This is a genomic window from Kocuria tytonis (assembly GCF_003226895.2).
Classification (GTDB): domain Bacteria; phylum Actinomycetota; class Actinomycetes; order Actinomycetales; family Micrococcaceae; genus Kocuria; species Kocuria tytonis.
Window position 1 is genome coordinate 1,149,495 of sequence record NZ_PNJG02000001.1, and the last position, 57,671, is coordinate 1,207,165.

Below are 57,671 nucleotides of genomic sequence, written 5' to 3' on the forward strand. Positions count from 1 at the left end.
GTGTCAGCCCCCGCTGGGAAGCGGCAGGCCGCGGCGCCGGATGACGGGGGAGGACACAGGGACGGGAAGCCGGTCGGGGGCGAGATCGGCCCCCCGCCGATCCCGCCCCCGTCTCCTAGTACCGTTCTCTCTCCCCCGCGCCGGGCAGCCCGCCCGGCAGAGAGACGCTCTCGCCCACCGTGCGCCACGTGATGCGTCCCCGTACTGACCGTGGCACCGGCTCGTCGGCCCCAGAGCGATCGGGCCGTCCGGAATCTTGTGCAGCCCGCACGCGATTCACTGTGTAGACGCGCGGGATGACGGATCGTGACGCGGAATCCGAAAACTTTTTTTCAGCACCGGTGCCACGACGCCGCCGCCACTCCTCCCCGGGGTCACTCCCCACTCCTTCCGACCCCTGGTGGGCGGCACCGGGGCGAGGGACGTGGAACGCCTCCCGGAGCGTCGGCGGACGGGTGGAAGTGGTGCAGCTGCCGACTCCGGGGCGCCGCCCGCGTGGGGCGCCCGTACCGGCACGAAGCCCGGAATCACGCGCCGGAACACGGGTTAGGTCGCACTAACTGTTATGAATTGCTCAGAATAAGGCTAGTCTCAAGGGCATGGAGACCACCGCCGAGACCGCCACCCGTCCCCGACAGGACGAGTGGACCTCGCACCTGCGCTCCCACGGGCGCAGGGTCACCAAGCAGCGTCTCGCGGTGCTGGATGCCGTGGACGCCGTGCCGCACGCCACGGCGGAGGACACCGTGCGGCAGGTCCGCTCGGTCCTGCCGAACATGTCCGTGCAGTCCGTCTACGTGGTCCTCGCGGACCTCGCGACCATCGGCATGGTGTCCAAGTTCGAACCGCCCGGATCCCCGGCGCGGTACGAGATCCGCACCGGGGACAACCACCACCACGCGTACTGCACCCGCTGCGGCCTCATCCAGGACGTGCCGTGCGCGGTGGGACACGCACCGTGTCTCACCCCCTCGCAGGACCACGGCTTCACGCTGCTGTCCGCCGAGGTGGTGTACAGGGGCATCTGCCCGCAGTGTCAGCACGACATCGCGGCGGACACCCTTGTGGCTCAGTAATTCCACTTCTTTCGTCGGATCCCATCCATCACCCAGGAGGAACCATGTCTGACACCACTGCCCACGAGCGCGGCCTGCGCGAGACCGGGTCGTTCACGACCACCCAGGAGGGCCTGCCGGTTGCCCCCAACGCCGATGCGCACTCGCTGAGCGTGGGCGCGGACGGCCCCATCGTGCTGCACGACTCCTACCTCGTGGAGAAGCTGGCGGCCTTCGACCGCGAGCGCGTCCCCGAGCGCGTGGTCCACGCCAAGGGCGCCGGCGCCTTCGGCGAGCTCGAGATCACCGAGGACGTCTCCCGGTACACCAAGGCGGCCGTGTTCCAGCCCGGCACCAAGACCCCCATGCTGGCCCGCTTCTCCACCGTGGCCGGCGAGCAGGGCTCCCCGGACACCTGGCGCGACCCCCGCGGCTTCGCCCTGAAGTTCTACACCACCGAGGGCAACCTGGACATCGTGGGCAACAACACCCCGATCTTCTTCGTCCGCGACGGCATCAAGTTCCCGGACTTCATCCACTCGCAGAAGCGTCTGCCCGGTTCCGGCATGCGTGACAACACCATGCAGTGGGACTTCTGGACCCAGTCGCCCGAGTCCGCCCACCAGGTGACCTACCTGATGGGCCCCCGCGGCATCCCCAAGTCCTACCGCCACATGAACGGCTACGGCTCCCACACCTACCAGTGGAGCAACGAGGCCGGCGAGCGCTTCTGGATCAAGTACCACTTCGTCTCCGACCAGGGCACCGAGGGTCTCACCGGCGCCGAGGCCGAGGAGATCGCGGGCAAGGACGCCGATGCGCACCGCCGCGACCTCTTCGACTCGATCGAGAAGGGCGAGTTCCCGTCCTGGACCATGTACGTGCAGGTCATGCCGTACGAGGACGCCAAGACCTACCGGTTCAACCCCTTCGACGTCACCAAGACGATCTCCAAGAAGGACTACCCCCGCATCAAGGTGGGCAAGTTCACGCTGAACCAGAACCCGCTGAACTACTTCGCGCAGATCGAGCAGGCGGCGTTCTCCCCCAGCAACACCGTTCCCGGTGTGGAGATCTCCCCGGACAAGATGCTCATGACCCGCGTGTTCTCCTACCCGGACACGCACCGTCACCGCATCGGCGCGAACTTCGCGGACCTGCCCGTGAACTTCCCGTACCGTTCCGAGCAGAACTCGTACTCGCACGACGGCCCCATGCGGTACACGTTCAAGCACCCGAACCAGCCGGTCTACGCGCCCAACACCAAGGGCGGGCCCGTGGCCGGTGCGGGTCCGGCCGCGGCGGACGACATGCGCTGGGAGTCCGACGGTGAGTTGCTGCGCACCGCCGCGACCCTGCACTCCGAGGACGACGACTTCGGTCAGGCCGGGACCCTCTACCGCGAGGTCTTCAACGACGAGGAGAAGGCCGAGACCGTGGAGAACATCGCCGGGCACATCGGCGACGTCACGGACCCGACCATCAAGGAGGCCGCCTTCCAGTACTGGGAGAAGGTCGACGCCGATCTCGGTCGCCGCGTCCGCGAGGCCGAGGCCCGCAACGCCGGCACGGACGCCTACGGCATCTGAGCCGCACCGGTGAGCGCGCGCCCCGCGCGCCGCTGACCACGTGAACAGGCCCCGCACCCGCTCCGGCGGGTACGGGGCCTGTTCGTCGTCCTGGTGCGCTCTAGTGCCCGGCGTCTTCCGGGCGGTCGTCCCGGTCCGCCGCACTGCCCTGCCCGACGACGTCGTCCTGTCCCGCGCCGCCCGGCGCGGAGGCGGCACTCTGCTCGGAGGAGCCGTCCTGTGCGGGTGTGCCGCCCTGCCCAGCGGCGTCGCCCTCCTCGCGCCGGCCGATGAGCTCGAGCATCTCGCGCAGCTGCTCGGTGGGCAGCGTGGCCACCGGGGCCATGGCATTGAGGCAGATGGCCGCGGCCCCCGCGTCCAACGCGAACTCGAGGATCTGCCGGGACGGTGCGGAGCGCACGGTCAGGGCGGGGTCCAGGGCGGCCACCTCGGCGGCGGAGGTGAAGACCAGCAGGGTGTCGGGCGCGGCACCCTCCTGCTCGGGCCTGACCATCACCGGGATGGTGTTCTCCCCCTCGTCCCGGGTCCCGAGCATCAGGTGGCCGTCCGGGTTGAACAGCGCACCCAGCACGTTGGCCATGTTGTCGTCCAGCAGCGCCTGCTTCAGGGGTTCGTTGTGGGGTGAACGCGCCACCCACTCGATCTGCTCCCGCGGGATGCGCAGGGCGTGCTCGGACGCGGGATCCACCACGATCTCGTGGTACTGCGGGTCCTGCGCGACCATGGCCAGCACGGCGCTGGCGCGCTGGCGCAGCAGGATGGGCTCGGTGCGCTCGGTGTCCTGGCTGCTGCGCGAGAACATCTCCCGGGCCTCGTCCGCGGCGGTGTAGACCGCCAGGGCGCGCCGGCCGTCCGGCTGGGAGACCGTCTGCACCCGGATGTGGGACTCCGGGCCCACCGGCTGGCCGTCCGCCGCGGGGACGAGCTGCGAACCGGAGACGTCCAGCAGCACCGTGCCCGCCAGCGCCTCGCGCAGGGCCCCGGCCAGGGCGCGCTCGCCCGGCTCCCGCACGTACGCCTCGGCGGCGGCCCGCAGCCGGGGGTGGACGTCACCGTGGGACTCGTCCTCGGCGGGGTCCGCGTACGGCAGGGTGAGACCCGCGCTCTCGGCCAGCTCCACGGCCCACAGGGGCGTGCGCTCCTGCGTGCGCGGGAACTCGCTCAGCTGGGCCAGGACGTCCGCGCCGGTGTACGGGCCCTCCTGCGCGTAGGTGTGGGGCATGTCCTCGAAGTGGTAGGAGGCGCTCGTGTGCAGGGTCGGCTCGGGCCAGCCCTGCGCCACGAGCGTCACGGCCGCGGAGAACCAGCTCCCCCGCCCCGGGACGTGGCAGCTACGCTGCAGCTCGGAGATGAGCTCCAGCACGGAGCTGTCCTCCTTGACGGGACCGGCCGCTCCGGGGATCACGGTGCCGCCGCGGTTCTCGACCACGCGCAGGTGCACCCTGCCGCCCTGGGGCTTGAACTCCACGAGCATGGAGTCCCACCCCGGCTCGGTGCGCAGCACGGACATCACCCACTCGCCCACCCGGGAGACGAGCTCCCGTTCGCTGCGGGCGGGGGTGTCGGATGCGGACTGGGGTGCAGAGCTCATGGCGCGTCAGTGTCCCTTCGACCCGGTCGCACCGGGCCCGGTGGTGGTGGGGGTGCGCGGCTCCCCGGACGGCTCCGGGCCGCGCGCACGCCCAGCCTAACCAATGTGCGCCCCGTCACCCCGGGCACGACGCCGCACGGTCACCCCGGGCACGACGCCGCACGGTCACCCCGGTCGCGTCCGCCGCACCGTCGCCCCGGGCACGACGCCGCACCGTCGCCCCGGTCGCGTCCGCCGCACCAACGGGCCCGGTCGTGTCAGCCGGACGACGCGCGGCCCCGAGCACGCCCCGGCCCCGGACGCGGGCCGTGGGGGCCTGCACCAGTTGTTAGCCTGGGATCATGACGAAAACTCTGCAGGAGCTGATCGACGCGTCGATCTTCATCTCCACCGAATACCAGGCGGTGCTGGCCGAGCTGTCCCAGGGTGCGGATTGGGACGTGGACTTCTCCGCGCCGTCGTTCACCCTGCGCACCGAGCCGCCGGTCACCCTGACCCCGTACCTGCTGGGCACGGAGTCCGCCGCGCGCGGTTCGTTCGTTTGGTCGTGGCAGGAGCTGGGCCACTTCGACCCCCAGGTGGTCTCCGCCGCGGTGCAGACCAGGCAGACGGGTGAGCGCCACGGCGTCGCGGAGCTGACCACGGACGAGCTGCCCCTGCAGGAGGGACTGGCGCGCCGCCTGACCCTGGCCGCGAAGGCCGCCACGGGCCTGTACGCCCACTACCCCGCGCGCGCCGGTGGGAACATCACCGCGTGGCTGCTGCTGGACGGCCCGCAGTTCGAGCTGCCGCGGCTCACGGAGCAGCGCATGATGCAGGTCATCGGGGAGTCCCTCACCACGGACACCGCGGTGGACCACAACCTGGCGGTGGCCAGCTACGCCAAGCTGCGCGGCGCCCACGTGGAGTGGGACACGGACGCCACCTGCGTGGTCACGGTCCACGACGGCGCCCAGCGGTTCTGGTTCGACGAGCACCAGATCACGGGTGTGGAGCCCGCCGAGCCCGCCGTGGGCGAGGACGAGCTGCGCGAGCTCGAGCGCCAGGCGCAGACCCACCGCGAGGCCCTGTTGGAGGACCGCCGGGCGGCCGGCGGACGGGCCGAGCAGCTGGGTGCGCAGCAGCGCGCCGAGGCCGCGGAGCGCAAGCGGCGCGAGCGTGAGGAGGCCGCCGCAGCGGCGTCGTCCGCCCCGGCCGCCGAGGAGCAGCCACTGCCCAGCGAGCTGTCCCCCGAGGAGATCGAGGCCCCGGAGCCCGCGCAGCCCGAGGGGGACGTGGCCGTCCCCGCGAGCCAGGTGCGGGACGCGGACCTGCCCTTCGACCAGGAGCCCACCCCCGGGCCCGCCGAACCGGGTCGGGTGGAGACCACCGTGCTGCCCGGCCCGCAGGACGGCGCCGCCACCGCCGGACCGCAGGCCTCCCCGCACCCGGACACCACGGCCATGTCCCGCATCCCGGACCCCGAGTTCGCCGCCACCCAGCCGGGCGCACCCGACGACGTGCCGGCGGAGACGACGCGGGACGCGGATCGCGCAGCACCGGCCCCCGCGGCCGAGGAGCACCCCGTCCGCGAGGAACGGGTGGCCCACGAGGAGGTGGTGGACCGCGAGACCGTGGCCGGCCCCGGTGCTGCGGACGACGACCTCTCCGCCCCCGCCGTGGTGGACGGCGAGGAGGTCGAGACGAACGAGCAGGCCGAGCGCAAGGGCAAGAAGAAGCGCGGCTTCCTGAGCCGCTTCTTCGACCTGTGAGCGCCGCCCCGCGTTCCTGAGGCGAACGCACCGGCGGTACGATGCTCCGGTGACTGACACCTTGAGCCCCGGCCCGGATCCCGACCACCAGAGTCGGGTCCGGGCCGGAGTCGGTTACGGCTTCGGCGCCTACGCCATCTGGGGGCTGCTGCCCCTGTACTTCGTGCTGCTGGCCCCGGCCGGTCCGTACGAGATCGTGGCCATGCGCATCCTCTTCTCGCTCGTGTTCTGCCTGCTGCTGCTCGCCGTGACCCGCGGGCTGCGGCAGTTCCTCCGGGTGTTCCGGGACGGGCAGGCCGTGCTCGCGCTGAGCGTGGCCGGTGTGCTGATCGCCGGGAACTGGCTGCTGTACACCGTGGCCGCCACCACCGGGCGCACCCTCGAGGCCTCCCTGGGGTACTTCATCAACCCGCTCGTGGCCATCCTGCTGGGCGTGCTCGTGCTGCACGAGAAGCTGCGTCCGCTGCAGTGGGCCGCCCTGGGAGTGGGGATCGTGGCGGTGCTGGTGATGTCCGTGTTCTACGGCGCCGTCCCCTGGCTGTCCCTGGGGCTCGCGTTCTCGTTCGGCTTCTACGGTCTCGTGAAGTCCCGCCTGGGCGCCCGCTACCCGGCCCTGGTCACGCTGGCGGCCGAGACCACGATGATCACCCCGCTGGCCCTGGTGGCCGTGGCGCTCCTGGGTGCCCACGGCGGCATCACCCTGGTCTCCGAGGGTCCCGGGCACTTGCTGCTCATGCTCTCGGCGGGCGTCATCACCGCCGTGCCCCTGCTGCTGTTCGGTGCCGCCGCGTCCCGCCTGCCGCTGAGCACCGTGGGCATGATCCAGTACGTGGCACCCATCGGCCAGTTCATCCTGGCCACCGCGCTGTTCCACGAGGCGATGCCGCCCGAGCGCTGGGCCGGTTTCGGGCTCGTGTGGTGCGCCGTGGTGCTGCTGGTGCTCGACGCCGTCCGCGCCCCTCGCGCGCCCCGGCTCCCCCGCCGCTGACCCGGTCCTGGCACGGCCCTGGCACCGCCGCCCGGTTCCGGCCCCGCCGGACACCCGGCACGGCGTGGGCGGTGGGCTTCGGGCCGTAAGCTGCGGGCTGCCCCGGCTGGGGCTTGCGGGCTGTCGGCTGAAGGCTACGGGGCTTGTGGGCTTGCCGGCTGTGGGCTGTGGGCTGCCGGCTTACGCGCTTGCCGGCTGCCGGCTGCGGGCTGCGTCCCACGGAAAAGGCCACCCCCGACGAGATGCCGGGGGTGGCCTTCACCGTGTGGTGCCGGGGATCAGACGCGGTCCCGTTCCGGTTCGGTGCCGGCGGTCGCCGCGGTGGACGCGGAACCGTCCCGGTCCGCGGCGTGCTCGGCGTCCGACGGGGTGTCGAGCTCGTCCACCTCTTCCGGGGAGCGCTTGATGTTGACGAGAGCGAGCAGCAGCCCGCCCCACACCATGACCATGGCCACGACCATCATGATGACTGCGGTGGAGCTCATGAGAGTTCTCCTTCGGTGGGGCGGGACTGTGAACCGGTGGCTGGACGGGACTGAGCACGATCGGCGCCGTCGGGGACGTTCTCCCCCGCCGAGTGGGCCCACGGTGCGTCCTTGCGCACCACGGTGCCGCGGTCGATCGCCCGCAGGGAGAAGTCCTGGTCCAGCGCGGCGGTCCGACCGGCGGTGCCGGTGTAGTGGGTCAGGGGGTCGTGGCGGGCGATGGCCTTGCGGTCCAGGTACGCGTCCTGGATGGCCGGTGCCGGGCTGGTGAAGGCCTCCGCGGTGCGCCTGCTCCACGGCAGGCGGGACAGCAGGAACGCGATCACCACGAGCGCCGCGGCCATGCCCCAGCCGAACGTGTTGACGAACCACTGCGGCATGTCGTTGTAGCCCTCGGACGCGGTCTTGGTGACCTGGTCGATGAGGATGTAGCCCAGGATCAGCGGCGTGATGCCGCCCGCCATGATCATCCAGGTGCGGCCCAGCTTGAAGGACGAGACCGAGTTGATGTGGTCGCGCAGGGTGGGCAGCGCCGTGAAGCCGGCCGAGAGCAGCATGACCGAGATCAGGGCCGCGGTCACGATGCCGAAGTTGTTCACGAACGAGTCCACCACGTCCAGCAGGTTCAGACCCGTGGTGGTGGGGAAGAACAGCAGGGACAGGGCCGCCAGCGGGATGACCACCAGGGACACGGCCGCGGGGCGGGAGAGCCCCAGCTTGTCGCGGACGCCGGCCACGATGACCTCCACGATGGAGATCAGCGACGTGAACCCCGCGAAGGCCAGGGCCCCGAAGAACAGCACGCCGATCAGGGTGCCGAACGGCGCCTGGGAGATGATGGCCGGGAACGCGATGAACGCGAGGCCGATGCCGGAGGTGGCCACGTCCGCCACCTGGGTCCCGGAGGCGTTGGCCATGAAGCCCAGGGCGGCGAACACGCCGATGCCCGCGAGCAGCTCGAAGGACGAGTTGGCGAATCCCACCACCAGGGCGGAGCCGGAGAGGTCCGAGCGGGGCTTGAGGTAGGACGCGTAGGTGACCATGATGCCGAAGCCCACGGACAGGGAGAAGAAGATCTGCCCGTACGCGGCCACCCACACGGAGGAGTCCGCCAGGGCGCCCCAGGACGGGGTGAACAGCGCGTCCAGCCCCTTGGCGGCACCCGGCAGGGTCAGGGCCATGCCCACCATGATGAGGAACATGACCACGAGCAGCGGGATCAGCACCACGTTCATCTTGCCGATGCCGTTCTGCACGCCCAGCATGAGCACCACCAGCAGCACGAGCCAGGCGATGGCGGTGGCGATGAACACGGGCCAGATGAAGTCGAAGCCGATGGTCACCTGGTCGGAGACCCTCATGTAGTCCTTCATGAAGAAGGACGCTGGATCATCGCCCCAGACCTTGCCGAAGGAGAACACGGTGTACTGCATGGCCCAGCCGATGATCAGCGCGTAGTAGATCGCGATCACCACGCAGATGCACAGCTGCCACCACCCGATGGTCTCCAGCTTGGGGTGCAGGCGGCGGAAGGACAGCGGCGCGGACCCGCGGTACCGGTGACCGATGGCGTAGTCCAGCATGAGCAGCGGGATGCCGGCGGTGAGCAGTGCCACCAGGTAGGGGATCATGAAGGCGCCGCCGCCGTTGTCGAACGCGACGTACGGGAAGCGCCAGATGTTGCCGAGACCGACGGCGGAGCCGATCGCGGCGAAGATGAACATGGTGCGCCCGGAAAATGCTTCCTTGGCGGCGCCGCCACGTGGTTTCTCTGTGGACATGGGTGAACCTCACACGGGAAGAGTGCCCACAGGCGCGCCAGGACGGGCTACGGCGCGCAAGTGGCCGATGAATTCCTCAAGTTTACTGAGAACTCAGCCGTGGCGGTGTACCACCGCGTGGGCGAATTCGATCAGTGCTGCCTTGGCCACGGAGTCCTGGAGTGGTGCCAGGGCCGCGATGGCCTCGTCCGCCCACCGGTTGGCGATCTGCCAGGCCTCGGCGGCTGCGGGGTGGTCCGAGACGGCGGCCACGGCGGTGGCCAGGGCGTCGTCGTCGGTGAGGTCTCCGTCGATCAGACGGAGGACGTGGTGTGCGGAGGCCGCGACGGCGGGGTCGGGGCCGGCGGCGTCACGGCGCAGCAGCAGCACGGGGAGGGTGTCCACGCCCTCGCGCAGGTCCGTGCCGCGGGTCTTGCCGGAGACGTCCGGGTGCCCGGTGAGGTCGATGATGTCGTCCGCGAGCTGGAACGCGAGGCCCACCTTCTCGCCGTAGACCACCATCAGCTCCACCACGGAGCGGGGAGCGCCTCCCAGCAGCGCGCCGTACTGTCCGCTCGCGGCGATGAGCGAGCCGGTCTTGCCGGAGAGGACGTCCACGTAGTGGGACACGGGGTCCTCGTGCTCGGCGGGTCCCGTGGTCTCCTTCAGCTGCCCGATCACGAGACGCTCGAACGTGGTGGCCTGGATCATCAGCGGTTCCTGGCCCAGCGCGGAGACCAGGGCGGAGGCGCGGGCGAAGATCATGTCACCGGTGAGGATGGCCACGGTGTTGCCCCACACGGTGTGCGCGGTCTGCACGCCGCGGCGCATGGGAGCGGAGTCCATCACGTCGTCGTGGTAGAGGGAGGCCAGGTGGGTCAGTTCCACCACCACGGCGGCCTCGATGACGTCCTCGTTGACGCTGCCGGCCACCTCGGCGGCGAGCAGCGCGAGCAGCGGGCGCACGCGTTTGCCGCCGGCGGCCAGCAGGTGGCGGGCGGTGACGTCCGCGAGCCGGTCCGTGGCGTGCACGGCCTCCCCCAGCCGTTCCTCCACGCGTTCGAGCGAACGCAGCATGAGGGGACCCAGGCGGGGATCCTGGGCAATGAGCTCGAAGCCTGCGGGCAGACGCAGGGAGCCATCAAGGCGGCTGGGTTCAGTCACGGTCCACCACTCTATCGACAAATCACGACGCGGGCGTCAGTGCATCCAGCACCGCGACGGCGCGGTCCGCCGCGGTTCGGGCGGGGCGGTCCGAGAGCTCCGTCATGACGTGGACCGCGAAGCGCATCAGCGCCGGGACGTGCATCCCGGCGCGCACGGCGGCGGACAGGACCGCGGGGTGGCCGATGAGCTCGGCGAGCGCCCGCCCCTGCGTGAAGTGGGCCCCCCACTCCGCGCGCACGAGCTGCGGGTAGCGGGCCAGGGCGTTCTCTCGCTGCTGGGCGCCGTTGGCCCCGGCGGCGTCCACGATGCACGAGGCGGCGAACAGCGCGGACTCCATGGCGTTGGAGATCCCCTCGCCGTTGAACGGGGAGACCAGCCCGGCGGCGTCGCCCAGGAGCATGAGCCCGGGGGCGTAGTGGGGGGTGCGGTTGCCGGCCATGGGCAGGGCGGCCGAACCGGGGCGACCCACCTGGTGCTCGGGGTCGAAGTGCCACTCGGCGGGCATCGAGGCCGCCCAGTCGCGCAGCACCGAGCGGTAGTCGAGCGTCCCGAAGGCGGGTGAGGTGTCCAGGATGCCCAGGCCCACGTTCGCGGTGCCGTCCCCCACGCCGAACACCCAGCCGTAGCCGGGCAGCAGGGAGCGCTGCGGGGAGGAGCCGTCCGCGAGCTCGAGCCAGCCCTCCATCCACTCCAGCTCGGAGCGCGGGGAGAGGTAGTAGGTGCGCACGGCCACGCCCATGGGGCGGTCCGTGCGCCGGTGCAGCCCCGCGGCCACCGCGGTGCGCGTGGAGTTGCCGTCCGCGGCGAGCACGAGGTCCGCCCGGTACTCCTCCGTCTCGGCCGTGCGCCGGCCGGTGGCCGGGTCCATCACGGTGGCGCGCACTCCCACCACCCGCCCGGTGCCGTCCCGCAGCACGTCCCGCACGGAGCGGTGCTCGATCACGCGGGCACCGGCCCGCCGGGCATGCCGGACGAGGTCCTCGTCGAACCCGGCGCGCGTGCGCACGAGTCCGTAGGAGGGGAAGTCGCTGAGCTCGGGCCACGGGAACTCCACGGTGCGCCCGGCGGCGACGAGGCGCAGACCGCGGTTGCGGGCGTACCCGTCCACCTCCGCGTGGGGCAGGCCCATGAGGCGCAGCTGCCGCACGGCCCGCGGTGTGAGCCCGTCCCCGCACACCTTCTCCCGGGGGTAGCCGGACTTCTCCAGCACCGTGACGGGGATGCCCTGGCTCGCGAGCCAGTACGCCGCCGTGGCACCGGCGGGGCCACCCCCGCTGATCAAGACCTTCACTGCGCCGCAGCCCTCCGCGTTCTCGGCAGCGGGGCGCGCACCACTCGGTGCGCCGTCCCCCGGACGAATCACCGCTCATTGTGTCACCGCCCTCCGACGCCGTCCGCACCGCACCCGCCGCCCGGGTGACGCGCGCACCGGCCCGGGGCGGGCACGTGCCGGGGTACCCGTGCTCACGGGCGGTTCTCCCCGGGCGCGGGCGGACCGGCCGCCCGGCGCGTCCTATGCTGGTGGGCGATGACAACAGAGTTCCCCGCGCCCCGCCTGAGCGCGCTCACGCTGCCCCTCTCGGAGGTCCCCTCGGCCGCGGACTTCGCGCGTGATCCAGACGTGCGCCGGCTGCTGGCGAGCGAGGACCCGGCCACGTGGATCATGCGCGGCCGCGGTCTCGTGGGGCTCGGACGCGCCGCGTCCTTCCGGGTCCGCGGCGGCACGCGGTTCACCTCCGCCCGCGTGTGGTGGGACGCCGTGAGCCAGGACGCGGCCGTGATGGACCGGGTGGACCGGCCGGGCACCGGACTGGTGGGCTTCGGCGCGTTCGCGTTCGCGCCGTCCTCCACGGTGGAGTCCGGGCTCATGGTCCCGGAGCTCGTGATCGGCACCTCGGACGACGCCGCCTGGCTCACCCTGATCTCGGACGGCACCGCCGCCCCCACGCCCGGGGACGTCGACGCCGCCTGGCAGCGCCTCGCACGCCTCGCCCCCACCGGCGCGGGGGGCGCGGGGACGGGCAGGGGTGCAGCGGCCGGCGCCGCGGCGTCGTCGTACCCCACGGCCGTGCCCGGCGCGCTGGACGAGGAGCGCTGGATGGCCGCCGTGGCGGACGGCGTGGGCATGATCCGTGCGGGCGAGCTGGACAAGCTCGTGCTCGCGCGGGACGTGGTGGTGGACACCGGGGAGCCCATCGACCTCGGTGCGGTGCTGGGGCGGCTCAGCGACCGCTTCGCCACGTGCTGGACGTACTGCGTGCGGCTGGGTGCGGAGCACGACGCCCCCGGAGGCGCCGGGCGGCTGCTGGGCGCGACCCCCGAGATGCTCGTCCGCGTGCACCGCGGGACGGCCTCGGCGCGCGTGCTCGCGGGGACCCTGGACCGCCAGGACCTGCCCGAGGGCGCGAACCCCGAGGACTTCGCGGTGACCGAGCTGGGTGGCTCCGAGAAGCAGCAGCGCGAGCACCGCTTCGCCGTGGACTCGCTGATCGCGGGTCTCTCCCCGTACGCGGACGAGGTCTCGGGCGGCGAGCACCCCTTCATCCTGGCGCTGCCCAACGTGTGGCACCTGGCCTCGGACGTCACCGCCCGGCTGCGCGCCGGCGTGGACGGGACCCTGCCCTCCGCGCTGGAGCTCGCGGAGGCCGTGCACCCCACGGCGGCGGTGTGCGGGACCCCCACCGAGACGGCCGGCGCGGTCATCGAGGACCTCGAGCGCATGGACCGCGGGCTCTACGCCGGACCCGTGGGATGGCTCGACGGCGCCGGGAACGGCGAGTGGGGCATCGCCCTGCGCGGGGCCGTCCAGCTGGACGGACACACCGCCCGCGTGAGCGCCGGCTGCGGGATCGTGGCGGAGTCCGATCCGCGGGCCGAGCTCGCCGAGACCTGGGCCAAGCTGCGGCCCATGCTGGAGTCGCTGCCCGCCCGGTGACGCCGGGCCAGCCGCGGGCCGGCACCCCTCCGGGTGGGGTGCGTAGTACGATCGCCCCAGGTTCAGGCCCGCTCAACGAGGAGTACCCATGCCCGCTCCGCGCCGGTTCGCGTCCGCGCTCGCCGCCGTCTGCACCGCGGGCGTCGCCCTCGCGGGGTGCGGGAGCACGTCGGACGACGACGCACGGGCGAGTCAGGGCCCGGGCACGTTCACGGTGTGCACCAACTCGCCGTACGCCCCGTTCGAGTTCGAGCGCGACGGCGAGACCGTGGGATTCGACATGTCCCTGGGGCAGGAGATCGCCCGGGACATGGGCAGGACCATGCGGGTGGTCCGCGCGGACTTCCACACCCTGGAGTCCGGTGCGGCCCTGGACGAGGGGCGGTGCGACGCCGCCATCTCCGGGATCACCATCACGCCCGCGCGGCGCAGGGCCGTGGACTTCTCCGAACCGTACTTCAACGACCAGATCGCCCTGCTCACCACCAAGGACTCCGGGATCACCGGTTTCGCTGCGGTGGGCACACGGACCGTGGGGGTCCAGCGGGCCACCTCGGGAGCGCAGTACGCCAGTGACAGGAAGCTCACGGTCCGGGAGTACGAGGACGCGGACCTGATGTTCCGGGCGCTGGGCTCCGGCAAGGTCAAGGCCGTGTCGGGCAACATCTCCACGCTGTCCCGGCAGGCCAGGGAGCATCCCGACTTCCGTCTGGTGCAGACCGTGGACACCAACGAGAACCTCGGGGTGGCCGTGAAGAAGGGCAACACGGAGATCCTGGACGCCGTGAACCGCACGCTGGAGCGGATCACGCGTGACGGGACCGCGGACTCCCTCAAGGCCGAGTGGATGGGCGTTTAGCCCCGCCCGGTCAGCGCATCCCGGAGGGTCGCACCGAGACGACCTCCACCGCCGAGGCGCGTTCGGCGTCCACCGCCATGCGCACCGCCGCGGCGATCTGCTCGGGCTGGATCCAGTCCTCGGGGCGGTACTCCTGGCCCATGTACTCGTGCAGCTCTCGCTGCATGTCCGTGGCCACGCGCCCGGGGTGCACCGAGGACACGCGCACGCCGTGCTCGCGCTCCTCCTCCCGCAGCGCATCCGTGAGCGCGCGCAGCGCGAACTTGGTGCCCGAGTACAGCGCGGAGGACGCGCGGGAGGTGAAGCCGGACCCGGAGTTGATGGCCACCACGTCACCACCGGCGGCACGCAGGTGCGGCAGGGTGAGTCGGGTCAGCTGCGCCACGGACACCACGTTGACGTCGAAGATCTGCTCCCACATCTCGCGCGGGGCGTCCGCCACCGTGGACTGCGGGGCGATCCCGGCGGAGTGCACCAGCACGTGCAGTCCCGGGAACTCCCGCGCCAGGGGCTCCCACGCCGCGGCCACCTGCTCGTCGGAGGTGACGTCCGCCACGAAGGGCCGGGTCCCGGGGCCCACCCCGGAGAGTTCCTCGCGCAGCCGCTCCACGTCCTGCTCCGAGCGCCCGCCCACGAACACCACGTGGTCCTTCGCGAGGTCGCGGGCCACGGCGCGGCCGATGCCGCGGGTCGCGCCCGTGACCAGTGCGGTGCGGACGGGGTTCTGCTGGGAAGTCTGTTCACTCATGCCGCCATGCTAGCGAGTGGCCCCGGGCGTTCCCCACCCCGGGAGGCGGGTCAGCCGCGTGCCAGGTGCTCCTCCGCCGCGCGGGCGCCCGCTTCCCGGGCCGCTGCGTTGAACTCCCGCAGCGTCTGCCGCTCCAGGACCACCTCCACCACCCGCCGCCCCACCACGGGTGCGGCGAGGGCCGCGGTGAGTTCGATGGCCGTGCCCGCGCGCACGTGCTCCACGCCGTACGCCGCGCACAGCTCCGCGATACCCGCGCGGTGCGGGGTCCCGAAGAACCGCTCCACCGTGGCGGCGTACCGCGCGTCGAGCCCCAGGCCCCCGTGCTCCAGGGTCTGGAAGATCCCGCCACCGGAGTCGTTGACCACCACCAGGTGCACGTCCGGGACCTGTTCGCCGTCGCCCAGGAGCAGCCCCCCGGCGTCGTGCAGGAAGGTGAGGTCCCCCATCACCGCGCGCACGGGGCGCCCGGTTCCGAGGCCCACGCCGTGGGCGGTGGCCACGGTCCCGTCGATCCCCGCGAGCCCCCTGTTGGCCACCACGGGGAGCGGCTGCCCGGCGCGGGCCACGAGGTCCACGTCCCGCACGATGGTGGACGAGCCCACCACGAGCACCGACCCGTCCTCGCAGCTCGCGTCCCAAACCGCCCGGGCTACGTGCAGGCGGGTCAGCTCGTGCTGCGAGTCGGCGCGGCGCAGCACGGCGGCGTCGGCGACGCCCCCCGCGTCGCGCCACGCCTCCAGCCACCCGGGTTCGGCAGTGCCGACGGCGCTCGCGGCCTCCTCGAAGCCGCCCACCTCGGTCTCGGGGCGCCGACCGCTCTCGAACCACGGCGCCGGGTCCGGCCGCACCGCCACCACCCGGACGTGCTCCCGCCTGAGCAGGGCGGCGACCGTGCGGCTGAGGGTGGGGCGGCCCACCAGGACCAAGGTGTCGATCCGTCGCCCGAGCCGGGTCTCCAGCAGGCTCTCGTAGGAGGCGATGGCCGCGTCCCCGCTGCGCGCGTTCGAGGAGGGTTCCGCCAGCAGCGGCAGCCCGTGCTCCAGGGCGAAGCGCGCGGTGGCGGCCCCGGCGCCGTCGCCAGCGAGGACCACGGGGTGCGAGGTGCCCTCGGCAGCGGGAGCACCACCGCGCGGTGCGGCAGAGCCGAGGGCGGGGGCGGTGGGCCCGTGGGTCCCGTGCGCTCCACCGGCCTGCCCGGCCCCGGCGGACTCGTCCGGCACCACCCGTTCTGCGGAACCGGGCGCCCGCTGGACGCCTTCCGGATCTGCGGGGTTTGCCGGGCCTGCGGGGCCTGTGGAAGCTGCGGAGCCTGCGGGCAGGAAGGGTTCCGCCATGACGGACCACGGGTGGGCCGTGGGCTCCGGGACGCCGGCGCGGTGCAGCTCCGCCGCGAGGTCCTGCGCCCAGGCCGTGAGGTGTTCGTGGTCCGCGTCGGAACCGGGGAACAGGGGGTCCCGCAGGGCCACGTTCACGTGCACCGGGCCGGGCGGGGTGCGCTCGTCACCGCCCAGCGCCGCGAGCACGGGCTCCACCAGGGCCGCGGTCCGGGGGCACCCGGTTGTTCCCGTGGCGTCCGCGGGCTCGCCCGCTGCGGGGGTGGGCGGCGGGAGCAGGTCCACTGCGGCCCGCACGAAGTTCGCGAACATTCCGGGCTGCCGCGTGGTCTGGTTGGCGCCGGTGCCGCGCAGCTCCGGGGGCCGGTCCGCGCTGAGCACCACCACGGGCACTCCCGCGTGGGAGGCCTCCATGACGGCGGGCAGCAACTCACCCACGGCGGTGCCGCTCGTGGTGACGACGGCGCACGGCAACCCCGTGGAGCGCGCGATCCCGAGGGCGGTGAACGCGGCGTCGCGCTCGTCGATGCGCACGTGCACGGTGAACGCGCCACTCGCGTGCGCGGCGGCCGCGGCGTAGGCCAGCGGCGCGGAGCGGGAGCCCGGGGACACCACCAGGTGCTGCATGCCCCGCAGCGCGAGAACCCGCAGGACGGTGGTGGCGGAGAGCAGACTGGGCGTGATCACCCTCCCGAGGGTACTCAGCCGCCCCGACGCTGGTGTCACCACGCCGCCCAGGAGGCTCGGCCCAGGCTCCGCCTCGCCAGTGCGGGCGGGACGGAGCCTGGCACGGCACCCGCTCGACGGCACCGTGGAACCGGACCGGGCGGCGTCGTCAGCCGGGGCTCAGATGGCCCACTCCCCCGCGTCCGCGCGGAGGCTGCCGAGCACACCCGGGGTGTGGACGCTGTCGTCCTGGACCATGCCCGCGGCCTGGGTGCGCCCGGACTGCGGGTCGATCAGCAGGAACGAGCCGAGCGCGTGCGACTGCGTGTACGCGGTGGTGAACAGGGGCTCGGCCACGCGGATGCTCACCCGCCCGATGTCGTTGAGCTCGAACGCGCCCACCGACTCTGCGGCGAGGCTCTCCAGGTTCAGCCGCCCGTCCAGGGAGCCCACGATGCCGCGGACCACGCGCGTGGTGTGCTTGAGCAGCACGCGCTGGCCCTCGCGCAGGGGGTTCTCGTCGTCCAGCCAGCACACCACGGCGTCCACGGTCTTGGAGCCCTGCAGTGCGGCGGCGGGGGTGGCGAGCAGGTCACCGCGGCTGATGTCGATCTGGTCCGCGAGGCTCAGCGTCACGGACTGCCCGGCCACGGCGTGCTCGGCCGGTGCACCCGCCACGTCGATCCGTGTGACCTCGGTGGTGCGCCCCGCGGGCTGGACCGCCACGGAATCGCCCACGGCCACGGAGCCGGAGGCGATCTGCCCCGCGTAGCCGCGGTAGTCCGTGAACTCCGGGGACACCGCCGCTGACTGCGGGCGGATCACGGTCTGCACCGGCAAGGCGAACGGCTCGGAGCGGGTGAGCTGGGAGGCGTCCGGGAGGTTCTCCAGCCAGCCCAGCAGGGACGGACCCGAGTACCAGGGGGTGGTCTGCGAGGGCTCCACCACGTTGTCCCCGCGCAGCGCGGAGACGGGGATGCTCTGCAGGTTCAGCACGCCCAGATCGTCCGCGAGCGCGTGCAGGTCACGGTCCAGCGCCTCGAACGCGTCCTGGGCGTCCTCCACCAGGTCGATCTTGTTGACCGCCACGATCAGGTGCGGCACGCCCAGCAACGCGGCCACGGCCAGGTGGCGCCGGGTCTGCTCAACGATCCCGTGGGTCACGTCCACCAGCACGATCAGGGCGTCCGCCGTGGACGCACCGGTCACGGTGTTGCGGGTGTACTGCACGTGCCCGGGGCAGTCGGCCAGGATGAAGCTGCGCGCGGGGGTCGCGAAGTAGCGGTAGGCCACGTCGATGGTGATCCCCTGCTCGCGCTCTGCCCGCAGCCCGTCCGTGAGCAGCGCGAGGTCCGCGGAGTCCAGCCCGCGCGAGCGGCTCACCCGTTCCACGGCCTCCAGCTGGTCCACCAGGATGTTCTTGGTGTCGTGCAGCAGGCGGCCCACCAGGGTGGACTTGCCGTCGTCCACGCTGCCGGCCGTGGCGATCCGCAGCAGGCGCGGCGTGTTCTCGGTGCTCATCTCTAGAAGTAGCCCTCTCGTTTGCGGTCCTCCATGGCGGCCTCGGACACGCGGTCGTCCGCGCGGGTGGCCCCGCGCTCGGTGAGCGTGCTGGTCCGGACCTCGGCCAGCACGTCCGCGGCAGTGGCGGCCGGGGACTCGACGGCGCCCGTGCAGCTCATGTCCCCCACGGTGCGGTAGCGCACGGTGCGGGTCTGCACGGTCTCGTCCTCGCGCGGGCTCACGTGCTCGCCCACGGCCAGCCACATGCCGTCCCGGCTCACCACGTCCCGCTCGTGGGCGTAGTAGAGGGAGGGCAGCTCGATGCCCTGCTCCGTGATGTAGGACCAGATGTCCAGCTCGGTCCAGTTGGACAGCGGGAACACCCGCACGTGCTCCCCGGGGCGGTGGCGCGTGTTGTAGAGGCTCCACAGCTCGGGGCGCTGGTTGCGGGGGTCCCACTGGCCGAACTCGTCCCGCAGGCTGATGATCCGCTCCTTGGCGCGGGCCTTCTCCTCGTCCCGCCGGGCGCCGCCGTAGACCACGTCGTGGCGGCCCTCGGTGATCGCGTCCAGCAGGGGCACGGTCTGCAGCTGGTTCCGGGTGCCGTCCGGGCGCTCGGTGAGCCGGCCGTCGTCGAGGTAGTCCTGGACGGACGCCACCTCCAGCCGGATGTGCAGCTGCTCGACGGTCCGGTCCCGGAACTCCAGGACCTCCGGGAAGTTGTGCCCGGTGTCCACGTGCAGTACGGGGAACGGGATGGGTGCCGGCCAGAAGGCCTTGGCGGCCAGGTGCAGCATGACCACCGAGTCCTTGCCGCCGGAGAACAGCAGCACGGGGCGCTCGCCCTCCGCCGCAGTCTCGCGGAAAATGTGGATGGACTCGGCCTCGAGCCGCTGCAGCTGGGTCAGCGCCGTCTCTGTGGGGGCAGTCGTGGTGCTCACAGGTGGATCCCGCATTCTGTCTTGCCCACACCGGACCAGCGTCCGGCGCGGGGGTCTTCTCCGGGGGCGACCTTCCGCGTGCACGGGGCGCACCCGATGGACGGGTAGCCCTGGCTCAGCAGCGGGTTGACCACCACCAGGTTCTCCTCGGCGTACGCGACCACGTGGTCGAAGGTCCAGTCCACGATGGCGTTGATCTTGACCATCTGGTGGTGCTCGTCCCACTCCACGGGCGCGGCGTTGGCGCGGTGCGGCGTCTCCTCACGACGCAGCCCGGTCACCCAGGCCTCGTAGCCCGCCAGGGCCTTGTCCAGCGGGGCGACCTTGCGCATCCCGCAGCACAGCCCCGGGTCACGGTCGTGGAGCTGGGCGCCGTACTTCGCGTCCTGCTCGGGCACGGTGAGCTCGGGCAGCAGGGTGCGCACGTTCACGGGCCAGTCCCGGGCGAAGTCGTCACGGGTCTGCAGGGTCTCCGGGAAGTGGTAGCCGGTCTCCAGGAACAGCACGTCCACGTTCTTCAGGTGGGTGCTGACCAGGGCGGGCACCACGGTGTCCGAGGCCATGGAGCACGCCACCGCGAGCTTCCGCCCAAACGTCTCCGCGGCCCACGCGAGCACCTCGTCCGGGTCCGCGTCACGGGTCCCGAAGCGCTGCTGCGCATCCTCCACGAGGGCCTTGAGCTCCTCGGTGGAGCGGGTGCGCCCGGGCGATACCCCCTGGGAGGTGGCCGGTGCCGCGGAGTCCGCGGGCGGCGTCGTCGTTCCGCGGGCGTCCAGGGCCGCGGCGGACGACGCCGCCGGGTCCCCGCCCCGCCCCGCAGCGAGCGGGCGCGTGGTGAGCTGGCTGTCGGTAGCTGTCATCGCAGGGAATCCTCCTCGGCGCTCAGCGCCCATTCGGCAAAGCTCTGGTCGTCCTGGCGTTCGCCCAGGAAGGTGCGGGTCACACGCTCCACGTAGTCGGAGAGGTCGTCCGCGGTGACCTTGAGCCCGCGCACGGTGCGGCCCAGTCCGCCCTCCTCGCGGTCGGTCGAGGCCAGCCCGCCGCCCAGGTGGACCTGGAAGACGTACTCCTCGCCGATGTACTGGCCCTTGAGCCCGATGTCCGCGGTCTGGATGCGGGCGCACGAGTTGGGGCAGCCGTTGATGTGCAGGGAGATGGGCGTAAGGATCTCCACGTCCGTGAGCCGCTGCTCCATGTCGTCGATCACCCGGGCGGCCAGGCCCTTGGTCTCCACGAACGCGAGCTTGCAGAACTCGATGCCCGTGCAGGCAATGGTCGAACGGCGGAACGGGCTGGGCTTCGCATGCAGTCCCAGGGGTTGGACGGCCTCGATCAACCCCTCCACGTTGTCCTCGGGCACGTCCAGCACCAGGACCTTCTGGTGCGGGGTCAGGCGGATGCGCCGGGAACCGGCGGCCTCGGCGGCGTCGGCCAGGGCCACGAGCGCGTCCCCGGAGAGCCGACCCGCGGTGAGCGCGAAGCCCACGTACCGGTTGCCGTCCACCTGCTCGTGCACGCCCACGTGGTCCGAGTGGCCCACCGCGCGCTCGGGGGCGGGGCCGTCCGGGAGCTCGAAGCCCAGGTACTCGTCCTGCAGCACCTGCCGGAACTTCTCGGGGCCCCACTCGGCCAGCAGGAACTTCAGGCGGGCCTTGGTGCGCTGCTTGCGGTAGCCGTAGTCGCGGAAGATCCCGCACACCCCGGCCCACACGGGCACCACGTTCTCGCGGGAGACGAACGCGCCCAGGCGCTCGCCCAGGCGCGGGGCCACGGACAGCGCGCCGCCCACCCACAGGTCGTAGCCGGGGCCCAGCTCGGGGTGGTTCACGCCCACGAAGCTGACATCGTTGATCTCGTGCACCACGTCCAGCGTGGGGCTGCCGGTGATCGCGGTCTTGAACTTGCGCGGCAGGTTCACGTACTCGGGGTTGCCGATGAACTCCTCGCGCAGCGCGGCCAGCTCCTCGCTGGGGTCGATGACCGCGTTCTTCTCCACGCCCGCCACGGGGCTGCCCAGGAACACGCGCGGGGTGTCACCGCAGGCCTCCAGGGTGGTCAGGCCCACCTCGTCCAGGCGGCGCCAGATCTCGGGGACGTCCTCGATGCGGATCCAGTGCAGCTGGATGTTTTGCCGGTCGGAGACGTCCGCGGTGCCACGCGCGAACTCCCGGGAGATCTCTCCCAGCACGCGCGCCTGCTCGGTGCTCAGCTGCCCGCCGTCCAGGCGGATGCGCTGCATGAAGTACTCGTCCGAGAGGGACTCGGCATCCAGCTTGGAGGTGTTCGCACCCTCCACGCCCTGCTTGCGCTGCGTGTAGAGGCCCAGCCAGCGGAAGCGGCCGTGGACGTCGTCCGAGGGGATCGAGGCGTAGCCGGTCCTGGAGTACTCCTCGATGATGCGCTGCTGGACCGCGAGCGAGTTCTCCTCCGCCTTGAACTCCTCGTTGTGGTTCAGCGGCGTGCGCCCGCTGATCTTCCACTGGCCCAGATCGGTGCCCTTGCGGGGTCCGCGCACGCGGCCGGAGGACGCAACCGGGGCGCCTTCCCGGGTGTCTGCGGAGGTGGTCATGGGAGCTCCTTGGGTGAGGGCCGGTCGAGTCGTTCCAACGTACAGACCGCTCGGTGACCCCCACGAGTCACCGTCACAAACACGTCACATACCCGGCGTCCTCCCATGTCACACGCGGGTCCCACCGCTGCCGACGACGTCGCTCGACCCGGTTCCGCAGGCTCGTCCCCGGGCGGGCGGGTGGGGCGTGAGCAGCCCGCCCTGTTGCTGCACCACGAGGAGTCGTCTCCGGGCGGGGCGGGTGGGGCGTGGGAGCACACGTGCTCCGGGCCCGGCTGCCCCTCTCGGGATCCTCGGCAGTGGCAGGCGGGGTGGCGGTGGGTGGCACGGAGGTGGGTCGGGGCAGGGGGCGCGGGCGGGCAGCGGCGTCATTCAGCGGTGCCGTGTGCGGACACGACGAAGCGGGCGGAACCGTGTGCACGATCCCGCCCGCCCGTGGTGCCGGCCGCCCCGAGGTGCGCCGGCTCAGCCCTCGTAGCTCTTGGGGGCCTGCTGCGCGCGCCGCTGGAGCTCCTGGGTGGACTTGTCCTCGTAGCCGCGGTACTTGGGTCCGGTCTTCCCGTTCTTGCGCTTCTTGCCCTGGTTCTCGCCCTTGCCCGGCTGGTCGCTCACACTGCCCGGGAACTGGGGCTTGTTGTTCCGGTTCTTGCGGAACACCTGGATCACGGAGGGGCGGGGCATGGAAAACTCGCCCGGCTCCAGTCGCGTGGGCAGCGCGTAGTCCGGGAAGTACGAGCGGGGCTGCTCGAAGGAGCCGTCCTCACCCGGGTGCTGCACGGAGATGTAGACCATGCCCTCGGTGTCGTGCACCACGGGTCCGCAGGTCTCGGCATCCTGCGGGACCGAGAGGAACTGCTGCACGCGGCCGCGTTCGGAGCCGTTGAGGGTCACCTTGAACAGGCCGTCGTTGTAGCCGATCTTGGACGGCGCGCCGTCCGTGGAGATCCACAGGTTGCCGGACTTGTCGAACGCCACGTTGTCCGGGCAGGAGATCGGGGAGACCTTCTCGTTGGGGAAGCCGCCGAAGTAGGTGCCGGAGTCCTTGGTGGGATCGCCGCACACCAGCAGCAGGTTCCAGTCGAAGCGCGTGGCCTGCGGGAGGTTGTGGCGCTCGGTGAACTCCAGGACGTAGCCGTCCCGGTTGCCGGTCCTGGGGTTGGCCTCGTCCACGCCGGCCTTGCCCTCCTTGCCGCGGTCCGAGTTGTTGGTCAGCGCCGCGTACACCTTGCCGGTGTGGGGGTTGGGCTCCACGTCCTCCGGGCGGTCCATCTTGGTGGCACCGGCCTTGTCCGCGGCCAGGCGGGTGTAGACGAGCACCTGCTCCAGGGTCATGCCCTTGATCATGGACTTGCCGCCCTTGACCAGCGGCAGCCACTCGCCGGAGCCGTCGAACTCGCCATCCCGGGGCAGGGTGCCGTCCCCGGTGATCTGCTTCGCCGGGGAGTTGCCCTTGAGCTTGGCCACGTAGAGGTCACCCTCTGACAGCAGGGTCATGTTGTGCTTCTTGTCCCCCTGCTTGTACTTCTTGGCGGAGACGAACTTGTAGATGTACTCGAACTTCTCGTCGTCACCCGAGTAGGCCACCACGGTGCCGTCGTCGCCCACGCGCACATTCGCGCCCTCGTGCTTGAAGCGGCCCATCGCGGTGTGCTTGAGCGGGGCGGAGTTGGGGTTCTGGGGGTCGATCTCCACGACCCAGCCAAAGCGGTTGGGCTCGTTCTTGTACCCCGGGATGCGGGCGTCGAAGCGCTTCTCCACCTCGGGCCAGCGGCGCGAGGGCATGGTGGTGGGGAAGCCGTAGCGCTTCTCCTCCGCGGTGCCGGAGGTGATGAAGTACTGGTGGACGTTCTCCTCGCCGGAGAGCACGGTGCCCCACGGGGTCACGCCGCCCGAGCAGTTGTTCTGGGTGCCCAGCACGCGCTTGCCCGTGGGGTCGTCCTGCGTCTTGAGCAGGTCCGAGCCCGCCGCGGGGCCGTCCAGCACGAACGGCGTGGTCAGGGTGATGCGCCGGTTGCGGGCGCCGCCGCGCACGTAGGTCCAGGGCTCCCCCACCTTGGCACGGGTGATCTCCACGACCGACATGCCGTGCGCCTGGATGGTGGTCTTGACCATGTTCGTGAGGTTGGTCTTCTCGTACCCCGTGGGGAACATGGTGTTCTCGTTGGTGTACTCGTGGTTGTTCACCAGCACACCCGTGAGCCCGTTCGGGTCCGGGATGACGTCCAGGTAGTCCGAGTTGAAGCCGAACTGCCTGGACTGGGACTCCGGGCTCTGGTTCTTGGGATCGAACTCCGGGGAGTCGTAGAACAGGGGGTCGCCCCAGCGGATGATGGGCGACCAGTCGTAGCCCGTGGGGACGTTGAGATCGTCCACGGTCATGCCCACCGGCTTGATGGGGGTGAAGTCCAGGCGGGCCCTGCCCTGACCCCAGTAGCCGTACGTGGCCTCCGCTGGCTGGGCGGTCGCGGCCACCAGGCCCACGGTCACGGCACCGGCGGCACCCAGGCCCAGTGCGGCGCGACGGCTCACGGCGGCGGAGATGATGTCGTGCACGTACTCGTTGGACGAGGTGTTGGCATCCGGGGTCATGCACTGGCTGCCGCACTTGAGCTCGCACGTGAGCGGGCTGCGCTTGCCGTTCACGTGGCCCAGCATGGGCAGGAGACGGCGGCGTTCTGGTGCTTGGGTCATGCGGTGGCTCCCTGGGTGAGACATGCGTTCGTGCATGTCAGCGAGTGTTTCCGTGTGCCACCTCACCACCCCGGTGTGATCGCGCCGCGACCAGAGGGCGAACCGGAGGTTAACGCCGCGGACCGCAACCCGACGCGCGCGGGTGAATGAACGGCGTCGCTCCCCCGCGCTCTACCGCCTGGCGAGCAGCGCGTGCGCGCGGCGCACGCGCTCCAGCCACCAGTCCCGCCGCTCGCCGGTGACGGCGTGCTCAGCGAGCAGGGCCTCGTCCACGGCGACGTCCCGCACGGGCAGGAACCCGTCCACGGGGCGCAGGGGTCCGGCGGTCACGTCCGCCTCCATGAGCGAGAGGGTGCCGAGCCCGCACGCGTACGGCAGCTCGGGCAGGGCGGCGGCCAGGGCGACGCCCGCCCGGATGCCCACGGAGGAGTCGATGGCCGAGCTCACGACGGCGGGCAGCCCGGCCTGCGCCACGATGTCCAGGGCGCGGCGCACCCCCCCGAGCGGGGCCACCTTCACGACGATCAGGTCCGCCGCTCCGGCCCGGGCAACGGCCAGCGGGTCCTCGGCCTTGCGCACGGACTCGTCTGCGGCGATCAGGGTTCCCACGCCGTTGTCCCGCAGCCGACGCCGCACGCTCGCCAGACCCTCGACGCTCGCCACGGGCTGCTCGGCATAGGCGAGCTGGAACTCGCTGAGCGTACCCAGGGCGGTCACGGCGTCGTCGTCGTCCCAGCCCGCGTTGGCGTCCACCCGCAGCTCGGCGTCCGGGAGGAGGTGGCGGACGGCGGCGACGCGGGCGACGTCGTCCGCGAGCCCCTGGCCGCGCTCGGCCACCTTGATCTTCACGGCGTGAACCCTCCCGGAGTAGCCGCCGAGGACGTCCGCGACGCGCTCTGCGGGGACCGCGGGGACGGTGGCGTTGACGGGCACCCGGTCGCGGACGGGCTCCGGGAAGCCCTGCCACGCGGCCTCGATGCCGGCGCGCAGCCACGCGGCGGCCTCGGCGTCCCCGTACTCGGGGAACGGGCCGAACTCCCCCCACCCGGCGGGGCCGCGGAAGACGACGGTCTCCCGCTCGGTGACGCCGCGGAAGGTGACGCGCATGGGCAGGGAGACCACGTGGGCGGCGTCGAGGAGGTCGGGGAGCGGGGGGAGGGGCAGGGACCGCGAAGAGCTCAACACGCGTTCAGGATACGCGGCCGCGGGGCGGCCCCACGGCCGCTCGCACCGCGCCGCGGACGACGGCCACGAGCGTCCCGAGCTGCGTCGCAGTCTAATTCTCGGTGAACCTGCCCTTAACTTTTTGCCCCCGTTTATTACGCTTATGCATATAAACCTTCGGGAATTCCCGCGGCTTTCGTCAGCTCGCAGTGTTTCACCCCCCGCCCGGCCCACGAGAGCATGAGGTCACAGTTCTTTGCACTGTTTGCCATGGTAATTGCCGTCTGAGAACCTGAAGGCGCGCCATATGGCGTGGTTTGATCAGGGCAGTGCGCATCCGGGGGGGATGGACGCGGTGCCCTCGGGGTGAATTCGGGGGAATTCACAATGCATGTCCACATGACGTCCGGAACGGCGAATGTCGGGGAGGCGCTCCAGATGTTCCTGCAGGGCGGCAGTCGCGTCCTGCTGATGATCGCCATGGCGCTGTTCCTGTCGTACATGATCTTCTTCCTGGCCACCTCGCGATGCACCCAGGGGAAGAGGGCCGTACCCTGCACGTCTTCCGGCAGCGGACCCACGGAGGTGCCGTGGGCGGTGCGCTCCGGCAACCTCACCTACCTCGCGGAGGTGCCACTGGACTACATCGACTCCAACGACGTGTACCTGATCTACTCTGACCTCCTCTACGACCTGGTGGGTTCAGACGCCCCCGCGGTGAAGCAGGCCGCGGTGCGCCTGGAGGACGTGGGCCCGGAGTCCGACCCGAAAGACCTGCGCCGCGTGGCTGATTACCTCGCGTCCGAGAACGTCCCGTTCCAGGTGGCCGTGATCCCCATCCAGATCGGGCAGAACAAGGACGGCTCCGACTGGTACGGGCTCAGCCTCACCGACCGGCCCGAGGTCGTGGACGAGTGGAAGGACCGCCTGGACGCGGGACGCTCGGTGATGGAGGACGCCGGTCTGGGTGAGCCCACGATCTTCGAGACACCGCACTACGGCGGTTCCGTGAACTCGTACGTGGCCATGCCCCAGGAGTACAACGGCGCTACGAACAGGGCGACTACTACGCGAGCATCCTCACGGGGCAACCCTCCAAAGCCGGTAAGTCCTACAGCCAGCAGTTCCCGTTCACGGTGAGCGACATCTACGGCGGCGCCGTATATCCGGAGAACCTGGGCAACATCACCGAGGGTGAGCAGAACAACCATGCCGCCCGCACCCCTGAGTTCCTGGTCTCACGGGCCAATGCGAACCTGACCGTGCGCGAATCCACCGCGAGCTTCTTTTTCCACCCGTATCTGGACATTGAGTACCTCAAGAAGACGGTCACCGGCATCAAGAGGCTGGGGTACGAGTTCCGACCGGTCACGGAGCTGAAGTAGCGACCGGGTCGGCGCCCCCCGGCGGGCACCCTGGACCCAGAACGCGCGAACACCCGGCCAGGATCACTGACCGGGTGTTCGCACGCGTGTGAAATTCAGGGGTCGCCGACCCCCGGCGGCCGGGAGCCCCGCACGGTGGTCATCCCACCGCGCCCGGGCCCGCCGAACTCACCCGGGGTCCGCTCACCCCCGGGGCGTCACTCGCTGATCTCGGAGGTGCTCGTGGGGTCCTCGTCCACGCCCATGCCCGGAACCTCGGGGTTGGCGGCGTTGGACTTGACGGCCTCCTCGATGCGCTGACCGATGTTCTCGTCCACGTTCTTCCAGTACTGGAAGGCGTTGGAGAGCACCGGCTCCGCGACACCCTCGAGGGCGCCGGCGACGGTCTCGACGAACCGCGCGCGCTGCGCGTCGTTGAAGACCTCGCGGATCAGGGTGCCCGGCTGACCGAAGTCGTCGTCGTCCTGACGCAAGGTGTAGGCCTCGCGGACCAGAGCGCCGTCGTCCTCCCAGCCGTTGTCCACGGGGCCGGTCTCGTCCGACCAGGAGTCACCGAAGGAGTTCGGGGCGTACACCCGCCGGGCGCCGCTGTGGTGATACGTCATGCTGCCCTCGAAGTTGTAAGTGTGCACTTCGTTGATCGGGCGGTTCACCGGCAGCTGCTGGAAGTTGGTGCCGACGCGGTAGAGCTGGGCGTCCGCGTAGGCGAAGGTGCGCCCCAGGAGCATCTTGTCCGGGGAGTTGCCGGTGCCCGGGACCATGTTCGCCGGGGAGAAGGCCGCCTGCTCGATCTGGGCGAAGAAATTCTCCGGGTTGCGGTTCAGGGTCATGGTGCCCACCTTGTGCCGCGGGTAGTCCTTCTTGGACCAGGTCTTGGTCAGGTCGAAGGGGTTGAACCGGTAGGTCTTGGCCTCCTCGTACGGCATGATCTGGAAGTACAGGTCCCACTTCGGGTACTCGCCCCGCTCGATCGCGTCGAACAGGTCGCGACGGTGGACGTCGCCATCGGCTCCGGCCAGGCGCTCGGCCTCTTCGTTGCTCAGGCTCTCCACGCCCTGCCGCGACTCGAAGTGCCACTTGACCCAGAACTTCTCGCCCTCGGCGTTGACCAGCATGTAGGTGTGCGAGCCGTAGCCGTTCATGTGGCGCCAGGTCTTGGGCAGGCCGCGCTCACCCATCAGGTAGGTGACCTGGTGGGCGGACTCGGGGTTGTTGGTCCAGAAGTCCCACTGCATGGTGCCGTCACGCAGCCCGGAGTCCGGCAGGCGCTTCTGCGAGCGGATGAAGTGCGGGAACTTCATGGGGTCGCGCACGAAGAAGATCGGGGTGTTGTTCCCGACCATGTCGAAGTTGCCTTCTTCGGTGTAGAACTTCAGGGCGAAGCCACGGACGTCACGCCAGGTGTCCGGGGAGCCCAGCTCGCCGGCCACGGTGGAGAAGCGGGCCAGCATCTCGGTCTTCTTGCCCGGCTGCAGGAAGTCCGCCTTGGTCCACTGCGAGACGTCCTCGGTGACCTCGAAGGTGCCGAACGCGCCGGCGCCCTTGGCGTGCGGACGACGCTCGGGGATGTTCATCCGGTTGAAGTGCTGCAGGGTCTCCACCAGCTGGTGGTCATGCAGCACGATCGAACCGTTGGGGCCGGTGGTCAGCGAGTTGCGGTCACTGACAGCGGGAATGCCGGCCTGGGTCGTGGACCCGGTGGCGTGCGGTGTGGATTCCGTCATCGCGTACTCCTTGATGGGGGTGGGAAGGGTGGGTGAACCGGTGGCCCAGATGGGTTCCCGGAGCTCAGGGGGGCCTACACGGGCTCCGCGGTCGCACCGGCCCGCTGGGCCGAGCAGTCGGAACACACGCCTTGGTAGACGACATCGGCCACGTGGATGCTCATCCCGTGGGTCTCGCTGGGAGTCAGGCACGGTGCATGCCCCACGGCACAGGCCACGTCCTCGATGCGTCCACACACCGTGCACACGGCATGGTGGTGGTTGTCATCGACCCGGGTCTCGTACCGTGCCGGGGAGTTCGCCAGGTCCAGCTGGCGCAACAGTCCGGCGTCCGCGAGCGAGTGCAGCACCACGTAGATGGACTGCACCGTGATCTCCGGCAATGCCGTGCGCACGTCCGCGAGCACTTCGTCCGCGGTGGCGTGCTGGTGGCGCTCGACAGCGTCCAGCACCGCCAGTCGGGGCTTGGTGACCCGCAGTCCGGCCGCCCGGATCCGAACGGCCCACGGCACGGCCACGACGGCGCCGCCACCGTTCTCCCGCCCCCCGGACTGATTGGTCACAGTGGTCGAGGTCATAGCTTCACTATGTCATGTTTTGAGTTACTCATCAAAAGGTTGCGGGGTGTGCCGGGCGACGTGGGGATGACGGGAGGGTGAACCCTCGGGGAGGGCGGCTTCCCCCTCCTCACCCTCTGGCGCCGCGGCAAACGCTCTCCACTACGTCCATGCCGCGATCCGCACGGTTTTTCCCTGTTTTCTGGTCGTTCTGCACCACAGATGTTCCCACCCGCTGTCCATCGGCGCGTCCGTTCGCGCGGGCCATCCACGACGCCGCCCACGGCCTCCGCGGCGCCCAACGGCGGGCGGCCGTACTACATGTCCGGGTACTTCACGGCAAGGCACAAACCCGCGAGCCCACAGAGGGTCTCCAACAGGGGCAGGTCACACTGTCACCAGTTCGCGCAACAGACCCATTTGGTTCCGCTGGTTGGCCGGCACCAGATCCGGGAACCTTCAGCTCACACAAGGCCGCGAAGAGAACAGCTTCTCGTTGCCCCCCCCCCTCGTAGACTGCACGGTAGACCCCCGCCCCACCGAGTAAGGCAGCCACCCACCGTGTTCAACCACGCGTCCTTCATCTGGGGTGCCGCAGACATCCTGCGCGGCACCTACAAGCAGCACCAGTACGGGGATGTGATCCTGCCGTTCACAGTCCTGTTCCGCCTGGACGCCGTGCTTGCCCCCACCAAGGAGGACGTGCTGGAGGCCATCGGCCCCACCTACGTGGACGCCGAGCCGCCCCTGGCGATGATCCGCAACCGCACCAAGCAGGCCGGCAACGAGCACACGTACAACTTCTTCAACCGCTCCCGCCACACCCTCAAGACTTTGCAGGGTGACCCCGACAACCTCGAGGAGAACCTGCGGGACTACGTCAACGCCTTCTCGGAGAACGTGCGCGAGATCTTCCAGAAGTACGAGTTCGAGCAGACCATCTCCGGCCTCGCCCAGCACGATCTGCTCCTGCAGGTCCTGCAGCACTTCACCAAGGCCAACCTGCACCCGGATGCGGTGTCCAACGAGCAGATGGGTCACATCTTCGAGGAACTGATCCGCAAGTTCGCGGAAGCGTCCAACGAGACCGCGGGTGAGCACTTCACCCCGCGCGAGGTCATCGACCTCATGGTCACGCTGCTGCTCCACGACGACGAGGAGCTCACCACCCCCGGCATCGGCCGCGACGTCTACGACCCCACCGCCGGCACCGGCGGCATGCTCTCCGCCGCCGAAAACAAGATCAAGCAGTTCAACAGCGAGGCCTGGGTCAACCTGCTGGGCCAGGAGATCAATCCCGCCTCCTACGCGATCTGCAAGGCCGACATGGTGGTCAAGGGCCAGCCCATCGACAACATCGTCCTGGGCAACACACTGACCAACCCGGCATTCGAGAACCGCACGTTCCACTACTGCCTGTCCAACCCGCCCTTCGGCGTGGATTGGAAGCAGCACCGCAAGGCCGTGGAGACCGAACATCAGATCGCAGGTTTCGCCGGCCGCTTCGGCCCCGGCCTGCCCCGTGTCTCAGACGGCTCGCTCCTTTTCCTGATGCACCTGATCTCCACAATGCGCGAACCCAGCGCCACGGAGGAGAACCAGTCGGCCGGCCGCGCGGCCATCGTGCTCAACGGCTCCCCTCTGTTCACGGGCGGTGCCGGCTCCGGGGAGTCCAACATCCGCAAGTGGGTGCTCGACAACGACTACCTCGAAGCCATCATCGGCCTGCCCACGGACATGTTCTACAACACCGGCATCTCCACCTACGTCTGGGTGCTGTCCAAGGACAAGGCCCCCGAACGCCGCGGCAAGGTCCAGTTGATCGACGCCACCGGCATGTTCGTGAAGATGCGCAAATCCGTGGGCTCCAAGCGCAAGGAACTCTCGAAGGAGAACATCGACAAAATCGCCGGCATCTACCGCGATTTCACCGAGTCCAAGCACTCCAAGATCTTCCGCACCGAGGACTTCTTCTACCGCACCATCACGGTCGAGCGCCCACTGCGCCTGAACTTCGCGTTCACCGCCGAGCGCATCGAGCGCGTCATGGCCTCCAAGCCGGTCGCCAAGCTCCCCGACGACGACGCCGCCGCGCTCCGTTCCGCCCTCCACACCCGGTCCCAGCGCGCGGCCGGAGAGGTCAGCACCAACAAGAGCGCGTTCACCTCGGAGCTTCTCGAGGTCCTGGCCGAGGCCGGGCTGCAGGTGAAGCCCGCGGTGCAAAAGGCCATCGTCACTGAGCTGAGTGAGCGGGACGAGAACGGGGCGCTGCAAACCAATCGCGTGAAGGACCCGGAACCGGACCCCACCCTGCGTGACACCGAGAACGTCCCCTGGGGCCAGGACATCCACGAGTACTTGGAGCGCGAGGTCAAACCCTTCGTCCCTGACGCCTGGATCGACGAGTCCAAGACCAAGGAGGGCGCGGAGATCCCCTTCACCCGCCACTTCTACGAGTACGTTCCACCCAGACCCCTGGAAGAGATCGACCGTGACCTCGACGAGGTCCTGGGCCGCATCCGCGCGCGACTGGAGGAGGTGAAGCGGTGAAAAATGTGCCGCTGAAATATATGTCCGTCATATCGCTCGGGAAGATGCTCCAATCCACTCCAGCGCGTGCGGATCAAGAAGTCTTTCCCTACCTAAAGGCATCCAACCTCACGGAGAACGGCCTTGACTTGAGTTCGCTCCAGCAGATGCCTTTTAGTCGCCGGGAGCAGGAGATACTTCAACTCCAAAAAGACGATGTTGTAGTCGTTGAAGGTGGATCAATCGGTCGGAGTGCGTGGATCTCCGAAGATATGGCGGGGATATACTTCCAGAACTCCATCAACCGAGTTAGGCCCAAAATTTTCGCAGACGGGCGCTATCTAAAATATGCAATAGAGTCACGTCGCGCATCAGGTTTCTTTGAAGCAATCACCAACCAAGCGACGATCCGCCACCTGACGGCGGACAAGTTGGCAAACACCCCAGTTCCTTACTTAAACCAGGAACGGCAGTGGAAGATAGCGGACTACCTCGACCACGAGACCGCCGAAATCGATGCTTTGATTAAACAGCTTGCCGAAGTAAAGACTCTTATCAGTGACCGGCGGCGAACGATAATCGATAATTCGTTCGCGCACGCCGCGTGCCCTGAGGTCGCGCTGAAATATCTCGGGGTACTTCATTCCGGTCTCACACTGGGGAAACGTTATGAAGTCGCTACCCAGAAATACCCCTACCTTCGCGTGGCTAACGTTCAGGCTGGGCATGTGGACCTGTCGGAAGTAGCAGAAATCGATGTCCCACCCGCGGTAGCAAGTGAGAATCGCCTTGAACCCAATGACGTATTAATAACCGAGGGCGGAGATCGCGACAAACTGGGCCGCGGCGCCCTTTGGAAGGGACCAATCGATCCCGTCCTGCATCAAAATCATGTTTTCGCTTTCAGATGTAACTCAAAACTCCTTCCCGAGTACTTGGTTTATGCACTGGAGTCCAATTCCGCGCGGATCTACTTCGATCAGACGGCTCGACAGTCAACGAACCTAGCATCCACCAATTCGACAGTCGTCAAGAATTTCAAGTTTCCCGCGCCCCCTACTGTCGATCAGCACTCGATTGTCGAGCGCCTGGATCATGAAATGTCAGAAATGCAAGAAATGCTCGCGAATTCCAATAGGGTCATCGACCTCGCCCGCGAGCGGCGAGCCGCGCTCATTACCGCGGCGGTGACGGGGCAAATCGACGTCACTGCTAAGAACAAGCCCGCGGCGGGGCAGCTCGAGGACGACATCGCGCAGGGCCTGCACAGGGAGCACGCATGAGCGCACCGCATCAGGAAAAGCCGTTCCAGAGGGAGATCGCGGAGTACCTGGAGGGGCACGGGTGGTACCACTCCCCCAACTCCCAGGGCTACGACAAAGAACGGGCGATGTTCCCCGAGGACGTTCTCGGCTGGCTGCAAGACACCCAGCCGGAGCAGTACGCGCGGATCGTGCCCGAGCACGGGGATGACGCCGCGCGGGCCAAGGGCGAGCGCCGGATTCTGGATCGCCTGGCATCTCAGCTGGAGCAGTTGGAAAAGGCCGGCGGTGGCACCCTCAATACGCTTCGTCGCGGCTTCTCGGTCCCCGGGGCGCAGCGGTTCAGCATGCTCACGGCTCCCCCGGCGGACGACCGCAATCCTCGGATCACGGAGCGCTACGCGAAGAACCGGGTGCGGGTGGTGCAGGAGGTCGGCTACTCCACGCGGAAGAGCGACCGCATCGACCTGGTGCTGTTCCTCAACGGGCTGCCCGTGGCGACCGTCGAGATCAAGACGAACTTCACGCAGTCGCTGCAGGCGGCCATCGAGCAGTACAAGACGGACCGCACGCCAGCCGGTGAACCGCTGCTGACCCCGCATCGAGGTGCACTGGTGCACTTCGCACTCACCGAGAACGACGTCTACATGACCACCCAGCTCAGGGGCGCGGACACATTTTTCCTGCCCTTCAACCAGGGGCAAGACAACGGAGCTGGCAACCCGCCGTCGCAGGACGGCGTGGCCACGTCCTACTTCTGGGAGCACATCCTGGACAAGGACACGTGGATCACCGTCCTCACAAAGTTCGTGTACGTGAACCACGAGAAGAAGACCGATCCCCGGACGGGGCGGGTCACCGAGTCCAGCCAGATCCGCTTCCCTCGCTTCCATCAGTGGCGCGCGGTCACCAAACTGACCGAGGCCGCCAGAGAAGACGGACCCGGGCAGAAGTACCTCATCCAGCACTCCGCAGGTTCCGGCAAGACGGACTCGATCGCCTGGACCGCCCACCGCATGGCGTCCCTGCACACACCGGAGGGCGAGAAGGTCTTCGACACCGTGTTCGTCATTGCGGACCGGCAGGTGCTGGACCGCCAGCTCCAGGACGCAGTGGACCAACTGGTGGTCGCCACCGGGACCTTCGAACCCATCACCTCTGGTTCCGAGGGCTCCAAGACCGAGCGCCTGCTGGAGGCGTTGCGGGCGGGCACACAGATCATCGGCGTGACCCTGCAGACCTTCCCGTACGCCCTCGCCAAGATCCGGGAAAAGGGCGGGACATTCGAGGGCAAGCGCTTCGCGGTGATCGCGGACGAGGCGCATTCGTCGCAGACCGGCGCGGCGGCGGCGTCGGTCAAGGACCTGCTGTACCGCAACGACCCGACCGCGGCGCAGACGGGCGAGGAGACCGAGCTGGAGCCGGGCGCGGACCAGGACGCCCTGGTCCAGATGGCCGCACAGGCGGACGACGGTCGTCGGATCAGCTACTTCGCGTTCACCGCAACCCCCAAGGCCAAGACCCTGGATCTGTTCGGCACCAAGGGCCCGGACGGTAAGCCCCAGGCGTTCGACCTGTACTCGATGAAGCAGGCCATCCAGGAGGGGTTCATCCTGGACGTGCTCAAGAACTACACCACGTACGAGATGGCCGCCCGGATCGCCCTCAAGGGTGCGGACCCCGAGACGGTGCCCGAGGGAAGGACGGGGACTGCGGCGTCGTCGACCGAGGACGAGGTGGACGTGCGCAAGGGGACGCGCGCGTACATCGGGTTCGTGGAGCTGCACCCCACGAACGTGGATTCCAAGGTGGATGTGATCCTCAAGCACTATCAGCACACCGTGAAGAAGGAGCTGGGCGGGCGCGCGAAGGCCATGGTGGTGACGGGGTCGCGTGCGTCCGCGGTGAAGTACCAGCGGGCGTTCCAGAAGCACATCGAACGCGAGAAGCTGCCGCTGAAGACGCTGGTGGCATTCTCGGGCTCGCTGCCGGATCCGGATGTTACCGCGATCGGTAACGCGGCCGGGCCGGAGGTGACCGAGGCGTCCATGAACCCGGAACTGCGCGGGAGGGACCTGGCCGGGGTGTTCGGGCAGGAGGACCAGAACATCCTGATCGTGGCGAACAAGTACCAGACGGGCTTCGACCAGCCGCTGCTCACGGCCATGTACGTGGACAAGCAGCTCTCCGGGATCGCCGCGGTGCAGACGCTGTCGCGGCTCAACCGGCGCGCGGACGGCAAGAAGAACACGTACGTGCTGGACTTCGTCAACGACCCCGCCCAGATCCTGGCGGCGTTCCAGGACTACTACGAGGACGCGCGCATCGAAACCGATTCGGACCCGGACCTCGTGGCCAAGCAGATGACCAAGCTGGATGCCGCCAACATCTACACGCCCGCGGAGGTCGACCGGGTGTGGGCGGCGTGGTCGGACAGGAACGGCAAGCGCGGCGCGCTGACCTCGGCGCTGGTGCCGGCGGTCGAGCGGTTCACCAACCGCTGGTCCCGGGCCGTGTACGACGACGCAGCGCGCGACGAGCTCGACGAGTTCCGTTCCCTGCTGGACCAGTACACGAAGTCCTATGCGTTCTTCTCCCAGATCCTCAACTTCGGGGACACGTACTACCTCAAGCTCTCGGTGTTCGCGGACCTGTTGGCGCGACTGCTGCGCGAGCAGCTGGACGGCGGCGAGCGCGAGACGGTGACGGCGGACGACGTCGTCCTCACCCACTACCGGCTGGAGAAGCAGCGGGACGAGGACCTGCAACTGGAGGACGGCGAGGCACGGGGCCTGCAGGGCATGACCGAGGCCGGGATGGCCCGCCAGCAGGAACGCGAGCGAGCGGCCAAGGCCGAACTGGTGGAGAAGGTCAACAGATTCCTCGGAGGCCTGGATGCCAGCGATGAGCACAAGGTGAGCGCGGTGGAACTACTGGTCCGCGAGGCCGCCGAGAACACGGACCTGCAGCAACAGGCGCGCAACAACACCAGGGTGGACTTCTCGCATTCCCCGCAGGTGCGTCTTGTGCTGGAGGATTCCGTGTGGAATCAGAACCGCCAGTCCGAGGCGATCGCCAAACGATTCCAGGAGCTTCCACCCACCGATCTGGTGGAACTGGCCATGGCGTTCGATTTGTGGGAACGGTCGCGGGCAGGGTAGGGCTTATCCCTGAAAGCACGTGTTAGGGGGCCGCGACGCCGGGGAGAACTCAGGAGTACTTGTGAATACGACACGACGCGGGGGCACGGGGGATGTGGCAACCGCAACGGACGGGGCGCCACGCAAGCGGCGACTGGTGGGGATCGATGCCGCCCGGGGGCTGGCACTGATCGGGCTCATGGCCATCCACCTGCTGCCCGCGTGGAACGAGCAGACCGGGGAGGCCAGCTGGTCCTGGCGACTGTTCTCCGGGCACTCGGCGGCACTCTTCGCGCTGTTGGCCGGAGTGGGCCTGGCGCTGGGCTCCGGCGCCCGGCAACCACGCGAGGGGCGAGCCCTGACCGCTGACCGGGTGAGTGTCCTGGTCCGCGCCCTGCTGATCGTCACGGTGGGCATGACCGTCAACGCCGCGATGCCGGAGGATCCTCCCGCCTACAACATCCTGTTCTACTACGGCATGTTCTTCATCCTGGCCATCCCGTTCCTGCATGCCCGCCCCAAGACGCTGTTCATCTGGGCCGCCGCGTTCGGGGTCCTCTCGCCCCTGCTGATGCAGCGCATGCTGGATGTCCTGCCGGAGTGGTGGTACTACAACCCCACGCTGCCCAATGTCCTCAGCAACCCCGCGGGCACGCTGTCTCAGCTTCTGCTGACCGGCAACTACCCGGCGCTGCCGTACATGACGTATCTGCTGGTCGGGATGGGGCTGGGCCGCTTGGATCTGCGAGCAGTGCGCACCCAGGTCCGCTTGGTGATCGTGGGCGTCGCGCTCACCCTGTTGGCCCAGCTCGTGTCCGCCGTGCTCCTCTACGGCCTCGGGGGCTACTCCGTATTGCAGGAGGCATCGCGCTTGAGCGAGTCCACGCTCGACGAGATCCTGGTGTGGGGTACCGACTCGCTACCAACCGACACCGGGTGGTGGCTGGCCATCACGACCCCGCATTCCAACACGCCGCTGGCCATTGCGACCAGCCTCGGACTGAGTCTGGCGGTGCTGGGGGTGTTCCTGCTCATCAGCCAGAAGATCGGGGACTGGCTACTGCCGTTGTCGGCGATGGGATCGATGACCCTCACGCTGTACTCGGCGCACCTGCTGGCGCTGTCCCTCGAGCTGCATTACTACTCCCCCTACCTCTGGTACCTCGTGCACGTACTTGTGGCCGCCGTCTTCGCGGTCATCTGGCAGCGGACTCTTGGGCAGGGACCGCTCGAGCGGGTGGTCGCCTACTGCGCGAAGAGGACGCGTCGCCTCGTCGCCGGGCAGGGCGGCAATGCCAATCCTGGAAAAACCCGCAACTCCTAACTGGCGTCAACCTTGTCCAGCGGTACCCGCTCTGGCGTTCGACCTATGGGAGCGGCTGCGGCAGAGCGAGGGCTGCTGATCATCTGGGAATCTCCCGGCCGACACTGGTCAAGCTGCTGGAGCAAGGTGATATCCCATTCACCAAGGTCGGAAGGCACCGCAGAGTCCTGCTGACTAATCTCATTGCCTACGAAGAACGTCTCGAGAAGACACGCCGCGAAGGTCTCCGACAGGCAACTCACGAGGCAGCGAACCACGGCACATACTTCGACATCCCGGCAGACCCGGCCACCCGGTAACTCCCCATGTCGTTCCCGGTGGTTCTCGATGCATGCGTATTGATTCCCATGCCTATCGCAGATCTACTACTGCGTCTGGCCACGGCCAAGCAATTCAGGCCGCTCTGGTCGAGAACTACGAGAGCCTCGTGCCTGCCATGACCAATGACCCCAAGGCCAGACATGTGCTGGCGGCAGCGGTCCGTTCAAGAGCCGAGCTCATCGTGACATCCAACCAGAAGGACTTCCCGACGACCGCCCTCAAGCCCTGTGACGTTGCGGTGCGGTCTCCGGATGACTTCTTACTCGACCAGTTGGATTTGGACCCTTCAACCGTGGTCCGCATCGCCGAAGAAGTGGTGGCTGACATGCGGAGTCCGGAGATCACGTGGAATGGGTACCTCGAGGGTCTCGCTCGCGCCGGCTTGCCCCTATTTGCTACGGAACTCGAAAAGCGGACCGTAGGAGTCGGCTAGAAGCCAGTTCCAAGGGGCACCCCACAACGCTGACTGCCCATCCTCATCGTCGCCGGGCGGGGGTGGCTCGTAGCTCACCCCAACTCCCCACCTCCCATGAACCCCTCCAACCGCTCGAGGTACGGGGCGATGTCCAATCCCTCCCCCGCCAGCCACTCGTCCGAGTAGTACTTGTCCAGGTAGCGGTCCCCGGGGTCGCACAGCAGCGCGATCACGCTGCCCCGCTCCCCCGCCCGGACCATCTCGGAGATGATGCGCAACGCCGCCCACAGACCCGTGCCCGTGGAGGCCCCGGCCTTGCGACCGATCAGGGTGTCCAGGTGGCGGATCGCGGCGACCGCGGCGGCGTCGGGAACGCGGATCATCCGGTCGATCGCCGAGCCCATGAAGCTCGGCTCCACGCGCTGCCGGCCGATGCCCTCGATCCGGGACCCGAGCGGCGTCGTCACCGAGGGGTCCTGCTCGCGCCAAGCCGGGAGGAAGGCCGAGTTCTCCGGGTCCGCCACGCACACCCCCGTCTGGCGGCCGGTGTAGCGCACGTAGCGGGCGATCGTCGCAGAGGTCCCGCCGGTGCCTGCCGTGGCCACGATCCACGCGGGATCCGGATAGCGCTCCTGGGACATCTGCGCGAACAGCGACTCCGCGATGTTGTTGTTCCCGCGCCAATCCGTGGCCCGTTCGGCGAACGCGAACTGGTCCATGTAGTGACCGCCGGTCTCGCGCGCGAGGCCCGCGGCGACGTCGTACACCTGGTCCGGGCGCTCCACGAAATGGCAGCGACCGCCATGCAGCTCGATCAGGCGGATCTTGTCACGGCTGGTCCCCTGGGCCATGACGGCGATGAACGGCACCCCGATCAGCCGTGCAAAGTACGCCTCGGACACCGCCGTGGACCCGCTCGACGCCTCGATCACCGGCCGCCCCCTGCGCACCCACCCGTTGCACAGCGCATGCAGGAACAGCGAGCGCGCCAGGCGGTGCTTGAGCGAGCCCGTGGGATGCGTGGACTCGTCCTTGAGGTACAGGTCCACGCCCCACTCCTCGGGCAGCGGCACCGACAGCAGGTGCGTGTCCGACGACCGGTTGCCCTCCGCCCGCACCTTCGCCACGGCCTCGGCGCACCATCGCCGGGCCTCCGCGTCGAAACGGTCGATGTCCTCCTCGGGCGCCACCGCCGACGACGACGCCGCTCGCTCCCCCACGCTCATTCCTCGAGTGCTCATGAGGGAAGCCTATGCCGGGCCCACTTCCCCGCGGGGCATCCCGTCACCGCAGCCAGCCGGGGTGGGCGTCACCCCACGGTTCGATCTCGTGGCACACCTCGACCGCGGCATTCGGCATGTCCGGGGCGGTTCCGGTGACCACGGCGCCGTCCTCGAGCAGCATGGCCGCCGCGCCGTGCTCCGACCCGTCCGGAAACCGGGTTTCGAGTAGTGCCTTGCACTCGGTCACGACGTAGTCCAGAGCGGAAGTGTCCATGGCCGGAGCCTATCGGGGAGCGCGCCGCATGGGTCGATTGGCCAGTCGGCCAGAGTTGCCCGCGGTACGACCACGTTCCGACGCCGGCCCGGCGGACGATCGAACCCTCGGACCGACCGAGGTGACGGTCGCACGGTGGAGCTGCAGCGGCGTCGTCTCCTCGCGGACGTGCAGGCGCACCAGCGCAACGTGGCGCACGAAGGGGGCCCGGCGGCCTCGCACTGAGAGGGCACGAACGTGTGAGGCGGGGCCTGACCGGCGACCCGCGCCGGCCACGAGCCGCCCTGGCTCCGCCGGCCACGACCGCCCCGCCTGATGGTGGCAGCGGCGCTCACCTGTGGTGCAACCCGACCCGGCATTGCCCGCCCCAACCACCACTGATACCCGTTCCGCATGAAACTCGCGAGTAAGTGTTCTGGATCACCCCAGCACTGTATGAATGGGAACCTCCGGTTGTCCGGCCCTTTCGCACGCGCGAGAGGCGCGGGACCCGGGCGATCCGACGGACCCGTTCAGTGGAGGCCCCATGCCCCGTATACTCAACCGCCGCGCGCTCCTGGCCGCAGCGGCGTCGTTACCCGTGCTGGCCGGTGTGGCCGGGTGCTCGGGCGGCTCGAAGGCCGCCGGGGGCTCCCAGCAGCTCGTGTGGTCCACGTACGGCGTGGGCACGGGCACGTACAACGACCTCGCCGCGGTGGCCAACACGCTGACCCAGAAGACGGGACGGCAGATCCGGCTGATGACCTCGGACACCGGCATCGGGCGCCTGGCGCCGCTGATCAACGGGACCGCGCAGTACTCGCGCACCGGGGACGAGTACTACTACGCGTTCGAGGGCAACGACGAGTACTGCTCCGAGCAGTGGGGCCCGCAGGCGCTGCGCCTGGTGTGGACTCCCCCGGGCAACTACGGGGTGCTGGTGCGCAAGGACAGCGGCATCGAGACCGTGGCGGACCTCAAGGGGAAGAAGTTCCCCAAGCTGATCGCGAGCACGTCCATCAACCGCAAGATGGAGGCGATCCTCAACTTCGGCGGCCTCACCGGCAAGGACGTCCAGATGGTGGACGTCACCTACAGCGGCCAGATCGAGGCGCTGAAGACCGGGCAGATCGACACCCTGTACCAGAACGTGGTGGGCGCCAACGTCTCTGAGCTCGCGTCCCAGTACCCCATCCGCTGGCTGAACCTGGGCGGCGGCACACCCTCCCAGTACGCCTCGTGGAAGGAGCTGGCCCCCATGGTCAAGCCCGGCGAGTTCTCCAAGGGCTCGGGTCTGGCCAAGGGCGAGACGGCGGTGAACATGCAGTACACCATCCCGGTGGTCGCCCGCGCGGACCGCCCCGCGGAGGAGGTGGCCGCGCTGGTCGCGGACATGGACCGCTACTACCCGGACTACAAGGACACCACCCCGGACGCCCACCGCTTCGGCACGGACCAGATCCAGCTCACGCCCCTGGTGATCCCGTTCCACGACGCCATGGTGGAGTTCCTCACCAGCAAGGGCCGCTGGAGCAAGGACCTGCAGACCCGTCAGGACGCCCTGCTGGAGCGCGAGCGCCGCATGCACGAGGCCTGGCCCGCGTTCTGGCAGGACCACAAGGACCGCGAGGACCCCAAGTCCGCGCGCAAGGAGTGGGTGGACTGGAAGAAGGCCAACCTCCCCGAGCTCCCGGACACCCCCGGCACCCTGCCCGGCGCCTCGTCCACCACCGCACCCTCCGGAGGCCACGCATGAGCACCCCGTACCAGACCGGCGACGCCGCCGGCCCCGCCAGTGCCTCGGCTCCCGCTGGCACCGTCGGCCCCGTCACCACCCCCGGGCCGGCCATCGACCCCCGCACCGGCGCTGAGATCACCGCCACGCACCCGTACGGGGGCGACGACGCCGCCCAGCCCACCATGCCCTCGGACGTCTCCCTGCACGACGCGAGCCCGCGGCTGACGCCGTTCTGGCGCAGCCTGGTGATCGTGCTGACCGTGGTGGGCGTGCTGCTGACCATGAACCAGGTGTTCTTCTGGAACGTGGGCGGGGTGACCATCCCCACCAACTCGTTCTTGTACCTGCTGATCGCGGTGTTCGTGCCGATCGTGTTCATCGTGACCCCCATCCGCAAGCACGCCCCCGGGTCCGCGGCTCGGCAGCGGCGGGGCGTGCCGTGGTACGACGTGCTGCTGCTGCTCGCCGTCATGGGCACGTGCGCGTACTTCGCGGTCCACGGGATCGAGATCCAGGAGTACGGCTGGCAGTACCTGGCCCCCACCCTGGCCACCGTGCTCAGCTTCGTCTTCTGGGCCCTGATCCTGGAGACCCTGCGCCGCGCCGCCGGGTGGGTGGTGCTGGTGATCGCGTTCCTCTTCTCGGTGTACCCGCTGATCGCCGGGGTGATCCCGCTGTCCTTCCTGCAGGGCATCTCCTACGACCTCCCCACCCTCGCCACCGTGCACACCATGGGAGTGGACAGCGTCCTGGGCCTGCCCCTGCAGACCGCGGGCACCATCCTGGTGGGCTTCCTGCTGTTCGGCGTGGTGCTGCAGCACACCGGCGGTGCGGACTTCTTCCACGAGCTGTCCATGGCCGTGTTCGGCCGCTACCGCGGCGGCTCCGCCAAGGTGGCCGTGGCCAGTTCCGCGGCCATGGGCATGATGAGCGGCTCGGCGGTGTCCAACGTGCTGACCACGGGGCCCATGACCATTCCGGCCATGAAGCGCTCCGGGTTCAGCGCGCGGGTGGCCGGCGCCGTGGAGGCCACCGCGTCCTCCGGCGGTTCCATCACCCCGCCCATCATGGGCACCGCGGCGTTCCTGATGGTCTCCTTCGTGGGCGTCCCCTACACCACGATCCTCGTGGCCGCGACGATCCCCGCGATCCTGTACTACCTGGGCATCTTCCTGCAGATCGACGGCTACGCCGCCCAGCGCGGGCTGCGCGGCACCCCGAAGGACCTGCTGCCCCGGGCCCGTCACGCCCTGCTCCAGGGCTGGCCCTACCTGGGCGCGCTGGCCGTGCTCACCGTGCTGCTGTTCACCACGGACTCCGAGGCCCAGGTCCCCTACTGGGTGGTGGCCATCCTGCTGCTCATCGCCCTGGTCAAGCCCGGTGTCACGTTCGGACCGCGGCAGTGGGTGGACATGGGCGTGGACGTGGGCAAGACGCTCGCGCAGATCGTGGGCATCATCGCGGGCGTGGGCCTGATCCTGGGTGGGCTGACCGCCACGGGCGTGGCCCTGTCCCTCTCGCGTGACCTGGTGGCCCTGGTGGGCGACAACGTGGTGCTCATCCTGATCGCCGGCGCCGTGGTGTGCTTCATCCTGGGCATGGGACTCACCATCTCCGCCGCGTACGTGTTCCTGGCCATCGTGATGGTCCCGGCCGTCACGGCCCTGGGCGTGGACCCGATCGCCGCGCACCTGTTCGTCATCTACTGGGCCTCGGTCTCCTACATCACCCCGCCCGTGGGGCTCGCGGCCTTCGCGGCGGCCGGCATCTCCAAGGCCTCCCCCATGGCCACGTGCTTCTCCGCCATGAAGCTGGGTGCCGTGAAGTACGTGGTGCCGTTCGGCTTCGCACTGAACCCCGCGCTCGTGGCGCAGGGCGAACCGGTGCACATCGGGCTGGCGTTCGTCTCCAGCCTGGTGGCGGTCTACGCGATCGCCGCGGCCATGGGCGGCTGGCTCACCTTCGTGGAGCGGCAGCTGCCCGTGTACCTGCGGGTGGTGCTCGCGGTGGGCGGGTTCATGATGTTCCTGCCGGGGGTCCTGGTCACGCTCATCGGCCTGGTCCTCGTGGTCGTGGCCGCCGTGCTGGCGCGCCTGCGCCGGCCGCGCGACGTCGTCGACCCCGAGACCGGGGAAATCACCCGGGTGGCCCAGGGCGCGTGAGCTCCCCCGCGGGTCGCGGCCGTGGCGCATTGCCTGCACCGCGGGGGATTGATGCCGGATCGGCATGAATCCCCCGTGCGTGCGGCCCACGTCACCGACACCGGGTATGAAAGAAGATGACGACGAGCGGCGGCCGCCAGGCCCCGCACGGCACATCGAAGGAGAACGCACCATGACAGCAGCACAGGACGTACTGACCATCGACATCTCGGACGGGATCGCCCTGGTCACCGTGAACCGGCCCGAGGTGCGCAATGCGATCAACGCCACCGTCCTCCAGGCCCTGACCCGCACGCTCGAGGAGCTCGCGGAGAACGACGACGTCCAGGTCCTGATCTTCACGGGCGCCGGGGACAAGGCGTTCGTGGCCGGGGCGGACATCAACGAGCTCGCGGTGCGCACCCCCAAGGACGGGCTGAAGGCCACCATGCAGGGCGTGTACGAGAAGGTGGAGCAGTTCCCCAAGCCCACCATCGCGGCCGTGAACGGGTACGCGTTCGGCGGCGGCCACGAGCTGGCCCTGGCGTGCGACATCCGGGTGGCCTCGAGCAACGCGCAGTTCGCGCTGCCGGAGACCGGGCTGGGCATCATGCCCGCCGCGGGCGGCACGCAGCGCCTCGCGAAGCTCGTGGGCCTGGGACGCGCCACCGAGATCGTGCTCACGGGGCGTAGGGTCAAGGCGGACGACGCCCTGGCCATGGGGCTCGTCACGCAGGTGGTGGAGCCCGAGCAGCTGCTCGAGACCGCCCGCGAGACCGCGAACGCGATCATGGCCAAGGGGCCGCTGGCCATCCAGCTCGCCAAGACCGTGATCCGTCACGGTTTCGACGTGGACCACACCACCGGGATCCTGCTGGAGCGCCTGGCCCAGTCCGTGCTGTACAGCAGCGCGGAGAAGGCCGAGGGAACCACCGCGTTCCTGGAGAAGCGGGCCCCTGACTTCCGCAGTGCAGCACAGAAGGACGTGAGCAAGTGACAGAGAATCCGCTCCAGAACATCAAGCACATCACCGTGATCGGTGCCGGTGCCATGGGGTCGCAGATCGCCATGGTGTGCGCGCTGGCCGGGTACGAGACGGACGTGGTGGACATCAAGCAGGAGGCCGTGGACAAGGCCTCCGAGCAGCTGCACTCCCGCATGGACCGGGACATCAGCAAGGACCGCCGCACCCCCGAGGACGTGGCCGCGGCGTTCGAGCGCATGACGTTCTCCACGGACCGGGACGGGTGCGCCGCGAAGGCGGACTTCGTGATCGAGGCCGCGGTGGAGGACCTGAAGATCAAGCGCCAGCTCTTCGCGGAGCTGGACGCCGTGTGCCCCGAGCACACCATCCTGGCCACCAACTCCTCGAACATCGTGTCCTCGCGCGTGGCGGACGCCACGAACCGCCCGGACAAGGTGTGCAACTTCCACTTCTTCAACCCGGCGCTCGTGATGAAGTGCGTGGAGGTGGTCCCCCACGAGGCCACGTCCCGGGAGACCGTGGAGACCGCGATGGAGCTGGCCCGCTCGATCGGCAAGGCACCCGTGGAGCTGAAGAAGGAGGTGCCGGGCTTCGTGGCCAACCGCCTGCTCGGCGCCCTGCGCACGGAGGCGCTGAAGCTCTACGAGGACGGCGTGGCCGACTACAAGGACATCGACGTGGCGGCCAAGACGGCGCTGAACCACCCCATGGGCCCGTTCGAGCTCATGGACATGGTGGGCATCGACGTGGTCTACCTGATCCGGCTCGCCGAGTACGAGCAGACCGGTGACCCCGCGAGCCTGCCGGCCGAGTCCATCAAGGAGAAGTACGAGGCCGGTCAGTACGGCCGCAAGTCCGGCCACGGCTGGTACGACTACGAGTAGGCCCTGAGGCCCGCTCCGCTCACCCGGAAGCCCCTGTCGCGTCCCCGCGGCGGGGGCTTCCGTACAGGGTCTGGGCCATGTGCACCACAGCGCGCAGTGCGGGACTGGGATCCCCCGCCCGCCACAGCATCTGCACCTCCAGGGGCCGCTGCGGTTCGGCGAGGGGACGGAACACCACGCCGTCCGAGGAGACGTTGTCCCGCACGGTGTCCAGGCTCACGGCGCAGCCGATCTGCGCGGCCACCAGCACCAGCAGCGTCCAGGAGTCCGGGGCCACCTGCGCGATCCGCGGCATGAACCCCGCGGCCATGGCCAGGGACGTGAGCCGGTTCTGCAGTGCGGCTCCCGGCCCGGAGGGCAGCACGACCCAGGGCTCCTCCGCCAGGTCCTTCATCCGCACGCGGGCCTCACCGGCGAGCCGGTGGTCCGCGGGCAGCACCACCATGACCTCCTCGTACCCCAGCACGCTCGAGCGCAGCTCCGCCGGGATGAAGTCCCACCGGCCCAGGGCGATGTCCAGGGCGCCGTCCAGCACCTTCTGCATGGCCAGGTGCGAGAACTGCGAACCGTGCAGCTCCAGGTGCACCCCGGGCCGGCGGCTGCGCACGTGCCGGGCGAGCTCCCCCACCTTGCGGTTGATGGACGCCCCCGCGAACCCCAGCCGCACCCGCCCGGTCTCCCCCGTGACGGACTTCGCCACCGCGGCGCGCGCGTTCTCCGACGCCGCCACGAGGGCCTTCGCGGGCTCCACGAGCGCCGCACCGGCCGGGGTCAGCGAGACCTGCCGGGTGCTGCGCTCGAACAGCTCGGTGCCCAGGGACTTCTCGATGCTCTTGATGAGCCGGCTCAGGGGCGGCTGCGCGATCCGCAGGGACGCCGCCGCCCGCCCGAAGTGCAGCTCCTCCGCCACGGCCAGGAACGCCCTCGCCTCGTGAACCTCCATGGCGGGAGACTACGTGATTGTTGTCGTGCGCACATCACTGCGGCGCTCTTCTTGTATTGGACAAGACCTAATGGTGGTGCTTATGTGGGGTGAAACACAGCTACCAGTGGAGCGTTCATGACTCTCAACACCACGTCCGCGGGCCCGGGGCCCCTCAGCGGCATCGTCGTCGCGGACTTCTCACGCATTCTGGCCGGCCCCTACTGCACCATGCTGCTCGCGGACATGGGCGCCACCGTGATCAAGGTGGAGGGCCCCGGAGGGGACGACACCCGGTTGTACAAGCCGCCGAGCTTCAACGGCATCGGCACGTACTACCTCTCCGTGAACCGGAACAAGCACTCGATCGTCCTGGACCTGAAGGACCCGGAGGACCTGGCCACCGCCTACGAGGTCATCGACTCCGCGGACGTGTTCATCGAGAACTTCAAGCCCGGAGGTCTCAAGCAGTTCGGTCTGGATGCCGAGTCCGTGGCCGAGCGCTGGCCGGAGCTCGTGCACGCGAGCATCACCGGTTTCGGCACGGACGGCGGCGCCCACCTGCCCGGGTACGACCTCCTGGTGCAGGGGGTCTCCGGGTTCATGTCCGTGACCGGGTTCCCCGACGGGCCTCCCCAGCGCGGAGGGGTGGCGCTGTTCGACGTGATCACCGGTCTGCACGCGGCGATCGCCGTGCTGGGCGCGCTGCAGGAGCGCTCGCGCTCCGGGCGCGGTCAGCACGTGGAGCTGGACCTGCTCTCCGCGGCGCTGTCCGGGCTGGTCAACCAGACCACGGGCTACGCGGCGTGCGGCAACGACCCCCAGCGGCTCGGCAACGAGCACCCGAGCCTGTTCCCGTACGGTCCGTTCCCCACCGCGGACAAGGACCTCATCATCACGGTGGCCAACAACTCCCAGTTCACCCGCTTCTCCACCGTCCTGGGAATGCCCGACCTCATCAAGGACCCCCGCTTCGACAGCGTGGAGAACCGGAACAACAACCGGGAGGAGCTGCGGGTGCTGCTCAACGAGGCACTGCGCACCGAGACCGCCGAGACCTGGGCGGGCAGGCTGCAGGCCGCCGGCGTGCCGTGCGCCCCCATCCTCACCATCCCCGAGGGCGTGCAGTACGCCGAGTCCCTCGGACTGCACCCCGTGGTGCAGGTGGGCCACGGGAAGGACACCGTGCCCCTCATCAAGAACCCCGTCACCTACAGCCGCACGCCGGTCACCTACGACAAGGCCCCGCCCGCGCTGGACGCGGACCGCGAGACCGTCATGCAGTGGCTGCGCTCCCACCGAAAGGACCCGTCATGAGCGAACTGCTCGAGAACCCCGACTTCTTCCTGCTGGACCAGGACCTCTCCCCCGAGGACATCGCGCTGCGGGACCGCGTGCGCGCCTACGGCCAGGAGCACGTGCTGCCCGCGATCAACGAGTTCTGGGAGCGGGGTGAGCACCCCATGCCCGCGTTCAAGGGCATCGCGGACCTGGGCATCGTGGGGACGTTCATCGAGGGCTACGGCTGCCCCGGGCTCTCCCGCCAGGCCGCCGGTCTGGTGGCCCGTGAGATGGGCCGGATCGACGGCTCCGTGAACACGTTCTTCGGCGTGCACTCCAACCTGTGCATGGGCAGCATCTACATGCTCGGCAACGAGGAGCAACGCCAGCGCTGGCTGCCCACCATGGCGAAGATCGAGAAGACCGGCGCGTTCGCGCTCACCGAGCCCGCGCACGGCTCGGACTCGGTCTCCCTGGAGACCTCCGCGCGCCGCGACGGCGACCACTGGGTGCTCAACGGCCACAAGCGCTGGATCGGCAACGGCCACGCCGCGGACGTCATCGTGCTCTACGCGCGGGACGAGGCGGACAGCCAGGTCAAGTGCTTCGTGGTGGAGAAGCAGGAGGACGGCCAGTACCCGCAGGGCTACGCGCCCACCGTGATCGACGGCAAGATCGGCAAGCGCGCCATCAACCAGGCGGACATCGTGATCACGGACCTGCGGATCGCCGAGGAGAACCGGCTGGCCAACTGCCAGAGCTTCAAGGACGTCAACAAGGTCCTCAAGGCCACCCGCGGCGGTGCGTCGTGGGAGGCCGTGGGCCACGGCATGGCGGCCTTCGAGATCGCCGCGAAGTACGCCCTGGAGCGCGAGCAGTTCGGCATGCCGATCGCCAACTACCAGCTGGTGCAGGAGCGGCTGGCCACCATGCTCTCGGACCTGACCTCCATGCAGCTGCTGTGCACCCGCATGGCGCACCTCGCGGAGACGGACCAGCTCACGGACGCCATGGCCTCCATGGTGAAGATGACCACCTCCCGCAAGGCCCTGGCCATGTGCCGCACCGCCCGGGACATGCTCGGCGGCAACGGTCTGCTGCTGGAGCACCACATCGGGCGCCACCTCACGGACATGGAGGTGGTCGCCACGTACGAGGGCACCGACTCCATGCAGGCGCTCATCGTGGGCCGTGCGATCACGGGCATCTCCTCCTTCACCCGCACCCGGCGCTGAGCACCGCACGCCCCCGACCGCCCGCGGCGCGGGTGCACCGTCCGGTTCACAACGGCGCACCCGCGCCCTGCGCGTGCCCCGTGCGTGACGCGCGGCTCACAGACACGACCTAGCGGGACGTGCCACCATGGACCCCCGGGTCCGCCGTGTCCGAGGCGACCCGCCCGTCCGTCTCCCGGTGAGGTCCTCCGCTCGTGTCCTACGCCCCCGTGCCCCCCGATCCCCACGCCCACCGGCCCGTTCACCCCGGTCCGGTGGGCGGTTCCGTGCCGCCCCGCGGCGTGGGCGCGCGCACCGTGCTCGGCGCCGCGGTGTCCCTGGCGGTGCTGTGGGGCCTGGTGCTGCTCATCGCGCACGGGGGGCTGGGCACCTTCACCGGTCAGGCGCTGGACGAGGCCGCCCTGGTGCAGGCCAAGGCGGACCGCGGCAGCTTCTTCCCGGGGGTGGTGCTCGTGCTCGCGCAGTACCTGCCGGAGGTCGTGGCCGTGGGCGCAGGCCTGCTGGCCCTGGTGTGGGCCGTGCGGTACCGCCGCTGGAGCGCGGCGGCGTGCGCGGTGGGCAGCGTGATCGCGTCCAACCTCACCACCCAGCTGCTCAAGCACGGGGTCTTCGACAAGCCGGACCTGGGCGTGCAGCAGATCGCGTCCAACTCGTTCCCCTCCGGCCACACCACCGCCGCGGCCTCACTGCTCATGGCCGTGTTCCTCGTGGCCCCCGCGCACCGACGCACCCGCGCCGCACGGTGGGGTGCGTTCCTGGCGGCCCTGGTGGGCATGACCACCGTGGTCAACGGGTGGCACCGGCCCACGGACGCGGTGGCCGCGCTGCTCGTGGTGGGCGGCTGGGGCGTGGTGGCCGCCCTGGGGTCCCAGCTGCTCGACGCCGCGCTGGCCCGCAGCGGCCCCGGCGCCTCACCCGCACGCACCTGCCGACAGTACCGTGCGGAGCGTTCCCGGCGCCGTCGGGAGCGGGCGTGGAGCGAGGACCGCGGGGGCAGCGCCTACGTCCCGCCCGCCCACGAGCGGGCGGAGCAGGAACGGGCGCGGGCGGCGTCGTCCGCCGCGGGCGGTCCCGGGAACGCGGCGCCGTGGAACGGCGCCCGGCAGGATGACCGGGTGTGGGGTGCCCAGCCCTGGGACGACCCCTGGCAGGCAGGGCCCGGGGGCATCCCGGGGCCGTCCCACGGCCAGGGTGGCCGGGCCCCGTGGGTCCCCGCGCGGCCCAGGATCGCCACCGCCGTGACGCTGATCGCACTGAGCGCGCTGCTGCTGACCGTGGCGGTGTGGTGGCCCTACCCCACCGTGGCGGGGACCTTCGCCGGGCGGCTCACGCTCACGGGCGGGTATCTGGGGATCGCGGCTGCCGCGGCTCTGGGGTGGTCGGTGGTGGCGCGTCGGCTGCGCGCTGCGACTCGATGAGGGCCCAGCGGTCCAGGAACACCCGGGCCACTCCGGCCTGGTAGGGCAGGCGGTACATGGCCGCCGTGGAGGGCCCCTCCCCCGCGAGGTCCACGTCCCGGGCGCGGCGGATGGCCAGTTCCATGGTGTCCGCCTGCTGGGACACGAAGTTGCCGGTCACGGGCGTGCCGTGGCCGGGGACGAAGGCGGTGTAGCGCTCCAGGGTGGCCAGCGCCCGCAGGGACTCCACCCAGCGCTGGGGGTAGGCGTCCTCGAAGTTGGGGTCCGATCCCTCCTCCACGAGGTCACCGCAGAAGACGACGTCGTCCACGCCCACGCAGACGTCGTTGTCCGTGTGACCGGGGCCCAGGAAGAACAGGGTCACGGGGCGCTCGCCCAGGTCGATGCGCGTGAGCGAGGGCCGCAGCCCGGTCCCCGGAAGCGTGTTGGTGGGCAGCACCAGGCGGGTGTCGATCCCCTCGCCGGCGCCCATCTCGGGCTCCTGGGTCCCCACGAAGCTGCGCTGGTACTCGCCCACCTCGGCCATCGCACTCGCGCAGGCCTTGTGCGCCCAGAACTCGGTGACCCCGGCGCGCGCGAACACGGCGTTGCCCATGTAGTGGTCGTAGTGCGCGTGGGTGTTCACCACGGTGAGCGGCAGGTCGGTGACGTCCCGCACGGCCGCGAGGATCTCGCGGCCCTGGCGTGGGCCGGCACCCGTGTCCACCACCAGGGCGCGCTGGGTGCCCAGCACCAGACCGGAGTTCAGTCTCCAGTTCTCGGTGCCGATCACGTAGACGCCGCGGCGCAGCTCCTGGGTGCGTGCCATGCTCCTCACTCTATCGGGCCCGGCCCGGCCGGAAGGCATCCGGCGGCGGGCCCGCCCCCGCTGCCGTGGCGGGCTTCGGTGCTACTGTCTCTCGCGTGATTCCCCGCCGCCCCGAGACGTCCCCGGCCCCCGCAGGGCGCTTCGCGCCGTCGCCGTCGGGGGACCTGCACCTGGGCAACCTGCGCACCGCGCTGGCCGCGTGGGGTTTCGCGCGCGCCACGGGGCGCCGGTTCCTGCTGCGCGTGGAGGACCTGGACCGGGTGAAGCAGGGCGCGGCCGAGCGCAACGTGGCGGACCTGCGGAGCCTCGGCCTGGACTGGGACGGCCCGGTGGACCGGCAGTCCACGCGGATCCCGCTGTTCCTGGAGCGGGTGCGCACCCTCACGGACGCGGGCCTGACCTACGAGTGCTTCTGCACGCGCAGGGAGATCCACGCCGCGGCCTCCGCACCGCACGGCATCCCGGGCGCCTACCCGGGCACGTGCCGGAACCTCTCCGAGGCCCAGCGCGCACGACGTCGCACGCAGCGTCCCCCTGCCATCCGCCTGCGCGCGGACACCCCGGAGTTCACGGTGCACGACGTGTTCGCGGGCGAGTACACGGGAGCCGTGGACGACATGGTCCTGGTGCGCACCGACGGCACCCCCGCCTACAACCTGGCCGTGGTGGTGGACGACGCCGAGCAGGGCGTGGACCAGGTGGTGCGCGGGGACGACCTGCTGCCCTCCGCGCCCCGACAGGCGTACCTCGCCGGGCTGCTGGGCCACGCGGTGCCGGAGTACGCCCACGTGCCGCTCGTGCTGGGGCCCTCCGGCGCCCGGCTCGCCAAGCGGGACGGCGCCGTGACGCTGCGGGAGCTGCAGGAGCTGGGGCACACCCCGGGGGACGTGCTCGGGTGGCTGGCCGCGTCCCTGGGAATCACGCACCCGGTGCACACCGCCGCCGACGTCCTGGAGCACTGGGATCCGAGCGCGTGGTCCCGGGAGCCGGCGGTGTTCGAGCCGTGGGGCACGGCGCAGGGTTGAACCTGGACGAGGCACCGGTTCGCGCCACCTCGTCCGGTGGGCGACGGGAACACGCCGGGACGGCGGGGCTGGCACCGGGGCAGGCGGCGTCGGGAGCGGCGTCACCCGCGCGGGCTGACCCGGGCGGAAGAGCCCGCTGGGGCGGCGTACCCTTGTGCCCTGGCTCACGTCATGCACGCGGGAAGCAGTTCGCCCGCCGATACAGTGAGCGCAGTCCAACGATCCCGTACCGGAAGGCACGCGCATGTCCGATCAGGCGTACCAACTCATGGCGATCCTGGCGTATTTCATCGCCATGATCTGCATCGGCCTGTGGGCCAACAGCAAGACCAAGAACCTCGACGACTACATGCTGGGCGGACGCAACCTCAAGCCCGGTGTGGCGGCGCTGTCCGCCGGCGCGTCGGACATGTCCGGGTGGCTGCTCATGGGCCTGCCGGGTGCGGTGTACCTCTCCGGTCTGGTGGAGGCGTGGCTGGCCATCGGCCTGACCATCGGTGCCTGGGTCAACTGGAAGATCGTGGCGCCGCGGCTGCGCGCGTACACCGAGGTGTCCCACAACTCCATCACCATCCCGTCCTTCCTGGACAACCGGCTCAAGGGCAACACCCGGATCCTGCGCGTGATCTCCGGCGTGATCATCCTGGTATTCTTCACGTTCTACGTCTCCTCCGGCATGGTGGCCGGCGGCGTGTTCTTCCAGTCCTCGTTCGGCACGAGCTACCTCACCGGCATGCTGCTGGTGGCGGGCGTGACCGTGCTGTACACGTTCTTCGGCGGCTTCCTGGGCGCGTCCTACACGGACCTCTTTCAGGGTCTGCTCATGCTGGCCGCGCTGATCATGGTGCCGGTCGTGGGCGTCTTCCTGGTGGGCGGACCCGGTGAGATGATCACCCGCATCGAGAACGTGAACCCCCACGCGCTGTCCCTGTTCGCCGGCGGCACCGCGGTGGGCATCATCTCCTCGCTGGCGTGGGGCCTGGGCTACTTCGGTCAGCCCCACATCATCGTGCGGTTCATGGCCATGCGCTCCCCCGCGGATGCCAGGCCCGGGCGCCGGATCGGCATCGGATGGATGGTCCTGACCGTGCTGGGTGCCATCGGAACCGCGCTGGTGGGGCTGGCCTACTACGGCAACCGTCCCGGTGAGGAGCCCACGGACCCCGAGGCCATCTTCCTGGACATGTCCCAGGTGCTGTTCCACCCGCTGATCGCGGGCCTCGTGCTCGCCGCGGTGCTGGCGGCCGTGATGTCCACGATCTCCTCGCAGCTGATCGTCTCCTCCTCCGCCCTGGTGGAGGACCTCTACAACCTGGCCGCCAAGCGCACCCCGTCCCCCAAGGCGCAGGTGTGGCTGGGCCGCGGCGGCGTGCTGCTCGTGGCCGTGGTGGCCGCCGGGCTCGCGTGGGAGCAGAACTCCACCATCCTGGACCTCGTGGGCTTCGCGTGGGCCGGGTTCGGTGCCGCCTTCGGCCCCGTGGTGCTGATGAGCCTGTTCTGGCGCAAGCTCACCAACGCGGGCGCCATCAGCGCCATGGTGGTGGGTGCGCTGGTGGTCTTCACGTGGCAGTACACCCCGTGGAGCGACCTCTACGAGATCATCCCGGGCTTCATCCTGGGTGGCCTGGTGGGCATCGTGGTCTCGCTGCTCACGCACCGTGAGAACCCCGAGATCGACCGCGAGTTCGACGAGACCCTGCGCCTCGTCAACCACCCCGAGCAGGCCGATCCCGCGGCCGCCGCGCACGCCGCTGCCGGCGACGCTCCTGCCGGGACCGTCTGAGTTCCACGGCCTGCGCCTCGGCGCAGACGGACGACGCCCTCGCACCGTGCGGTGCGAGGGCGTCGCTCATTTCCGCGGACCCGTTGCGCCGGGGTGCGCGGGCTCAGAAGCCGAGGTCGCGCAGCGAGGCCCGCATGGTCTCCGCGGACGCGCGCAGCTGCTGCTTCTCCGGCTCGCCCATGGGGATTCGCAGCTGCTGGCCCACACCGGTGCCACCCACCACGGACGGCACGGACAGGGCCACGCCGCTCACGCCGTAGTAGTCCTCGAGCACCGTGGACACGGACAGCACCGACTGCTGGTCCTTGAGCACGGCCTCCGCGATCCGCACGCCGGCCAGGCCGATCGCGTAGTTGGTGGCGCCCTTGCCCTCGATCACGCGGTACGCGGCGTTGACCACCTGGTCCTTGAGCTCGTCCAGGCGCTCGGGGGTGAAGGGCCGGTGCCCGTCCACCTCCCACTCGCTGAGCGGCACCTGGCCGATGCTCGCGGAGGACCACACGGGGAACTCGCTGTCCCCGTGCTCGCCGATGATGTAGGCGTGCACGCTGCTGGTGTTCACCTGCGCCTCGCTGCCGATCAGCCAGCGCAGCCGGGAGGTGTCCAGCACGGTGCCGGAGCTCATGATCCGCTGGTGGGGCAGCCCGGTGATCTGCTGGGCCACCACGGTGAGCACGTCGCACGGGTTGGTCACCAGCACGAAGACCGCCTGTGGCGCCTGCTCCACGAGCTGCGGCATCAGCGACTTGAGGATCGCGGTGTTGGCACCGGCCAGGTCCAGGCGGGTCTGCCCCGGCTTCTGCTTGGCGCCCGCTGTCACGAAGATGATGTCCGCGTCCTTGAGCACGGCGACGTCGTCCGACCCCTCCACCCGGACACCCGGGGCGAACATCTGGCCGTGGGAGAGGTCCAGGGCCTCGGCCTCCACCTTGGCGGTCTGCAGGTCGTAGAGGGCGATGTCCGTGGACGTGCCCCGGATCATCGCGGCGTAGGCCAGGGAGGTTCCCACGGAACCCGCTCCCACGATTCCGATCTTGGTGCGGCGGACGGTGGTTTCGATGGACGGGCTCACGGGGTCACTTCTCCATTCGACGCTGACGGCCCGGCCGCGCCCGGCCACCTCGGCGGCGCGAACACGGTCCGGTTGGCGGGAACGCCTCCCGGTTCCGGGCCCGGCCGAGGCCGGATACAGGTGGCACCGAAATGCGTTCCCGCCACCATCTTCCGCCGTCGCCCCCGGCCAGGCAATGACGCAGCCCACTCCGCGGCGGCGTGTCTCCGTCGAGGCCCAACCACGGGCCGGGGGCCCTCCGTCACTCCCCTACCGCGGCCGTCCCGACGGCGCGGGGATGCGCGGGTGCCCGACGCCGCGGGGGCGTGCTGGCACCGGATGTCGCGGGGACCTGCGGGTGCCGGACGGGGAGGGGACGGGCGCGCACGAGACGGCGCGGCGGCGTCGTCATCCGGGGATGACGACGCCGCCGCGCCGGGTTCCGCACGCGCGCCCGGTGCCGGGCGCCGCGCGGGATCAGCAGTGGTAGGTGTCCGTGGGGGCCTCGAAGTGCATGTCGTAGCCCTCGGGCAGGCGCATGCCGAACGCTGTGGCCAGCCCCAGCACCTTGCGGGCGCGGGCCAGGCGCGGGAGGTCGGAGCCGTTGCGGATCTGACCGCCGTCCGCCTCGAACTCCTGGAGGAACTCCGTGGCCCAGGACAGCTCGCTCAGGGACGGGGACAGCCCCTCGTTCACCGTGGTGGTCTGCTCCGGCATGAGGCACAGCTTGCCGGTCATGCCGAACTCGGTGGTCACGCCCGTGGCCTCGGCGAGTTTGGCGCCCAGCGCGCCCACGGCGGGACCGTCGATGGGCCCCGGCAGGTTGGCCGCGCGGGACGCGATGGTGAACTGCGAGCGCGTGTAGGCCAGCGCCATGGGGTTCTCGCCGAAGCCGGTGTCACGGCGGTAGTCGCCGATGCCGAACGCCAGGCGGTACGTGGAACGGGCGGTGGCGATGTCCTGCAGGTTCTGCACCCCGCGGGCCGTCTCCACGAGTGCGACGATCCGGGTGCCGCGCAGCAGCTCCGCGGTGCGGGTCACGTGCTCGGGGGACTCGGTCATGGCGAGCATGACCCCGTCCAGCCCGGGCACGTCCCGCAGCGCCTGCAGGTCGTCCTCCCACCACGCGGTGCCGAAGCCGTTGATGCGCACCCACGCGCGGTTGAGCCGGTCCTCCTGGTTGCGCTCGCCGAGCCAGGTGATCACGTTCTCCCGGGCCTGGGCCTTGTCCGCGGGCGCCACGGAGTCCTCGACGTCCAGCACCACGGCGTCCGCGGCGCTCTGTGCGGCCTGGTCGAAGCGGGAGGTGTGGGAGCCGTTGACGAGCAGCCACGAACGGGCCAGCTCGGGGCCCACGGCGGGTGTCTCGGTGGGATCGATGGTCATGGTGGTTTCCGCAGTGGTCGTGGTCATGAGGTGTCACTTCGCGATCTGTGTCTGAGAACGGACACGCCCCCGTGTTCCTCGCCGGTCACGTCCGGGCCGTCGGAGCTGCGCCCCGGGCGCACCACTGGTGGGCCTGGCGGGCTCTCCTGCGGCGCGGCGTGATGTGCAGAGGTGGGATGGCGCGGGTCAGCCGAGCGCACGGACCAACCTGGACGGTGGAGCGGTTGGTGCGGGACGTCTGCCAGTCGTGCCGCCCGGTGCTTCCGCGCCGTGTGGTGACCGGCTGGACCCGGGCGCACATGATGATGCGCTCGGGGGTGGGCGTTCTTTCCACCGTAACGCAGCTCACATGTGAACTCAACCGGTTGGCGCGAGCTTCACCGCCCCGTGGCGCGCTTCGTGCGCGCGGTGGCCGCCGCGCTCCACGGGTCCTCCGGCCACGGGTGCTTCGGGTAGCGCCCCCGCATCTCCGCCCGCACCTGGGCGTACGGTCCGGACCAGAAGGACGCGAGGTCCTCCGTGATGGCCAGCGTGGCCCTCCCCGGGGAGAGCAGGTGGAACTGCACCGGCACCCGCCCGTCCACCACGCGCGGGGTCTCCGCCCAGCCGAAGCACTCCTGCAGCTTCACGGCCATCACGGGCGGGCGTGCCGGTTCCCCCTCGTCGAAGACCTGCGGGTAGTCGATGCGCGCGGTGTTCCCGCTCGGCACCTCCAGCCGCCGCGGGGTCAGCTCCTCCAGGCGGGCGGCCTCGGGCCACGGCAGCAGTCGCCGCAGGGCCTCGGCCACGCGGATGGCCCGCAACGACCCACCGCGGGCGACGTCCCGCAGCTCGGGGCCCAGCCACTGCTCCGTGCGGGCGAGCAGGGCGGCGTCGTCCATGGCTGGCCACGGCTTCCCCAGGTGACGACGCAGCAGGGCGAGCCGGGCGCGCAGGGCCAGTGCGGCGTCGTCCCACGGCAGCAGCTCCAGCCCCTCCGCCTCGAGTGCGGCGCGGACGGCGGGCTCGGCCGTCCCCGGATCCGCGCGCACCGGCGTGGCGGACAGCTCGATGGCGCCCACGGCTCGCACCGACCGGGTCAC

Annotated in this window: 45 protein-coding genes (1 of these 45 only partly in view); 23 read left to right on the forward strand and 22 right to left on the reverse strand. The window is 70.0% G+C overall.

The features are described from left to right. Window positions 1–599: 599 nt before the first annotated feature. Both C1C97_RS05160 and C1C97_RS05165 read left to right on the forward strand, forming a co-directional pair. Window positions 600–1,076, forward strand: a complete 477-nt coding sequence (locus C1C97_RS05160; RefSeq protein ID WP_110920272.1) for a Fur family transcriptional regulator — start codon at window positions 600–602, stop codon at window positions 1,074–1,076. 44 nt (window positions 1,077–1,120) lie between these two features. After that, window positions 1,121–2,644 (forward strand): catalase, encoded by a 1,524-nt coding sequence (locus C1C97_RS05165; protein WP_110920273.1) that lies wholly within the window; start codon window positions 1,121–1,123, stop codon window positions 2,642–2,644. Between the two features lie 100 nt (window positions 2,645–2,744). On the opposite strand, the gene C1C97_RS05170 is transcribed toward C1C97_RS05165, so the two are convergent. Further along, window positions 2,745–4,235, reverse strand: a complete 1,491-nt coding sequence (locus tag C1C97_RS05170; RefSeq protein WP_121030295.1) for an SseB family protein — start codon at window positions 4,233–4,235, stop codon at window positions 2,745–2,747. 341 nt (window positions 4,236–4,576) lie between these two features. Between C1C97_RS05170 and C1C97_RS05175 the strand changes: the two genes are divergently transcribed. Then, entirely contained in the window at window positions 4,577–5,986 is a 1,410-nt protein-coding gene (locus C1C97_RS05175; protein ID WP_121030297.1) for a DUF6882 domain-containing protein, read from the forward strand. A gap of 49 nt (window positions 5,987–6,035) precedes the next feature. Continuing rightward, window positions 6,036–6,974 carry an EamA family transporter RarD gene (gene rarD / locus C1C97_RS05180; RefSeq protein ID WP_121030299.1) on the forward strand — a complete coding sequence of 313 codons (939 nt, stop codon included), beginning with the start codon at window positions 6,036–6,038 and terminating at the stop codon, window positions 6,972–6,974. 278 nt (window positions 6,975–7,252) lie between these two features. Here the strand turns inward: rarD and C1C97_RS05185 are convergent, their stop codons facing one another. The 4 genes from C1C97_RS05185 to C1C97_RS05200 form a co-directional block, all read right to left on the reverse strand. Next, on the reverse strand, window positions 7,253–7,459 hold the full coding sequence (locus C1C97_RS05185; RefSeq protein ID WP_110920277.1) for a methionine/alanine import family NSS transporter small subunit: 207 nt from the start codon (window positions 7,457–7,459) through the stop codon (window positions 7,253–7,255). Then, window positions 7,456–9,240, reverse strand: a complete 1,785-nt coding sequence (locus C1C97_RS05190; protein WP_110920278.1) for a sodium-dependent transporter — start codon at window positions 9,238–9,240, stop codon at window positions 7,456–7,458. Before C1C97_RS05190 ends, C1C97_RS05185 begins: the two co-directional genes overlap by 4 nt. 93 nt (window positions 9,241–9,333) lie before the next feature. Then, on the reverse strand, window positions 9,334–10,383 hold the full coding sequence (locus tag C1C97_RS05195) for a polyprenyl synthetase family protein (protein WP_407657248.1): 1,050 nt from the start codon (window positions 10,381–10,383) through the stop codon (window positions 9,334–9,336). Between the two features lie 22 nt (window positions 10,384–10,405). After that, entirely contained in the window at window positions 10,406–11,677 is a 1,272-nt protein-coding gene (locus C1C97_RS05200) for an NAD(P)/FAD-dependent oxidoreductase (RefSeq protein ID WP_121030301.1), read from the reverse strand. Window positions 11,678–11,914: 237 nt separating this feature from the next. Between C1C97_RS05200 and C1C97_RS05205 the strand changes: the two genes are divergently transcribed. Next, window positions 11,915–13,321 carry an isochorismate synthase gene (locus C1C97_RS05205; RefSeq protein WP_121030303.1) on the forward strand — a complete coding sequence of 469 codons (1,407 nt, stop codon included), beginning with the start codon at window positions 11,915–11,917 and terminating at the stop codon, window positions 13,319–13,321. A gap of 88 nt (window positions 13,322–13,409) precedes the next feature. Further along, the gene (locus C1C97_RS05210; protein WP_121030305.1) at window positions 13,410–14,180 is read left to right on the forward strand and encodes an ABC transporter substrate-binding protein; all 771 of its coding nucleotides are present in this window, start codon (window positions 13,410–13,412) and stop codon (window positions 14,178–14,180) included. 10 nt (window positions 14,181–14,190) lie between these two features. Here the strand turns inward: C1C97_RS05210 and C1C97_RS05215 are convergent, their stop codons facing one another. From C1C97_RS05215 to C1C97_RS05250, 8 genes are all read right to left on the reverse strand, one after another. Continuing rightward, a complete protein-coding gene (locus C1C97_RS05215; protein WP_121030307.1) occupies window positions 14,191–14,928 on the reverse strand; it encodes an SDR family oxidoreductase in 738 nt (245 codons plus the stop codon). Between the two features lie 50 nt (window positions 14,929–14,978). Next, window positions 14,979–16,952 (reverse strand): 2-succinyl-5-enolpyruvyl-6-hydroxy-3-cyclohexene-1-carboxylate synthase, encoded by a 1,974-nt coding sequence (gene menD, locus C1C97_RS05220; protein WP_121030309.1) that lies wholly within the window; start codon window positions 16,950–16,952, stop codon window positions 14,979–14,981. A gap of 159 nt (window positions 16,953–17,111) precedes the next feature. After that, the gene (locus tag C1C97_RS05225; RefSeq protein WP_121030311.1) at window positions 17,112–18,452 is read right to left on the reverse strand and encodes a sulfate adenylyltransferase subunit 1; all 1,341 of its coding nucleotides are present in this window, start codon (window positions 18,450–18,452) and stop codon (window positions 17,112–17,114) included. A gap of 2 nt (window positions 18,453–18,454) precedes the next feature. Beyond that, the gene (gene cysD / locus C1C97_RS05230; protein ID WP_121030313.1) at window positions 18,455–19,390 is read right to left on the reverse strand and encodes a sulfate adenylyltransferase subunit CysD; all 936 of its coding nucleotides are present in this window, start codon (window positions 19,388–19,390) and stop codon (window positions 18,455–18,457) included. Continuing rightward, window positions 19,372–20,235: a phosphoadenylyl-sulfate reductase gene (locus C1C97_RS05235; RefSeq protein WP_121030315.1), complete on the reverse strand. Its 864-nt coding sequence runs from the start codon at window positions 20,233–20,235 to the stop codon at window positions 19,372–19,374. The genes cysD and C1C97_RS05235 overlap by 19 nt, the downstream gene beginning before the upstream one ends. Further along, complete coding sequence (locus tag C1C97_RS05240) at window positions 20,232–21,944, reverse strand: nitrite/sulfite reductase (protein ID WP_121030317.1); 1,713 nt, start codon at window positions 21,942–21,944, stop codon at window positions 20,232–20,234. Before C1C97_RS05240 ends, C1C97_RS05235 begins: the two co-directional genes overlap by 4 nt. A 465-nt stretch (window positions 21,945–22,409) precedes the next feature. Beyond that, window positions 22,410–24,635, reverse strand: a complete 2,226-nt coding sequence (locus tag C1C97_RS05245) for a PhoX family protein (RefSeq protein ID WP_121030319.1) — start codon at window positions 24,633–24,635, stop codon at window positions 22,410–22,412. Window positions 24,636–24,806: 171 nt separating this feature from the next. Next, a complete protein-coding gene (locus C1C97_RS05250) occupies window positions 24,807–25,820 on the reverse strand; it encodes an o-succinylbenzoate synthase (protein WP_267897585.1) in 1,014 nt (337 codons plus the stop codon). Window positions 25,821–26,198: 378 nt separating this feature from the next. On the opposite strand from C1C97_RS05250, the gene C1C97_RS05255 reads away from it, so the two are divergent. Continuing rightward, window positions 26,199–26,939, forward strand: coding sequence for a DUF2334 domain-containing protein (locus C1C97_RS05255; RefSeq protein ID WP_158591132.1), 741 nt, complete (start codon window positions 26,199–26,201; stop codon window positions 26,937–26,939). Continuing rightward, on the forward strand, window positions 26,936–27,184 hold the full coding sequence (locus tag C1C97_RS05260; protein ID WP_158591133.1) for a DUF2334 domain-containing protein: 249 nt from the start codon (window positions 26,936–26,938) through the stop codon (window positions 27,182–27,184). The genes C1C97_RS05255 and C1C97_RS05260 overlap by 4 nt, the downstream gene beginning before the upstream one ends. 197 nt (window positions 27,185–27,381) lie before the next feature. Here the strand turns inward: C1C97_RS05260 and C1C97_RS05265 are convergent, their stop codons facing one another. Then, window positions 27,382–28,908: a catalase gene (locus C1C97_RS05265; RefSeq protein WP_121030323.1), complete on the reverse strand. Its 1,527-nt coding sequence runs from the start codon at window positions 28,906–28,908 to the stop codon at window positions 27,382–27,384. A 74-nt stretch (window positions 28,909–28,982) separates the two neighbouring features. Then, window positions 28,983–29,486 carry a Fur family transcriptional regulator gene (locus C1C97_RS05270; protein ID WP_233542740.1) on the reverse strand — a complete coding sequence of 168 codons (504 nt, stop codon included), beginning with the start codon at window positions 29,484–29,486 and terminating at the stop codon, window positions 28,983–28,985. A gap of 540 nt (window positions 29,487–30,026) precedes the next feature. Here C1C97_RS05270 and C1C97_RS05275 point away from each other — a divergent pair. From C1C97_RS05275 to C1C97_RS05300, 6 genes are all read left to right on the forward strand, one after another. Beyond that, entirely contained in the window at window positions 30,027–32,015 is a 1,989-nt protein-coding gene (locus C1C97_RS05275; protein ID WP_121030325.1) for a type I restriction-modification system subunit M, read from the forward strand. Then, a complete protein-coding gene (locus tag C1C97_RS05280) occupies window positions 32,012–33,277 on the forward strand; it encodes a restriction endonuclease subunit S (RefSeq protein ID WP_147406049.1) in 1,266 nt (421 codons plus the stop codon). The genes C1C97_RS05275 and C1C97_RS05280 overlap by 4 nt, the downstream gene beginning before the upstream one ends. Then, on the forward strand, window positions 33,274–36,417 hold the full coding sequence (locus tag C1C97_RS05285) for a type I restriction endonuclease subunit R (protein WP_121030328.1): 3,144 nt from the start codon (window positions 33,274–33,276) through the stop codon (window positions 36,415–36,417). The genes C1C97_RS05280 and C1C97_RS05285 overlap by 4 nt, the downstream gene beginning before the upstream one ends. Window positions 36,418–36,478: 61 nt before the next feature. Then, window positions 36,479–37,720, forward strand: coding sequence for a heparan-alpha-glucosaminide N-acetyltransferase domain-containing protein (locus C1C97_RS05290; protein ID WP_233542741.1), 1,242 nt, complete (start codon window positions 36,479–36,481; stop codon window positions 37,718–37,720). 83 nt (window positions 37,721–37,803) lie between these two features. Then, window positions 37,804–38,019 carry an excisionase family DNA-binding protein gene (locus tag C1C97_RS05295; RefSeq protein ID WP_267897591.1) on the forward strand — a complete coding sequence of 72 codons (216 nt, stop codon included), beginning with the start codon at window positions 37,804–37,806 and terminating at the stop codon, window positions 38,017–38,019. Window positions 38,020–38,051: 32 nt separating this feature from the next. Continuing rightward, the gene (locus C1C97_RS05300; RefSeq protein WP_199712172.1) at window positions 38,052–38,474 is read left to right on the forward strand and encodes a hypothetical protein; all 423 of its coding nucleotides are present in this window, start codon (window positions 38,052–38,054) and stop codon (window positions 38,472–38,474) included. A 74-nt stretch (window positions 38,475–38,548) separates the two neighbouring features. Here the strand turns inward: C1C97_RS05300 and C1C97_RS05305 are convergent, their stop codons facing one another. Both C1C97_RS05305 and C1C97_RS05310 read right to left on the reverse strand, forming a co-directional pair. Next, window positions 38,549–39,697 (reverse strand): PLP-dependent cysteine synthase family protein, encoded by a 1,149-nt coding sequence (locus C1C97_RS05305; RefSeq protein ID WP_121030330.1) that lies wholly within the window; start codon window positions 39,695–39,697, stop codon window positions 38,549–38,551. 43 nt (window positions 39,698–39,740) lie between these two features. After that, window positions 39,741–39,953: a cytidine/deoxycytidylate deaminase family protein gene (locus C1C97_RS05310; protein WP_233542742.1), complete on the reverse strand. Its 213-nt coding sequence runs from the start codon at window positions 39,951–39,953 to the stop codon at window positions 39,741–39,743. 526 nt (window positions 39,954–40,479) lie between these two features. Here C1C97_RS05310 and C1C97_RS05315 point away from each other — a divergent pair. From C1C97_RS05315 to C1C97_RS05330, 4 genes are all read left to right on the forward strand, one after another. Next, a complete protein-coding gene (locus C1C97_RS05315) occupies window positions 40,480–41,688 on the forward strand; it encodes a TAXI family TRAP transporter solute-binding subunit (protein WP_121030332.1) in 1,209 nt (402 codons plus the stop codon). Next, complete coding sequence (locus C1C97_RS05320; protein WP_121030334.1) at window positions 41,685–43,832, forward strand: TRAP transporter permease; 2,148 nt, start codon at window positions 41,685–41,687, stop codon at window positions 43,830–43,832. The genes C1C97_RS05315 and C1C97_RS05320 overlap by 4 nt, the downstream gene beginning before the upstream one ends. A gap of 172 nt (window positions 43,833–44,004) precedes the next feature. Next, entirely contained in the window at window positions 44,005–44,808 is an 804-nt protein-coding gene (locus tag C1C97_RS05325; protein WP_110920117.1) for an enoyl-CoA hydratase/isomerase family protein, read from the forward strand. Next, a complete protein-coding gene (locus C1C97_RS05330) occupies window positions 44,805–45,680 on the forward strand; it encodes a 3-hydroxyacyl-CoA dehydrogenase family protein (RefSeq protein ID WP_110920118.1) in 876 nt (291 codons plus the stop codon). Before C1C97_RS05325 ends, C1C97_RS05330 begins: the two co-directional genes overlap by 4 nt. A 19-nt stretch (window positions 45,681–45,699) precedes the next feature. Here the strand turns inward: C1C97_RS05330 and C1C97_RS05335 are convergent, their stop codons facing one another. Further along, window positions 45,700–46,623 (reverse strand): LysR family transcriptional regulator, encoded by a 924-nt coding sequence (locus C1C97_RS05335; RefSeq protein ID WP_121030336.1) that lies wholly within the window; start codon window positions 46,621–46,623, stop codon window positions 45,700–45,702. 117 nt (window positions 46,624–46,740) lie between these two features. Between C1C97_RS05335 and C1C97_RS05340 the strand changes: the two genes are divergently transcribed. The 3 genes from C1C97_RS05340 to C1C97_RS05350 all read left to right on the forward strand — a co-directional run bounded on the left by C1C97_RS05340 (window position 46,741) and on the right by C1C97_RS05350 (window position 50,536). Beyond that, the gene (locus tag C1C97_RS05340; RefSeq protein WP_121030338.1) at window positions 46,741–47,919 is read left to right on the forward strand and encodes a CaiB/BaiF CoA transferase family protein; all 1,179 of its coding nucleotides are present in this window, start codon (window positions 46,741–46,743) and stop codon (window positions 47,917–47,919) included. Next, a complete protein-coding gene (locus C1C97_RS05345; RefSeq protein ID WP_121030340.1) occupies window positions 47,916–49,118 on the forward strand; it encodes an acyl-CoA dehydrogenase family protein in 1,203 nt (400 codons plus the stop codon). The genes C1C97_RS05340 and C1C97_RS05345 overlap by 4 nt, the downstream gene beginning before the upstream one ends. Window positions 49,119–49,312: 194 nt before the next feature. Continuing rightward, complete coding sequence (locus tag C1C97_RS05350; protein WP_233542743.1) at window positions 49,313–50,536, forward strand: phosphatase PAP2 family protein; 1,224 nt, start codon at window positions 49,313–49,315, stop codon at window positions 50,534–50,536. On the opposite strand, the gene C1C97_RS05355 is transcribed toward C1C97_RS05350, so the two are convergent. After that, window positions 50,451–51,344: an MBL fold metallo-hydrolase gene (locus C1C97_RS05355; protein ID WP_121030342.1), complete on the reverse strand. Its 894-nt coding sequence runs from the start codon at window positions 51,342–51,344 to the stop codon at window positions 50,451–50,453. The genes C1C97_RS05350 and C1C97_RS05355 overlap by 86 nt on opposite strands. A gap of 95 nt (window positions 51,345–51,439) precedes the next feature. Between C1C97_RS05355 and gluQRS the strand changes: the two genes are divergently transcribed. Together gluQRS and putP are read left to right on the forward strand one after the other, a co-directional pair. Then, window positions 51,440–52,369 carry a tRNA glutamyl-Q(34) synthetase GluQRS gene (gene gluQRS / locus C1C97_RS05360; protein ID WP_199712173.1) on the forward strand — a complete coding sequence of 310 codons (930 nt, stop codon included), beginning with the start codon at window positions 51,440–51,442 and terminating at the stop codon, window positions 52,367–52,369. 244 nt (window positions 52,370–52,613) lie between these two features. Continuing rightward, complete coding sequence (putP, locus tag C1C97_RS05365; protein WP_121030344.1) at window positions 52,614–54,152, forward strand: sodium/proline symporter PutP; 1,539 nt, start codon at window positions 52,614–52,616, stop codon at window positions 54,150–54,152. Window positions 54,153–54,255: 103 nt separating this feature from the next. Here the strand turns inward: putP and C1C97_RS05370 are convergent, their stop codons facing one another. From C1C97_RS05370 to hrpB, 3 genes are all read right to left on the reverse strand, one after another. Next, a complete protein-coding gene (locus C1C97_RS05370; protein ID WP_012397574.1) occupies window positions 54,256–55,224 on the reverse strand; it encodes an L-lactate dehydrogenase in 969 nt (322 codons plus the stop codon). Window positions 55,225–55,680: 456 nt separating this feature from the next. Beyond that, window positions 55,681–56,616, reverse strand: a complete 936-nt coding sequence (locus tag C1C97_RS05375) for an HpcH/HpaI aldolase/citrate lyase family protein (protein WP_121030346.1) — start codon at window positions 56,614–56,616, stop codon at window positions 55,681–55,683. Window positions 56,617–56,966: 350 nt separating this feature from the next. Continuing rightward, a protein-coding gene (hrpB, locus tag C1C97_RS05380) for an ATP-dependent helicase HrpB (RefSeq protein ID WP_121030348.1) crosses the window boundary here: on the reverse strand, window positions 56,967–57,671 show its 3' portion. Its footprint extends 1,977 nt past the window's final position; only the last 705 of its 2,682 coding nucleotides appear in the window; its start codon lies beyond the right edge, outside the window; the stop codon is at window positions 56,967–56,969.

Excerpts from the sequence above, each read along its gene's own strand:
- C1C97_RS05170 (WP_121030295.1), bottom strand. The coding sequence starts at position 4,235 with ATGAGCTCTGCACCCCAGTCCGCATCCGACACCCCCGCCCGCAGCGAA.
- C1C97_RS05160 (WP_110920272.1), top strand. The coding sequence starts at position 600 with ATGGAGACCACCGCCGAGACCGCCACCCGTCCCCGACAGGACGAGTGG.
- C1C97_RS05340 (WP_121030338.1), top strand. The coding sequence starts at position 46,741 with ATGACTCTCAACACCACGTCCGCGGGCCCGGGGCCCCTCAGCGGCATC.
- C1C97_RS05205 (WP_121030303.1), top strand. The coding sequence starts at position 11,915 with ATGACAACAGAGTTCCCCGCGCCCCGCCTGAGCGCGCTCACGCTGCCC.
- C1C97_RS05210 (WP_121030305.1), top strand. The coding sequence starts at position 13,410 with ATGCCCGCTCCGCGCCGGTTCGCGTCCGCGCTCGCCGCCGTCTGCACC.
- C1C97_RS05255 (WP_158591132.1), top strand. The coding sequence starts at position 26,199 with ATGACGTCCGGAACGGCGAATGTCGGGGAGGCGCTCCAGATGTTCCTG.
- putP (WP_121030344.1), top strand. The coding sequence starts at position 52,614 with ATGTCCGATCAGGCGTACCAACTCATGGCGATCCTGGCGTATTTCATC.
- C1C97_RS05225 (WP_121030311.1), bottom strand. The coding sequence starts at position 18,452 with ATGAGCACCGAGAACACGCCGCGCCTGCTGCGGATCGCCACGGCCGGC.
- C1C97_RS05310 (WP_233542742.1), bottom strand. The coding sequence starts at position 39,953 with ATGGACACTTCCGCTCTGGACTACGTCGTGACCGAGTGCAAGGCACTA.
- C1C97_RS05215 (WP_121030307.1), bottom strand. The coding sequence starts at position 14,928 with ATGAGTGAACAGACTTCCCAGCAGAACCCCGTCCGCACCGCACTGGTC.
- cysD (WP_121030313.1), bottom strand. The coding sequence starts at position 19,390 with ATGCGGGATCCACCTGTGAGCACCACGACTGCCCCCACAGAGACGGCG.
- C1C97_RS05265 (WP_121030323.1), bottom strand. The coding sequence starts at position 28,908 with ATGACGGAATCCACACCGCACGCCACCGGGTCCACGACCCAGGCCGGC.
- C1C97_RS05285 (WP_121030328.1), top strand. The coding sequence starts at position 33,274 with ATGAGCGCACCGCATCAGGAAAAGCCGTTCCAGAGGGAGATCGCGGAG.
- C1C97_RS05345 (WP_121030340.1), top strand. The coding sequence starts at position 47,916 with ATGAGCGAACTGCTCGAGAACCCCGACTTCTTCCTGCTGGACCAGGAC.
- C1C97_RS05300 (WP_199712172.1), top strand. The coding sequence starts at position 38,052 with ATGCGTATTGATTCCCATGCCTATCGCAGATCTACTACTGCGTCTGGC.
- C1C97_RS05375 (WP_121030346.1), bottom strand. The coding sequence starts at position 56,616 with ATGACCACGACCACTGCGGAAACCACCATGACCATCGATCCCACCGAG.
- C1C97_RS05270 (WP_233542740.1), bottom strand. The coding sequence starts at position 29,486 with ATGACCTCGACCACTGTGACCAATCAGTCCGGGGGGCGGGAGAACGGT.
- C1C97_RS05320 (WP_121030334.1), top strand. The coding sequence starts at position 41,685 with ATGAGCACCCCGTACCAGACCGGCGACGCCGCCGGCCCCGCCAGTGCC.
- C1C97_RS05235 (WP_121030315.1), bottom strand. The coding sequence starts at position 20,235 with ATGACAGCTACCGACAGCCAGCTCACCACGCGCCCGCTCGCTGCGGGG.
- C1C97_RS05355 (WP_121030342.1), bottom strand. The coding sequence starts at position 51,344 with ATGGCACGCACCCAGGAGCTGCGCCGCGGCGTCTACGTGATCGGCACC.
- C1C97_RS05175 (WP_121030297.1), top strand. The coding sequence starts at position 4,577 with ATGACGAAAACTCTGCAGGAGCTGATCGACGCGTCGATCTTCATCTCC.
- C1C97_RS05190 (WP_110920278.1), bottom strand. The coding sequence starts at position 9,240 with ATGTCCACAGAGAAACCACGTGGCGGCGCCGCCAAGGAAGCATTTTCC.
- C1C97_RS05315 (WP_121030332.1), top strand. The coding sequence starts at position 40,480 with ATGCCCCGTATACTCAACCGCCGCGCGCTCCTGGCCGCAGCGGCGTCG.
- C1C97_RS05335 (WP_121030336.1), bottom strand. The coding sequence starts at position 46,623 with ATGGAGGTTCACGAGGCGAGGGCGTTCCTGGCCGTGGCGGAGGAGCTG.
- C1C97_RS05165 (WP_110920273.1), top strand. The coding sequence starts at position 1,121 with ATGTCTGACACCACTGCCCACGAGCGCGGCCTGCGCGAGACCGGGTCG.
- C1C97_RS05185 (WP_110920277.1), bottom strand. The coding sequence starts at position 7,459 with ATGAGCTCCACCGCAGTCATCATGATGGTCGTGGCCATGGTCATGGTG.
- C1C97_RS05325 (WP_110920117.1), top strand. The coding sequence starts at position 44,005 with ATGACAGCAGCACAGGACGTACTGACCATCGACATCTCGGACGGGATC.
- C1C97_RS05240 (WP_121030317.1), bottom strand. The coding sequence starts at position 21,944 with ATGACCACCTCCGCAGACACCCGGGAAGGCGCCCCGGTTGCGTCCTCC.
- C1C97_RS05305 (WP_121030330.1), bottom strand. The coding sequence starts at position 39,697 with ATGAGCACTCGAGGAATGAGCGTGGGGGAGCGAGCGGCGTCGTCGTCG.
- C1C97_RS05245 (WP_121030319.1), bottom strand. The coding sequence starts at position 24,635 with ATGACCCAAGCACCAGAACGCCGCCGTCTCCTGCCCATGCTGGGCCAC.